This window comes from Rhizobacter sp. P2_D12, from assembly GCF_056404395.1.
Genome location: NZ_JBFUEB010000008.1, coordinates 1 through 57671, shown reverse-complemented (window position 1 = coordinate 57671; position 57671 = coordinate 1). Strand labels below are relative to the sequence as shown.

The window sequence follows — 57671 nt, the reverse complement described above, 5'->3', positions numbered from 1 at the left end:
TGGCCGACAGCTGCGGCACCACGCCGACGTCGGGCCACGCGATCGCGAGATCCGGATCGTCCCAGCGCACGCAGCCCTCGGCCTGCGGCGCGTAGTAGTCGGTGGTCTTGTAGAGGAAGTCGGCCGTCTCGGTCAGCACCAGGAAACCATGCGCCAGCCCCGGCGGAATCCACAGCTGCCGGTTGTTCTCGGCGCTCAGCTCCATGCCGACCCAGCGGCCGAAGGTCGGGCTCGAACGGCGGATGTCGACCGCGACGTCGAACACCGCGCCGCTGGTCACCCGCACCAGCTTGCCCTGCGCATGCGGCGCGTACTGGAAATGCAGCCCGCGCAGCACGCCACGCGCCGAGCGCGAATGGTTGTCCTGCACGAAGTCGTATTCGCGCCCGACCGCCTCGGCGAACACCCGGCCGTTGAAGCTCTCCATGAAGAAGCCGCGCGCATCGCCGAACACCTTCGGCTCGAAGGCCAGCACATCCGCAATCGCTGTCTGCGTGACCTTCATCAGAACACCTTGTCGTGCATCAGTTGCAACAGGTACTGGCCGTAGCCGCTCTTGGCGAGCGGCTTGGCCAGCGCTTCCAGCTGGGCCGAGGTGATCCAGCCCTTGCGCCAGCAGATCTCCTCCGGGCAGCAGGCCTTCAAGCCCTGGCGCTTCTCGAGCGTGTGGATGAAGGCGCTGGCCTCCAGCAGCGAATCGTGCGTGCCGGTGTCCAGCCAGGCATCGCCGCGGCCGAAGATCTGCACTTCGAGCGTGCCGGCCTCCAGGTACAGCCGGTTCAGGTCGGTGATCTCCAGCTCGCCGCGCGGGCTGGGCTTCAGGCTCTTCGCATACGGCACGACCTTGTCGTCGTAGAAGTACAGCCCGGTCACCGCATAGCGGCTCTTCGGCTGCTTCGGCTTCTCTTCGAGGCTGACGGCCTGCGCCTTGTCGTTGAACTCGACCACGCCATAGCGCTCGGGGTCGGTCACCGGGTAGGCGAACACCGTCGCGCCGCTCGTGCGCGTGGCCGCGTCGGACAGCCGCGTGCCCAGGTCGTGGCCGTAGAAGATGTTGTCGCCCAGCACCAGCGCGCTCGGTGCGCCGGCGAGGAACTCCTCGCCGATCAGGAAGGCCTGCGCCAGGCCGTCCGGGCTCGGCTGCACCGCATAGCTGAGCTCCAGGCCCCACTGCCGGCCGTCGCCCAGCAACTGCTGGAAGCGCGGCGTGTCCTGCGGCGTGCTGATGATCAGGATCTCGCGGATGCCGGCCAGCAGCAGGGCGCTGAGCGGGTAGTAGATCATCGGCTTGTCGTACACCGGGATCAGTTGCTTGCTGAGGGCGAGCGTCACCGGGTGCAGCCGGGTTCCGGACCCTCCGGCGAGGATGATGCCTTTGCGGTTCATGGGGTCTCCCAAACGATGGTTCTGGTGGTCAGGCCAGGATCTCGGTGAGCATGCGCTCGACGCCCGACTGCCAGGGCGGCATGCGCAGCCCGAAGGCCTGGTTCAGCTTGTCGCACGACAGCCGTGAATTGAGCGGCCGCTTCGCCGGCGTCGGGAAGGCGGTGGTCGGCACCGCCTCGATCGCGTCGGGCGCCACCTTGATCGCCTGGCCGCGCGCACGCGCCCACTCGATCACGAAGCGGGCATAGCCGTGCCAGCTGGTCTCGCCGGCGGCCACCGCGTGGTAGGTGCCGGCAAGCTTCGGGTCGGCCATCGCCGCGCGCAGCGCATGCACGCTGACGTCGGCCAGCAGGTCGGCACCGGTCGGCGCGCCGACCTGGTCGTCGATCACCGTCAGGCGCTCGCGCTCGCCGGCCAGGCGCAGCATGGTGCGCGCGAAGTTGCCGCCGCGCGCCGCATAGACCCAGCTGGTGCGCAGGATCAGGTGCCGGCAGCCGCTGTCGCGGATCAGTTCCTCGGCCTCGAGCTTGGTCTGGCCGTAGACGCTCAGCGGCCCGGTCGGGGCATCCTCGGTGCGCGGCTGCGTGCCGCTGCCGTCGAACACGTAGTCGGTGCTGTAGTGGACCAGCCATGCGCCCAGCGCCGCCGCCTCGCGCGCCAGCACGCCGGGGCCGGTGGCGTTGATCGCGCGCGCCAGTGCCGGCTCGCCCTCGGCCTTGTCGACCGCGGTGTGCGCCGCGGCATTGACGATCACGTCCGGGTTCACCGCACGCACCGTGGCCGCCAGCGTGTCGGGCTTCGAGAAATCGGCCTTCAACGGACCCGGCGTATCGAAGTCGAGTGCGGTCAGCTCGCCCAGCGGCGCCAGCGCACGCTGCAGTTCCCAGCCGACCTGGCCGCCTTTGCCCAGCAACAGGATCTTCATGCCGCGGCCGCCTCGCCGTAGTTCTTCGCGACCCACTCGCGGTAGCCGCCGCTCTGCACGTTGGCGACCCAGCCGGCGTTGTCGAGGTACCACTGCACCGTCTTGCGGATGCCGGTCTCGAAGGTCTCGGCCGGCCGCCAGCCGAGCTCGCGCTCGATCTTGCGCGCATCGATCGCATAGCGGCGGTCGTGGCCCGGGCGGTCCTTCACGTAGGTGATCAGGCGCTTGTACGAGCCGGCCGCATCGGGACGCAGCTCGTCGAGCAGCGCGCAGATCGTGTGCACGATCTCGAGGTTGGTCTTCTCGTTCCAGCCGCCGATGTTGTAGGTCTCGCCGACGCGTCCGCCGGCCAGCACCGCGCGGATCGCGCTCGCGTGGTCGCGCACGTACAGCCAGTCGCGCACGTTCTGGCCGTCGCCGTAGATCGGCAGCGCCTTGCCGGCGAGCGCGTTGACGATCATCAGCGGGATCAGCTTCTCGGGGAAGTGATAGGGCCCGTAGTTGTTGCTGCAGTTGGTGGTGACCACCGGCAGCCCGTAGGTGTGGTGCCAGGCGCGCACCAGGTGGTCGCTGGCGGCCTTGCTGGCCGAGTAGGGGCTGTTGGGTTCGTAGGCGTCGGTCTCGGCGAAGGCCGGGTCGGTGGCCGACAGCGAGCCGTAGACCTCGTCGGTGCTGACGTGGTGGAAGCGGAACGCCGCCTTCGCATCGCCCTCGAGCGTGCCCCACAGGCCGCGCGCGGCCTCGAGCAGTGCAAAGGTGCCGTCGATGTTGGTGCGCATGAAGGCCCCCGGGCCGTGGATGCTGCGGTCGACGTGGCTCTCGGCCGCGAAGTGCACGATGGCGCGCGGCCGGTGCCGCGCCAGCACCGCGTCGACGGCGGGGCGGTCGCAGATGTCGGCCTTGACGAACACGTGGCGCGCATCGCCGGCCAGCGAGGCCAGGTTCTCGAGGTTGCCGGCGTAGGTGAGTGCGTCGAGGTTGACGACGGTTTCGTCGCTCTGCGCGAGCCAGTCCAGCACGAAGTTGCTGCCGATGAAGCCGGCGCCGCCGGTCACGAGAATGGTCATGAAACGAGTCCTGTCATTGGGTTCGGCCGTAGGTGTCCTCGAAGCGGACGATGTCGTCTTCGCCGAGGTACGAGCCCGATTGCACTTCGATGATTTCCAGCGGCACCTTGCCGGGATTGGCCAGCCGGTGCGTCTGGCCGAGGGGGATGTAGGTGCTCTGATTTTCGCTGAGGATCATCACCTTGTCGCCGTTGGTGATCTCGGCGGTGCCGCAGACGACGATCCAGTGCTCGGCGCGGTGGTGATGCATCTGCAGGCTGAGCGACGCGCCGGGGTTGACCATGATGCGCTTGACCTGGAAGCGCGCGCCGGAGTCGATGCTGTCGTACCAGCCCCAGGGCCGGTGCACCTTGCGGTGCAGCGTGTGCTCGCCGCGCCCGCGCGCGCCGAGTTCGCCGACGATCTGCTTGACCTCCTGGCTGCGCGAGCGGTCGCTCACCATCACCGCGTCGGCGGTCTCGACCACCACCACGTCGGCGAGGCCGACGACGCTGACGAGCCGGCTGGTCGCATGCACCAGCGTGTTGTCGCTGTCGTGCAGCAGCACGTCGCCGACGCTCGCATTGCCGCGCGCGTCCTTGCCGGCCACCTGCCACACCGCGTCCCAGGCGCCGAGGTCGTTCCAGCCGGCGTCGAGCGCGACCATGCGGATGTCGAAGCGGCTGCCGGGGCAGCGTTCCATCACTGCGTAGTCGACCGATTCGGACGGCACCGCGGCGAATTCCGCCTTGCCGGGGCGCACGAACTTCGCGTCGCTGCTGCGGGCTTTCCAGGCGCTGGCGGTGGCCGCCGCGATGTCGGGGCGGAAGGCTTCCAGCGCGGCCAGCCACACCGAGGCCTTCAGCACGAACATGCCGCTGTTCCACAGGTACTGGCCTTCGCGCAGGTAGTGCTCGGCGGTGGCGAGGTCGGGCTTCTCGACGAACTGGGCGACCTTGCCGTCGGGCGTGCCGCGGATGTAGCCGTAGCCGGTCTCGGGACGGTCGGGCGTGATGCCGAGGATCACGATCGCGCCGTCGGCGGCGCCGCGCACGGCCTGCTGCAGCGCGGCGGTGAAGGCGGCGCCGTCGGTGACGGTCTGGTCGGCCGGCGTCACGACGAGGATCGGGTCCTGGCCACCCTCGACCGCGGCGAGCGCGGCCAGCGTGAGGGCCGGCGCGGTGTTGCGGCCCTGCGGCTCCAGCACCACGGCGGCCGGCTCGATGCGCTGGTCGCGCAGCTGGTCGAGCACCAGGAAGCGGTGTTCCTCGTTGCCGATGATCAGCGGCGCCTGCACCGCGATGTCGGTGCTGCCCAGGCCCGCCAGGCGCTGCACCGCCTGCTGGAACAGGCTCTGGTCGCCCGACAGCACGAGGAACTGCTTCGGGAATCCGGCGCGCGACAGCGGCCACAGCCGCGTGCCGCTGCCGCCGGCCATGATGACGGGCAGCACCGACAGCGCTGTCGACGGGGTGGAGGGCTTGGACATGGGCTTTTCTCTTCCTGGGAGCTTTGTGTTCTGGTGCGGGTTTGGGATTATCGGCGCGTCAGCCGCTTGATCGCCGTGACGACGAAGGGCGGCAGGATCTGCTTGAGGAACTGCTTGCTGCGGTCGCTGCGGGTGGCGAACAGGTAGGTGGACAGCATGGCTTCGCGTCGGTCCTCGCGCGCGAAGCGGTTGGCGTAGTAGTACGACGCCACCGACCGCCGCGTGACGCCGGCCGGCACGGCGAGCGGGTGCGAGTGGCCGTGGTAGTGGGTGCGGCCGTGGCACATCAGCACCGAGCGGCCGAACTCGGGCTCGATGGTCTTGATGCACTGGCCGCGCTGGGCATCCCACAGCTCGAGCGCGCCGTTCCACGGCGGCTGCCAGTCCTTGTTCAGGTAGGTGAGCAGCACCATCTCGTTGTGCAGCGCGGTGCGGGGGTGGCGATCGAAGTCGACGTGGATGCCGAAGGATCCGCCGGGCAGTGTCTCGTGCAGGCCGCCGCCGAACAGGTGGGCGTCGTGCACCAGGTCGACGACGCCGCTGATGTGCGACAGCACGTGCAGGAAGAAGCTCGAGCCGAGGGTCCAGAAGTAGAGCTGGCTGGCCGGCCCCAAGCGCGAGCCGACGCGCGAACGTTCGACGCGCGCATAGGCATTGGTCTGCGTGCTCCAGTGGTCGCGTGGCAGCACGTCGAACTCGTCGCGCACGAGCTCGAGCAGGCGCGGGTTGAACCAGTCCTCGACGACGATGTGCGGGAAGGGCGCGGCCGACTGCATCTGCGCGCGCAGGTCGTCGAGGTAGGCGGTGTCGGCAAGTCGAGGATCGAGCAGTTCGTCGAGCGCCAGGCGCACGCCGCGGATGGTGACGGATGCGGAGTCGTCGGCCAGGGCCTTGGCAACTTCGACCTCGACAGGCAGGGTCATCATGGCTTCTCTCGATTTCGCCGGGGGCAACAAGCGATCGTAAGCAAGCTCAAGGCCGGTGAGTGTGACTACCCCCCTGAATGGATGTGACGACGGCCCCCCGGTCGCTTCGCTCCATGGGTCGCGCGCTGCGCTTGCTTCGGATGCCAATCCGGGATGCTCGACCCAAGCCAAGCTCAAGAAACACCGCCTTGTTCACGCGCTGCGGTGCGCGGCATCGGCAGCCACTGCAGCAGCAGTTGCTCGTACTGCCCGAGGATGTGGTTCCAGGTGAAGCACTCTTCGAAACGGGCGCGGCTCGCCTGCTGCATCGCCGCCAGTCGCGCCGGATCTTTCAACACCGCCTCCAGCGTCGTCGCGAACCCGTCCGCGCCCGAGAAGTACCCCGCTTGCGGCCCCGCCACCCACCGATTGAAACGGTTGTCGTGCGCGATCACCGCATTGCCCGCGCCCAGAGCCTCGACCAGCGACGGATTGGTGCCGCCGACCTGGTGCCCGTGCACGTAAGCCAGGCTGTGGAAACGCAGCGCCTGCACCGTCGGCTTGTCGTAGATCGCGCCGACGAACTTGACCTCGGCGCTCGCAGCTTCCTTCACCGCGCGGTGGTACGCGTTGTCGGCCGAGTAGTTGCCCAGCACCGTCAGCGTCACGCCGCGCGGCGCGCGCGAGAAACCCTGCACCACCTCGAGGATCGAGTTCTCGGGTTCGGGCCGCGCCACCAGCGTCAGGTAGCGCCCCGGGTCCAGCCCCAGCCCGCGCACGCGCTCGTCCGGCACGTCGTGCAGCGGGTCGGCCCCATAGGCGATCGTCGTCACCTTGTTCGCGTTCACGCGCGTGCCCAGGTGCTGCTTGATCTCCGGGTGGTCGGCCACCAGGTGGTTGCCCAGCCAGCAGCCGGCCCAGTCGTTCATCCAGAACCAGGTCTTGGCGGCACCGCCCCACTTGGCGCGCGACCACTCGATGCCGTCCATGTTGATCAGGTTCGGGATGCCCTTCAGCCGCAGCAGCGCGCAGAACACCGCCGTGTTGTAGCCGAGCGTCAGGCACAGGTCGCGGTGCCTCGCGGCATGGCGCGTCGCCATCCAGTCGAACTCGATCGTGCCCTTCGGCCCCGCCGCGGCCACCGGCATGCGCACGCGCTCGACGCCGCGCCAACTGTCCTCGAACACCGGGCCGACGCCGTCCTCCTGGCAGTACACGATCACGCGCCAGCCGCGCTCCACCAGGTACAGCGCCAGGTGTTCCGCAAAGGTCTCGAAGCCGCCGTGGGCGGCCGGCACGCCGCGCGTGCCGAGGATGCGCAAGGTCTTGGTCATGGTCGTCAATGCTGTGCAGGGGCCGGAATGCGCCCCGGTTCGAAGAAGCTGCGGGCGCCGTCCACCAGCACCTGCGCCGAACGCTGCCAGTCGAAGCGCTTCACCTGCTCCAGGCCCTGCTCGCGCATGCGTGCGCGCAGCGGCGCATCGGCCAGCACCTGGCGCAACGCGGCCGCCAGCTCGGCGCTGGAGTTCGGGTCGGCATACAGCGCCGCCGCGCCGCCCACCTCGGGCAGCGAGGTGGTGTTCGACGTGATCACCGGCACGCCGCTGGCCATCGCCTCCGCCACCGGCATGCCGAAACCCTCGGCGAACGCCGGATAGGCGAACAGCAGCGCATGCCGCATCACCGCCGGCAGCACGCCGTCGCCCACCGACGACAGGAAGCGCACGCGCTGTTGCAGCCCGTGCGCGCTCACCGCGCGGTCGATCTGCGCGTAGCTGAAATCGCGCTGGCCCACCACCACCAGCGGCGGCGCGTCGGGGCCCAGCTGCGCATAGGCATGGATCAGCGTCTCGTGGTTCTTGCGCGGCTCCAGCCGGCCCACGGTCAGCAGGTAGTGGCCCGGCTCCAGGCCCAGCGCGCGCACCTCGTCGGCGCCGTCGGGCCCCGGCCTGAAACGCTGCGGATCGACGCCGTTGTAGGTGATCGCGATGTCGTCTGCCGGCACGCCGTACAGCCGCGCGATCTCGCCCTTCGAGAACTGGCTGACGGCGAACAGCCGCTGCGCACGCCTGGCCGCATGGCGGAAGGTCAGCTTGGACTGCAGCACGAAGCTGCGCGGGAAGAACTGCGGGTGCGTCTCGAACAGCAGGTCGTGGATGGTGCAGGCGCACGCACCGGTGCGCACGAAGGGCAGCCGGTACTGCATGTGCAGCAGGTCGATGCGGTGCTTCCACTGCAGCCACGGCAGCTGCAGGCCGAGCCGCAGCGGTGCGCGCCGGTGCGGCATGCGCACCAGCTCGACGTTCGGGGCGCGGAACTCGGCGTGCGCATCGCGCAGGCTGTCGACGCCGTCGAGCAGGAACACGAAGTCGATGTCCGGCGCGAGCCGGATCGCCTCGCGGTACAGCCCGAGGATGTGGCTGCGCGAGCCCTGGAAGATGCCGTCCCAGGTGTGGAAATCCACGCCCAGGCGCGGGCGGCGAACGGAGGTCGAGGTCATGAGGTGCGGGGCGGTGGCGTCAGGGGGACCGGCGCGCCGTCGTGCACCGGTTCGAGCAGCTGGCGGCTCAGGTCGACGTGGCGCAGCGCGAAGCCTTCGGAGCTGAAGCGGCGCTGCTGCAGCCGCTGCTGCGCCGCGGCCACCTGGCGCTCGCGGCGGCCGGGCTGCGTGGCCAGCGCGTCGAGCGCGTGCCACAGGTCGGCGGCATCGTGCGGCCGGCAGAAGGCGATCGCGTCGTCGCCGAAGTAGTGGTCCAGCCCGCCGGCGCGCGTGGCGAGCACCGGCACGCCGCGCGCCGTCGCCTCGAGCACCGCGGTCAGGCCCGAGGCATGCAGGTTCTCGTGCAGCGGCACCACCACCGCGTCGGCCCAGGCATAGCTGTCGACCACCTCCTGCTGCGTCAGCGGCCGCGCGCTGATGTTGGGCTGCGCGAGCCGCGGCGGGAAATGGCTGGAGCCGATGCGCAGCTCGACGCCGGCACGCCCGCCCAGCGCCTGCGCCAGCGTGGCCCAGTCGCGGTGCCGGTCGTTGCCCAGCGCCAGCACGCGCAGTGGCCGCGTGCCGTCGAGCACCGGCTGCACGCGCCCGGCGGCGATCGGGTAGCTGTCCAGCGAGATGCCGAACTCGACGATCGCCTGGCGCTGCCCCAGGCCCAGCTGGCGCGCCTGCTGCATGTTCAGCGGCGAATGGAAGGTGGCGGCCTCGGCGTCGCGCATCAGCCAGCGCACCGCGCGTTGCCGCAGCGCCGACCAGCCGCGCCATTCGTCGACCAGCCAGATCGACTGCGCGATCAGCGGCGCGCCGCGCAGCAGGCCCAGCCGGCGCAGCAGGCCCACGCCCAGGTGCTCGTACTCGGTGTGCGTCCAGACGACGTCGGCCTGGTCGATGCCCAGCCGGCTGCGGTTGGCCCACACGTGGCGCAGGTCGAAACCCAGCAGCTTGCGAACGGCCCGGTCGACCCAGCCGAGCGGGCCGGGCCAGGTGGGCGTAGCGCGCGAGAACGCCAGGCGGCAGCCCTGCGCGAGCGCATGGTGGTAGCCGTAGGGCGTGGCATCGGGCACCTCGCCGCGCGCGTGGCGCTGCGACCATGCGGCGGCATCCAGGTGCCGCGGCAGCAGCACCGTCACGCGCAGGGCTGCGCGGGAGGGTGCGTCACTGGCCGAAGACATCCTGCACCTTCTCGAGGTAGCGCATGCCGAACTTCTTGGTCGGCTCGATGTACGAGCCTTCGCCGAACTCGTTCCAGCAGCACAGCATGCCGGTGCGCTTGGTCTTGTCGGGGTAGGCGTCCATCATCGCCTTGGCGGCCCGCAGGTGGGCCTCGAAGGTGTCCGGCGTCGACACCGAGTTGTCGTGCGCCGCCGGCGTGCTGCCGCCCCACGGCGACTTGTCCCAGCCCGAGGTCATCGGCGGAAAGTACGGGATCTTGGTGTTCTTCAGGATCCAGTCCCACTGCGTGCGGTAGGCCTTGTCGAGCTGGTCGTAGTTCTCCGAGATCGGGCCCTTGGTGTTGTCCTCGCCGGCCATCGCGAAGTGCAGGTTGTAGGCGCTCATCGCGTCGAAGCCCGAGCGCACCGCGTAGTCGAGCACCCAGTAGCGCGCGGCCACCACGCCCAGCACGAAGTAGATGCCCGGCAGGCCGGCCGCCACGGCGCGGGCGCGCGCGCGGTCGAGCAACTGCGCGGTCGTCACCTGCATCGCGGTGGCCTGCGCGCGCAGCACGTCGGGCGAGAAGATGTAGATCGCCGGCTTGTTGTCGATGCGCACGTACTCGGGCCGGTTGAAATGGTTGCTGACCCAGAAGTCGACCAGCGCATCCCATTCGGCCAGCGTCTTCGGCTCGGCCGTGTGGTTGGCCCACAGCAGCCCGTACTTCAGGCGGCTGCGCTTGGCCGATGCCAGGAAGGCCAGCACCGAGGTCTGGCGCGCCGGCTTGGCGTTCTCCCAGTACCAGTCGAACACGATGAAGTTGATGCCGGCATCGGCCATCCAGTCGATCTGCCGGTCCAGCGTGCGCGCCTGGTCGTCGCGGTACCAGCCGAGCATCGGCTCGCGCTCCGGGAACTTCTTGATCGCGACCCAGGTGTCGGCCTGGTTCTCGCCCTTGATGCCGGGCGACCAGCCGGGGTAGTAGTACATGCCGAGCCGGTACGGGCCGGCCGCGAACGCCGTGCTGCCGAGCAGCAGGCCGAGGGACACCGTGGCAGCGACCCACCACGAGAACAGGCTAGAGCGTTTCATCGAAAGACCTCCGCTTGCATGCGCGCCAGCATGCGATCCGCCGCGGCCCGCTCCTGCTGGCGCTGGCGCTCGACTGTGACCACCACGTCCGGCCAGCGTTCCCGCATCGCATCCACCAGCGGCGTCAGATGCTGCGAGTCGAATGGCGCTTCCCACACGAAGTCGTGCAGGCCGAGCTTGGCGCACATCTGGCGCACCTTCGGATCCACCGCCACGCCGATCGCCGGACGCCCCAGCAGCGACGCGATCACCACGCCGTGGAAGCGCGCGGTGATGAAGAAATCGCAGGCCTGCAGCGCAGCCAGGTAGTCGCCGGTGCTGCGCCGTTCCGGGTCCCAGGTGTCGACCTCGACGCCGTTGGCCTTGAAGTAGGCGATCGGTTCATGGTCGGCCGGTTCGCAGAACGCGAACAGCCGCACCTCGAAGCCCTGCGCCTGCAGCTGCCGCACCGCATCGAGCATCGCGATCTGGAAGTTCGCCGCCTCGGTCGCATAGCCCCAGCCGCGGATCACCACGCCGACGGTGCGCGGCCGCTGAGGCAGCGCGCTCTGCGGCGGCAGGTCGAGCAGGTCGGAGCCGAAGCAGATGTCGGCGCCATCCTCGATCTGCGCCAGGCCCCACTTGCGCGGGTACTCCGTGCTCTCGACGTCGCGCAGCCAGATGCGCTGCATGCCTTCGAGCACGCGGCGCGATTCGAGTTCGTTGCCGGCCAGGAAGGGCCCGACGCCGATGCCCACGGCATAGCGATCCGGCACCGGCATCAGCGGGCGCAGCAGCAGGCGCGTGGCAGCGTGCAGCGCTCCTTCGTCGCGCAGCAGCGCGCGGATGCGCGCCCACAGGGCGGCACGCGGCTTGGCCACGCCGCGGCCCGGGAAGCTGAAGAACTGCGTGCCGCCGGCGAGGATCTCGACGTCCCAGCGCGCCGGGATCGGCTTGAAGCGGCGCTCGATCTGCACGAAAGGCAGGCTCGCCTGCACGTAGCCGCTCTCGCGCGGCTCGCTGACGGCCACCGAGATGCGCGCATCGGCGTTCTTCGCGCGCAGGCAGCGGTGCATGCTCCACATCAGCAGGTCGTCGCCGAAGTTGCGTTCGCCGAAGGCGCCGACGACGCGGATGCGGGTGCCGCCGTTGAAACTTCGGATGCCGGGCAGGCGGCGCAACAGGTGGCGCAAGGTCTCGGGCATGAGCGTCATCACGAGGATCAGGAAAAGAAGGACACAGGTGCCGAGCGCGACTGCAGCGCCGACGATGGGGGACTGCAAGGACGACCAGTGCGATGCAACTGCCGCGCCAGCCCCGGCGGCGAGCAGCGCCGCCAGCACCGGCCGCGCGACGGCCGCGGCCATCTGACGCGCGCCGATGCCCACGTGTCGGCGCAGTGCATGCAACAGCACCGGCAAGGCCACCAGCTGGGCCACCAGCAGGCTGGCGGCGACGCCGGTGGGGCCCAGGGGCAGCAGCGCGAACAGCGCGGCCACGGTGGCCGCGGTGCGCACCATGCCGACCCGCACCGAGGCCCCCGGATGGCCGGTGGCCTGGAGCATCGAGCCGAACAGGAAGATCACCGCGCGCAACGCGCCCAGCACGCACAGCACCTGGAACGCGCCGGATGCACCGCTCCAGCGCGGGCCGAAGACGGCGGGCACCAGCAGCGGTGCGCTGGCGGCGGCGAACAGGAAGGCCGGCACGATCAGCAGCGCGGCGAGTTTTGCGCGTTCGGCCAGCGCGCGCGCCAGCGCGGCGGGGTCGCCCTGTTGCCTTGCGAACACCGCGATCGATGAATCCCACAGCGGTGCGGCCAGCAATTGCGCCGCGGCCTGGTGCGCGCGCGTGGCGAGCGCGTAGTTGCCGAGCGTCGCGAGCCCGAGCCGGTGCCCGACCACCAGCTCGACGATGCGGGTCTCGACCAGGTCGAGCAGCTTCACCAGCATCAGCCGCGTCGAGAAGCCGCTCATCTGCTTCAGCGCGCTGCGCGGCACGTGCAGGTGTGGCCGCCAGCTCTCGTTGCGCCACAGGATGATGGTGCCGACCAGGTGGAAGCACAGCTGCTGCGCGACGAAGGCCCAGACGCCCCAGCCGAGCGCGGCGGCGCCGATCGCGACGCCGCCGCTGACCAGGTTGGACAGCGCGCTGCGCTGCGCCAGCGCCCGGTAGTTCAGCGCGCGCCGCAGCAGGCTGGCCGGCACGCTCGCCAGGGCCATCAGCACGAACACCGGCGCCAGCGCGCCGATCAGCGGCGCGACCTCGGGGCTGTCGAAGGCGCGCGCGAACACCGGGGCTGCGAGCAGGGTCAGCAGCACCAGCAGCAGGCCGATCGAGAGCGTGGCCCAGAACGCTGCATCCAGGTGCTCGTGCGAGAGCTCGTTGCGCTGCACGATGGCGCCGGAGAACAGCTGCTCGACGAAGATCTCGCCCAGCGTCAGGAACACCATCGCGACCGCGAAGGTGCCGAACTGCGCGGGCGTCAGCAGCCGCGCGAGCACGAAGAACACCAGCAGCGTGATGCCGCGGGCGGCCCAGTTCTGGATGTAGGCCCACAGCGTGCCGCGCGCGGCTGAGACCTTGGGCGCGGCGTCGAGCGGCGCCCGCGGCGGCATCGTGCTCACGCGGTCACCTCCGCCAGCGAAGCCGCGACGCGCTCGCGCCACGAACGCTCCGAGAAGGCGACGCCGGCATGCGCGCGCGCCGCCTCGGACAGGCGGGCCCGCAGTTCCTGGTCGGACAGCACGCGCACCACGCGCTCGGCGAAGGCCTGCGCATCATCCGCCACCATCGCATGGCAGCCGTCCAGCGCGCCGGTGCCTTCGACGCCGATGCGGGTCGACACGACGGCCGAGCCGGCCAGCATCGCCTCCACCGTCTTGATCTTCACGCCGCCGCCGCTGACCAGCGGCACCACGGTGACGCTGTTGCTGGCGTAGAACGCATGGATGTCGGGCACGAAGCCGCTGAACTCGACACCGTCGCCGGCCTGCGCGACCAGGCTGGCCGGCGGGTTGCGCCCGGCGACGACGAAGCGCGCGGCCGGCAGGCGCTCGCGCACGCGCGGCCAGATCTCGCGCAGGAACCAGCCCATGCCTTCGAGGTTGGGCTGGTGGCCGAAGCTGCCGGCGAAACCCACCTGGCCGGCGACGGCGCTGACGGCCGGCAGGTGCAGCACGCGTTCGTCGGCCAGCGGCAGGCCCATCGACATCGCGCGCGTGGCCGGGCTCATCGCCTGCAGCACCTGGGCATCCTGTTCGGACAGCGTCAGCGCGGCGGCAAAGCGCGGGTAGTGGCGCGCCTCGTAGCGCGCCCAGGCCACCCAGTTCAGCCAGTTGCGCGGCCCGGGCGCGCGCTGCGCCTGGCGGAAGCCGGACAGCGTGTAGGCGTCCTGCACGTCCATCACGCAGGGCACGCCGCCGCACAGCTCGACGTACTGCGCCATCTGCGGGAACTGGATCCACACCACGTCGGGCCGGAAGCGCTGCAGCATCGAGCGCAGCGCGGTTTCCATCTCGGGCGTGCGGCACAGGCGGGCCAGCTCCGGCTCGCCGAAGGCCAGCGACCCGAGCCGTGCGCGCAGCACCTGGCCGCGCGAGATGGCCAGCGGCACGCTGTCGACCAGCGTGCACAGCGACTGCAGGCTGGCCAGGTCGCGCGCGTCGCGCTCGCCGGCGTCGGCGCCGCGAAACCCGAGGAAGGCCAGCGTCGCGAAGCCGGCCAGCGCTTTCAGCTGGGCATGGCACAGCGCGGCGCCGCCGTTGGACGAGGACTCTCCGTACAGGAAAGGCGAGAGCAGCAGCACGCGCGGCGCCGTGGGGGCGGGCGCATCAGGCAAGTTCATGCGAGGCGAGGGTGGACTGGTACAGGGAAGGTGGGCGCGGCGGCGCGAACACGCGGGCCGAGGCGTGCATGAAACGCCCGAGCAGCGTGAAGACGAACAGGAAGAACACGACGATGTCGGGCTCGAAGCTGTAGGGCAGGAAGAAGGCGCACAGCGTGAAGGCGATCAGCGCGGACCACTGGCTGCGGTGCGCCCACAGGCCCGACAGCATGCCGGCGATGGCCAGCATGAAGACGGTGCCGATCGGCAGGCCCATGTCGTAGTAGACCGCCAGGAAGCTGTTCTCGACGTTGTAGAGCATGCCGCCGAACAGCGCGGCGCGCGCGCCGACGGTGCCCTTCGGGTAGCCGTGCCAGGCGTAGTCGTCCAGCGACTCGGCGGCCATGACGAAGGACTTGTGGTGGCCGACCATCGACGGGTCGGTGCCGCTCGCGTTCAGCGTCGCCCAGCGGGTGATGGCGCCGTCGCTGTAGCTGTCGGCGAGCAGCAGCGCCAGCGCCATCAGCGACAGCAGCACCGCGCCGGCCAGCACCATGCGGGTCAGGTTGGCCGGGCTGAACAGCACGCCGGCGGGCACGCAGGCGAGCACCAGCGCCGCGCCGCCCAGCACCAGCGCGAGCCAGCTGCTGCGCGAGAAGGTCATCGCGACGGCCAGCAGCGCGAGCACCAGCGCGGCGACCACGAAGGGCGTGGGCACGGGCCGCGGCTTGCGCGAGAACAGCACGCCGCCGACCAGCAGTGCGTACAGGCCGACCGCGAGGCCGAGCGAGTTCGGGCCGGTGGCCGGCAGGCCCATGCGCAGGAAGGTGCCGCCGGCGATGTACCAGGCGCTGGCCAGCGGGCCGGTGCCGGTGTCGTCGCCCATCAGGTTGCGCAGCAGGCGCGGGTTGACCTCGACGGCGGCGAAGATCGCGAACGCGGTCAGCACCACCGCCAGCCCGCACCAGAAGGCCATCCGCAGCAGCGCGCGCGCGTCGTCGTCGCTTGCGCGCAGCACGATGCCTTCGAGCGCGATCGCGAACATCAGCGGCAGCATGTAGATGCGGGCGAAGTACAGGCCGGGGATGTGGTGGTCCTCGAACGCGGCCACGAACACGTTGGCGGCGATGCAGGCGATGCACAGCAGCGTCCACAGGTAGAAGCTGCGCGCCTTGAAGACGTCGGTGCGCGACAGCGCGTAGAACACCAGCAGCAGCAGCAGGCCGTCGCGCAGCGGCGGGATCAGGTTGGGCACGTGGGCCATGCCGAGCACCGTCTTGCCGAACTGCGACAGCAGCGAGACAAAGGCGATCAGGCAAAGGAGGCGGCCGGCTGCTCTCATTGGGCCACCACGGGTGCGTGCTTCCACCACGCGGCAAAGGATTGCCGCGCGGCATTGAAATAGCCGTTGCGCTTGTCGCGCTGCAGCGCGCGGCGCTCGGGGTTGTTCGACATCACCGCGCGGCCGGCGTGGGCCAGTGCCTTGGCCGAGAACAYGACGCCCAGCGACAGGGCAAGACGCGAAGCCGCGGCCTTGCCGAAGTGCTTGCTCGCGAACAGCAGGTAAGAGCGCAGCGTGCGCAGCACCGTTGCGCGGCCGGCCCAGGCCTTGCCCGCGCCTTCGTAGTGCGTGACGGTGACGTCGGCCCGGTAGGCGGCGCGCAGGCCCAGCTGGCGCACGCGCCGGCCGTAGTCGACGTCCTCGCAGTACATGAAGAAGGCATCGTCCAGGCCGCCCAGGCGCTCCCACACGTCGCGTCGCGTCGCGAGGCAGGCACCCGACACCCAGTCGACCCGGCCGTGCGATGCGGCATAGAAGGCCGGGCGCGTCTGCACGCGGCGGAACACGTCGGGCGTGCGCCACTGCTTCTCGAGGCCCAGCCACGACAGCGCGATGCGCGCCGGCGTGTGCTCGAAGCCGACCGAGTACTGCAGGCGGCCGTCGCCATACACCAGGTGGCAGCCGGCGACGCCGACGTCGGCCTGCAGCGCCTCTTCGACCAGCGGGTCGAGCGGCATGTCGCAGCGCGTGTCGTTGTTCAGCAGCAGCAGCACGCGCCCGCGCGCCTCGCGCGCCGCGCGGTTGTTGCCGCCGGTGAAGCCGAGGTTGTCGGGCGACTCGATGTAGCGGATGTCCGGGCGCGTGCGCAGGAAGGCCTGGCTGCCGTCGACCGACGCGTTGTCGATCACGATCACCTCGGCGCTGTGGCGCTGCAGCGCGGCGCGCACGCTGTCCAGGCAGGCGGGCAGGAAGCGCAGGCCGTTGTAGTTGACGACGATGACCGAGACATCGGGTGTGTTCATGGCGCGGTGGCGGCGACGCTTGCGTCGCCGGGGCTGCGGGACGGGCTGACCGGCCCGACCAGGAAGCGGCGCGTGCGCGGGTCGACGGACTGCAGCAGGTCGGCCATGAAGCGCTCGTGCTGCGCGTACGCGGCGGCCGGCTCGGTCGACAGCGTCGAGACGCGGAACAGCAGGCCGTCGGGGATCCAGCCGCGCAGCCCCTGCTTCAGGCGCGACACCTGCTGCTCGACGCCGGAGGGGATCACGTCATCGCCGACGCGCATCCAGTAGCTGATGGGCTCGCTGCGCCCGCCCAGCCGCGCCAGCAGGCGCTGCACCGGCACCGGCGATGCGTCGGTCGCGACCGCCGAGTGGCCGCCGGCGCGGATCGCGAAGCCCTGCGCGACGTAGCAGACCTCGGGGCGGTGCAGCTCCAGCTCGCCGGCCTGCGCGGTGCCGTAGGCGATCGACAGCATCACGCGCTCGCCCGCCGGGCCGATGTAGGTGCGCGTCAGCGTCTGCGCGTACAGCGTGCTCAGCAGCGCGGCCTGCTGCGGGTTGATGACCTGCGCGAACGCGTTCGGGTCGACGCGCCAGCCGGCGAAGGCCTGCGGGATCGCCGCCTCGAGCTTCAGGTCGCTGCTCAGTGCAGCGAGCCGGGCGCGCGGCGTGAAGGCCTGGGCCAGCACCACGGCGCCGAGCATCAGCAGCAAGGTCGTCGCGGCACGGCGCCACATGGGGGTGATGCGCAAGCTCATGCCGTCCCCGTGCGCCGGATACCCAGCCGCAGCAGCGTGTCGGCGCCGGTGATCAGCAGCAGCGCCGCCATGAACAGCACCAGCCCGGCGAAGCCGTGCAGGAAGCCCTGGCCGGCCTCGTCGCCGAAGTGGAAGGTGATCAGCGTCAACACCATCACGCGGATCACGTTGGCGCAGAAGCTGATCGGCACGATCAGCACCGCGAGCGCGACGTTGCGCACCACCGAGGCGTGGCGCACCAGGTTCAGGTACAGCAGGCCCAGCGCCTCGAGCGTGAACAGCGTGTGCAGCCCGGCGCAGGCATCCGCCACCAGCAGCTGGTACTGGCCGATCTGCAGGATCACGCCGGTGCGGCTGATCGGGTAGCCCAGGTGGTACAGGATGTTCTCGGCGACGTACGACACCGCGAGCTTCATCGGCTGCGTCAGCGCATCGACCAGCGAACCCGGCAGCGGGATCATGAAGACCATGAAGAAGAGCGGGAACCACATCGCCTTCAGCGCGCCGGGGCCGCGCAGCAGCAGCACCAGGCCGGCCAGCATCCACACCAGCGAGCCGATCTCGAGGATCAGGATGCCCTGCGAGCGCCCTAGCGCGTAGAAGAACGCGGCCGGCAGCAGCAGCAGCCAGGCGGCCAGCGGCCGCGGCCGGTCGTCCGGCAGCGACATCGCGCGTGGCCAGGCGCGGTACAGCAGCCAGGCCGAGATGCCGAGCACGATCGGCCCGTGCCCCTGCTCGTCGGTGCGCCAGATGCCGTGCAGCAGGTCGAAGAAGCTCGGGCCGTACATCGCCAGCAGCCCGATCGCCGGCAGCAGCCATGGCGTGAGCCAGGCTGCCATCCAGCGGCCGCCGTGGAACCGGCTTTGCCGGGCCACTGGCGGCGCCCCCTTGAGGGGGGGGCGCGGAGCGCCTCCGGGGGTGGGTGTCATTTCAATAGTCGTTGAGGACCACGCCGGCCAGCTTGGCGGGGCTCTCGGCCAGGCTGCTGACCAGGTCCTGCAGGCCGTTCATGCGGCACTGGTCCTTGCGCGCGATCGCGAGTGCCGAACCGCAGCGCGCGGCGATCACGCCGGCGTCGGCGCCGTACGACGCGGCCGGCGTGTCCACCAGCACGTGGTCGAACTTGGACAGCAGCTCGCGCAGCAGCAGCTTGAAGGCCGGCCGCTCGACCAGTTCCAGCGGGTTCGGCGGCGTCACGCCCACCGGCAGCAGGAACAGGCTCGGCAGGTCGGGCACCTGGTGGATGACATTGGTTTCCTTGCGCCCGCTCAGCACGTTCGACAGCCCGGCGCCGTTCGGCACCGCGAACACCTCGTGCTGGCGCGGCCCGCGCATGTCGGCGTCGACCAGCAGCGTGCGCCCGCCCAGCTGGGCCAGCGTGACCGCCAGGTTGGCCGCGAAGAAGGTCTTGCCGTCGCCCGGCTCCGGGCTCACGACCGCCAGCGCACGCTTGGGCTCGTTGGCCGAGAACAGCCGCATCATCAGCTGGCTGCGGATGGCGCGGAACGATTCGGCCTGCTGGCTGAACGGCTGCACCGCGGCCACCAGCTCACGGCTCAGGTCGCGCCGCTCTTCGGGCGCGTACGGGTAGTGGAACTGCTGCGACAGGGCATACAGCACGTCGTCGTCGGTGGCCARGCCCATTGCCACCGCCGCCTCGCCGAAGCGCAGCCGGTGCTGGCGCTGGTAGGCCAGCACCGATTCGACCTGCTCCGGCGAGAGCTGCCGCAGGTCGGCAATGATGTCGCCGATGCTGCGGTCATGCAGCTGCGTGCCGTTTGCCTGGCCCTGGAACATGCCGTCGATGCTTTCGGCACTGCGTTCGCCGCCGCGCGCACCGTTGGCTCCGCCATAGGCCCCCATACCGTCTCTCATGTTGGCCATGGTTCAACGCCCCCTTGCGCCGTTGCTGACTGCCATCTTCGATGACGCGTTCGGCAGCCGCGCGAGCACGCGCGACGGCAGCACGAAGCGTTGCTTGCCGCCGAGCAGGCGCCCGCGCATCGGCTGCGGGATCATGCCGATCACCGGCAGCCCGATGCTGCGCACCAGGTCTTCCGGGCTGCGCACGCGCCGGTCCATCAGCTCGCGCAGCAGCGCGATGCCCACCGCCAGCAGCAGGCCGAGGAAGGTGGCCACCAGCATGTTCAGCAGCAGCTTGGGCGACGAGTGCTTGGCCGGCACCGCCGCGCGCGTCAGGATCGACACGTTGGTCTGGTTGTTCTGGCTCTCCAGGCTGGTCTGCGTCAGGCGTGCGGCCACCGCGTCGTAGGCACGCTGCGAGGCCTCGAGGTCGCGCTGCATCACCATCGCCTCGTCGCGCTGGTCCTTCAGCTTCAGCACCTTGGCGCGCTGCGCCTCCAGCGCGGCGCGCACGTCGGCCTCGCGCGACTTGTTGATGTTGTTGCTGATGCCCATGCTGCTGCTGACGCGCCGCACCTCGGTGTCGTAGCGCGAACGCAGCTCGGTGATGTTGGCCTTCAGCTCCAGCACCTGCGGGTTGGCGTCGCCCAGGCGGGTGCTCAGCTGCTGCAGCTGGGCCTCCTGGCGCGACAGGTCGGCGCGCAGGCCGGCCACCACCGGGTTGTTGATCACGTCGGGCAGCTGGTTCGGCGAGGCCAGCGCCTGCTGTTGCCGGCTGGTCGATTCGGCGCTCAGCGCCTGCATCGTGATCAGTTGCGTCGACAGCTCGTTCAGCTTGGCGTTCTCGACGTCGAAGCGCTCGTCGCCGGACACCAGGCCGTGCTCCTTCTGGTAGGTCGACAGCCGGGCCTGGGCCTTCTCCAGCGCCTCGCGCAGCTCCTTGGCGCGGCTGTCGAAGAAGCTGCTGTACTGCTTGGCCGGGTCGACGCGCAGGTCGAGGTTGGTGTCGATGTAGGCCTGCACGAAGGCGTTCGCCATCGCGGCACTGAACTTCGGATCGGGCGACACGTAGCTCACGCTCAGCACGTTGCTCTCGCGCGAGGGCTTCACGTCCAGGTGGGTCTGCAGCGCGTTGGCGAGCCAGGCCTCGAACTCGCCGGCGCCGTCGGTGGTCTCCATCCACTTGGCACGGCTTTCCGGGCTCTGGTTGAGCTTCATGTCGCGCACCACGCGCTGCGCCACGCGGTCGCTCTGGATGATGTCGACCTGGGTCTGCATGTAGCCCGGCGCCATCATGCCGGCCAGGACCATGCCGGCGATCGGGTCGGGCGACTTGACGTCGACCACCAGCGCCGCGCTGGCGGTGTATTTCTTCGGCAACAGCAGGCTCAGGGCCAGCGCCACGCCGATGGTGAACAACAGCATCGCGAGCGCCGCCTTCCAGCGGGCGCGCAGGATCGACATGAATTGCGAGAAGGACATGGGGCGAGGCTCGCAGCGGTGAGGTTGTCGTGGAGGGTCAGAACAGGCTTTCGCGCACGTAGATCACGTCGCCGTTCTGCAGCGTGTCGCTCATGCCGGGTTGCAGTTCCTGCACCTGGCCTTCGGCGTTGCGCCGGTGCACGCGCAGGCCGCGCGTGGTGCCGCGCTGTGTCAGGCCGCCGCCGCTGGCCAGCGCCTGCATCAGCGTCATGTTGGCCTCCAGCCGGATCGCGCCGGGGCGTTGCACTTCGCCGTAGATGTAAATGGTGGGCATGCGCTCGACGTAGAGCGTGTCGCCGTTCAGCACCACCGGATCCTGGCTTTGGGCACCATTTGCAAATAGTGCGGCAATATCGACCTGAAGACGGTACGGTTGCCCGTTGCGGATACCGGTCAAGATGACAACATCGCTGCCGCCGGGGGCGATGCCGCCGGCCTGCGCGAGCAGTTCGCTCAGGCGCATGCCGCTCACGTCGATCGGGAAACGCCCCGGCCGGTTGACCATGCCGAGGGCTGACGCCTGGTTGCCGCGCACCTGCGTCACCAGCACCGTCACCTGGGGCTGTTTGATGAAATTACCGGTTCGCAGCGCGTCGGCCAGCGTCTTCTCGATCTGCGGCACCGTCAGGCCGCCCACCGTCACCTGGCCCAGCAGCGGAAAGCTGATCTGGCCGGTCTCGGAGACGCGGGTCTCGATCGACAGGTCGGGGTTCTGGTAGACCGCGACGCGCAACACGTCGCCGGCGCCGATCACGTAGTCGCGCTGCTTGGTCTCCGGGGGCGGCGCGATCGCCGCCGGCGGGTTGCCGCTGGAGACGGCAGCGGTGGCGGCCGGCGCCTGCGCGCCGGCCCACGGCGCGGCCAGGGCCAGCAGGAGCGAAAGTGCGAGTGCCGCGTAGCGTTTCATCGTCATGGCCATCGAGGGAGGTTGCATCACTTCAAGTTGGAGAGTCCCTTGTTGACGGACGAGGCGTCGAGCGTTGCCGGCCCGGAGGCGCCGTCCGTGGCGGCGACGGCGGCGGTGGGCGTCGTCACCACCACCGGGGCCGGGCCGTCGGCCGGGGCCGGATCCTTGCCGGTGCCGGCGAGCGCGAATTTGCCTTCGTATTCGATGCGGGCGGTGGCGCGCAGCTGCTTGATCTGCTGGTCCACCACCTGGCGCTTGCGGTCGACCAGCAGGTACTGCTGGATCGCCGTCTTCGCCTCGCTCTCGGCCAGCGGCGCCGGCTTGACCGACACCACCGTCAGGATGCGCGCGCCGAGCGGGCCGCCGACCATGTGCGATTGCCCTTCGCGCAGGTTGAGCATTGGCGCGGCGGCCTGCATCGGCAGCGCGTCGGCGCCCTGCGTCAGCTGGCGCGTGCCGAAGCGCAGGCCGGCGCTGCGCAGCAGCGCGGCGACGTCGTCGGCGCCCTTGGCCGCGTCGACCTGCGGCTTCAGCGATTGCTGCTGCGCGGGCGTGGCCTCGACGGCGGTCTCGACCAGCGAGTAGACGCGGCGCTGCGCGAACAGCTCGGGGTGCGCGTTGTAGTACTGCTTGACGTCCTGGTCGGTCGGCACGGCGGCACTTTCGGCCAGCTTCTCGGCGTAGGCGCGGGCCAGGATGTCGCGGCGCGAGGCCTCGATGGCCAGCATCACGCGCGGGTCGCGGTCGAGGCGCTGCTCGTTGGCGGCCTGCAGCGCGAGTTCCTGGTCGATCAGCGCGTCCAGCGTCTTGCGGCTGGCGGTTTCAAGCTGTTCCGGCTTCAGGGTGCCCTGGCGCTGCAGCAGGTAGTTGATCTGGTGGACGGAGATCTCCTGCTTGTTCACCTTGGCCGCCACCTGCGTCGCACCCTCGCGTTTGCTGCCGCAGGCAGCCAGCACGAGCGCGCAAGCGAGCGCGGCGCCGAGGCGCAGGACGGGACGGGCGACAGTGGTGGTGCGTGTACCTGGCAAGTAACTCTCCTCACGTGTCCGCCGCTTGTGTGACCTTGTGGGACATCACTCGGGAAGACACCGATATGACAAAAACAGAATCCGGTATGAGCAAGACTGATGCCTATGTCACGAACCGCACGGTGGGCGGTTGCAATTGCGGGGCTTGGTTACATGCGCGCGGACCCTGTGACGCCCGGAGTACCCCCTTGAATGAGTGGGGTTCCCGCACAATGCATCGATCGCAATCGACCCGAGGGTTCCGAATGACGTTCGTGCTCGTGGTGACCGCACTGGTGCTGGGGGTGCTGGCCTTGCTGGGGGTGATGAAGAACCGCGCGTCGCGCGAGCCGGGCGCGGCGCCGCGCGCGCGGCGGCCGCTGTCGAAGCAGGAGCTGCCGATGTTCCAGCGCCTGCGCGAGGCCTTTCCGGGGCAGGTGGTGCTGGCGCAGGTGTCGCTGTCGGCGCTGTTGACGGCGGCACATCGCTCGACGCGCAGCCGCTTCGACCGCCAGTTCGCGAACTTCGTCGTCTGCACCGATGCGTCGGAGGTGCTGGCGGTGATCGAACTGGATGATGCCGCGCACGCGCGCGACGCCGGCGAGGTGGCGGCGCGCGACCAGATGCTGGCCGCGGCCGGCTACCGGGTGCTGCGCTTCAAGCGCCTGCCCAGCGAGATCGAGCTGCGCACGGCCGTGACGCGCGCGAGCGCCGAGCCGGTGGCCGACAGCGCCGCGTAAATTCGGCCGGATTTGCCGGCACCTTTCCGAACTTCTTGCCGATTCGTCGTTTCACCATGTCGTCACGTTCCATATTCACCACTTTCGGCGTGCTGGCCGCCGTGCTGGCGCTGGCCGTCGTGCTCAACCCGTCGGCCGAGCGCCACCGCGACAGCGTGCGCGCCGCCATCGGCGAGCGCAACGCGCTGGCGCGTGCGCTGGGCATCGGCTCGCTGGCGGCGCTGGTGTCGAGCTACCACTCGCTGGGCGTCGCGTCGTACACCTCGGTGAACGGCCGCACGCTGTCGTGGGGAGCGTTCGGCATGGTGTTCGTGACCGACACGCCGTGAGCGGAACGACGATGGCGTCCCGGCTGCTCCATTTCGTCGGCGGGGCACGCGGCGCTTGGCGGGTGGACAGCGTGCGTGCCGTGAGCGGCGAGCCCCTGCCGCAGGTCGCGCGGCTCGAGGTGTGCGGCGGGGCCGCGGCTGCGCCGGACGGCGCCTGGCATTTGCGCGGCGTCACCAGCAACGAGCGCTATGTGGAGCGGGCCGAGAAGGCGCAGCTGCTGGCGCGGCAGCCTGCGCTGGGCCGGCCGGAGGCGACGCGGGCAGCGCTGATCCCGATCCGCAAGAGTGCGGGCTGGTGGGCGCTGACGCAGGACGAGCGGCGCGACGTCTTCGAGGCGCAATCGCGCCACATCGGCATCGGGCTGGGCTACCTGCCGGCGGTGGCGCGGCGGCTGCACCACTGTCGCGACCTGGGCACGCCGGAACCGTTCGACTTCCTGACCTGGTTCGAGTACGCGCCGGTCGACGAGGCGGCCTTCGACGCGCTGGTGCAGGCGCTGCGGGCGACGCCGGAGTGGGCGTGGGTGGAGCGCGAGGTGGACATCCGGTTGAGCCGCGACGCGGGGTGATGCGGCGGGTTTGCTATCGTTCGGCCCGCCGCCGAGATGGCGGATCCGAGACGAGGCACCCATGAGGAGGATTCGATGACCCATTCGCGCACGGCAGCCGTTGTTGTTGCGGCGCTGATCGTGCTGGCCGCGGCGCCTGCTGCACGGGCGGCGGACGGTGGCGGGCCGCTGAAGCTCTTGATCGGAGGCGGCTTCACGTCCGGCGGCGACAACCTGGTGGGCACGGCGCTGGCCGACGGCTCGACGCCCGAGATGAAGGCCGGGCGCGGGCTGCAGGCATATGCCGGGGGCGAGTACTGGATCACCGAGCCGCTGGCGGTGCAGATGACGATCGGCTTCCAGTTCGACCGGCGCAAGGTGGGCGGCGGCAACCTGATGTTCCAGCGCTTCCCGCTGGAGGTGATGGGGCTGTATGCGATCACCAACAACCTGCGGCTCGGGGCGGGTGCACAGGTGGTGTTCGGTGCACGGCTGCGCGGCAGCGGCGATGCGGCCTCGCTGAGCCAGTCGTACAAGCACAGCACCGGGCGCGTGATCGAAGGCGAGTTCCTGATCACGCCGCACACGGCCGTGAAGCTGCGGCACGTGAGCGAGAAGTTCACCGCCGGCGATGGCGCCCCGAAGATCAAGGGGGACCATGTGGGGGTGATGTTCAGCTACTACTTCTAGGCGGCCGCACCAGGCGCCAGCAGGTCCTGCAGCGATGCATCCTCGAGGGCATAGACACCGCGCGAAGCGCGCCAGATGAGCCACTTCTCCTGCAGCGCCTGCAGTGCTGCCTGCACTGACGTCGTGTCGACCTTGGTCGCCGATTCGGCCGGTTCGCCTGCCTCCTTCAACGCCTTGCGRTACTTGTCGAGCGTGCCCGCTTCGAAGGGCCGGTAGTTGGTGCCGCTTTCGGCAAGCACGTACAACACGGCAGTCTGAAGCGGGGTGAGTGCGTGTATGACGCGCATGGTTTCGGCCGTTGCGGCCTCGATCTGTTCGTCGACGGCCGTCGCGAATCGACCAGGAACGTCCGTAGCGGCGATGTTGAAGTCGAACCGAAGCGAATCGGCTGCGGCGCCGAGCAATTCCGGCCGCCACCCTGTCTTCTCGAACAACGGCCACACCTTCTCGGGGTCGAGCGCCGCAGGCAGGCCCACGTGCTTGCAGAACCATTCGATGTAGTCCTTGTCCAGATGCGGGAAGCTGACCAGCGGTGCGCCGTAGAAGGCTTGGTCCTTGCTGTTGCGCAGCATCGCGAGCTTGTCGCGGTTGGATCCGGTGCACACCAGGCGCAGGCCGGAGTGCGCGCTGCTGTTGAGTTCGTCGCGCGCCGCTTTCAGGGCGAACAAGGTGTCCATGCCGGCCTGGCTGGTGAGGGCATGCTGGGCTTCGTCGATCACGATCACGATGGGCAGCTTCACTTCGTCGGAGAGCGCTGCGAGCGCTTTGGCCAGCGTGACGTCCTTGCCGATGCCGATGCGATCGAGCGAGAAATCAATGCCGCCGACCTTGCCGCCGCTGATGCCTATGCCCTTGGCGAGCTTCTTGATGGCGTTGTCGTGCTTGCTCATCTCGGCGCGGATCGCGGCGGCAAGCAGCTCGCTCGGATCGACATTGCGGTCGGCCCACAGGTCGACATAGACGACGAGCGCGCCTTTGGCCTCCAATGCAGGGCGCAGGTCTTCTCGGACGAAGGTGGACTTGCCAGTACGCCGCGGCGCAGCCAGGAAGACTCCGGATGGCGATGCCGACGTGGGCGAGCTTTGCAGGATTTGTTGAGACAACTGGCCTGCCAGCGTGGGACGATGGAAGATCGATGCGTCGGCCATGCTGCACCTTCTATGGTTAATTATGGTGAATTATAAAACTCTATAGTTCACCAGTTTCCTGGGCCGAACCTCAGCCCTCGCGCATCGGCAACCGGGCCGTGAAGGTGGTGCCGCCCTCGGCACTCGACGACACCTCCAGCCGCCCGCCATGCGCCTGCGCAATCTGCGCGCAGATGTAGAGGCCCAGGCCCAGCCCTTCGCGGTTCGAGGCGCCCGTGCCGCGGCGGAAGGGCTGGAAGATGCTCGCCAGGCTGGTGGCCGCGATCGGCTCGCCTTGGTTGTGCACGCGCACCACCAGCTCGCCATCTTCTTCTCGCACGTCGAGCCGCACCGCGCCGTCGGCGGACCCGTGCACCAGCGCATTGCCCAGCAGGTTGGCCGCCAACTGCTGCACGCGGCCCGGATCGCAATGAACGGGGTTTGCGACGTCGATGTCGGCGGCGATGGCCCGGCCCGGCTGCGCATCGCGCAGCTCGGCCACGACGGCGCGCAGCGGCAAGCCGATGTCGGCCACGTCGACCGGCTGGATGTCGATGCCGCCGCCCAGCCGGGCCCGCGCCAGATCCAGCGTGTTGTCGATCAGCGTGCCCATGCGCCGGCTGTTGCGCACGATGCGCCCGGCCAGGGTTCGCACCTGCTCGGGCTGGTCGGCCTGCCGCTGCAGCAGCGTGCCGCAGGCCGACAGCGCCGCCAGCGGCGTGCGCAGGTCGTGCCCCAGCACCGCGATGAACTGCTCGCGCAGCTCGCCGAGCGCGCGTTCGTCGAGCAGCGCGGCGTGCTGGGCCTCGCTGCGCCGCTCGGCCTCCAGCTGCAGCGCGATCAGCTGCGCGAACGACGTGAACATCGCCACCGTCGCCGGGTTGGCCACCCGCGCCGGCTTCGGGTCGATCGCGCACAGGTTGCCGAAATACTGGCCGTCCGACAGCACGATCGGCACCGAGATGTAGCTCTCGATCGCATACGTCCGCGGGGTGTGGTGGTTGCACCAGGCCGCATCGAGGCTCGCATGGTCGATCGCGATCGGCGCGAGGGCGGCGCGCACCTCCCTGCACAGCGTGGTCGACACGTCGAGCTGGCCGCCGGGCTGCAGGTTGAAGGCGATGGTGTCGTGCACCGCGCAGGCCGTCCAGGTGCCGTCGGTCACCCGTGCGACGGCGGCGAAGCCCATGCCGGTGGACTCGCTGACGATGCGCAGCACCATCGGCACGGCACCGATGCGTCCGATGGTGTGGACGTCGCGCAGGATCTCGGCGGGGCTGTCTCCCATGCGCGGACTGTAGCGGACACCTCCATCGCCCTGCCGCATGTAGCCGCGCGTACTACATCGCCGTGCCCTGCTCGCCATGGCGCGAGCTGTGCGTTTCGTTGCAGCTGGCCGCTGCGCGTCAGGGTTTGCATCGATCCGTTACACGGCGGTACGACCTTACCTTGCGCTGCCATCCAGCACTTCGACTGGAGCTCAACCGAGACAAGCCATGAACCGTAGAAGACTCCTGCTTTCGCTGACAGCCCCGGCCTTGCTGGCCACCACCCGCATGGCGCGTGCCGCCGTCGCCGACAAGGGCCTGATCGGCGTGTCGATGCCCACGTTCTCGTCCCGGCGCTGGGTCGAGGACGGCCTGAGCATGATGCGCACGCTGAACAAGCTGAACTACACCGTCGACCTGCAGTACGCCATCAACAACGCGGGCGACCAGCCGGGCCAGGTGCAGAAGATGATGGACAACGGCGCCAGGGTGGTGGTGATCGGCGCGAGCGACAGCTCGGCCTTCACGGCGGTGCTGAACAACGCGGCGAAGAAGGGCGTGAAGGTCATCGCCTACGACCGGTTGATCCGCGACAGCGGCAACGTGGATGCGTACGCCACCTTCGACAACTTCGAGGTCGGCGTGCTGCAGGGGCGCGACATCGAGACGCGCCTGAAGCTGCGCGAAGGCGGCAAGGGCGTGATCGAGCTGTTTGCCGGTGCGCCCGACGACAACAACTCGCACTTCTTCTACAACGGCGCGATGTCGGTGCTGAAGCCCTATATCGATTCGGCTGCGCTGACCGTGGGCTCGGGCAAGGCCGCGATGGCCGACGTGGCCACGCCGCAATGGAGCGGCGCGATCGCGAAGGCGCGGCTGCAGGCGATGCTGAAGTCGATCTACGCGAAGCGCCGGCTCGACGCCATCCTGTCCCCCAACGACAACACCAGCGTCGAGCTGCTGACGGCGTTGCAGGGCGTGGGCTACGGCACCGCGGCACAGCCCTGGCCGGTGGTGACCGGGCAGGATGCCGAGCTGAACTCGGTGCGCTCGATCCAGCGCGGCGAGCAGTCGTCGACCGTCTTCAAGGACACGCGGCAGCTGGCGGTGCGGGTGGCCTCGATGGTGGACGAGTACATGAACGGCAAGCCGGCCACCATCAACGACACCAAGACCTACAACAACGGCGTGAAGGTGGTGCCGTCGTACCTGCTGAAGCCGGTGTTCGTCAACAAGGCGAACTGGCAGGCGGTGCTGGTGGAGAGCGGGTTCTACCAGCAGGGCCAGATCTGAGAGAGGGTGCGGCGCGCGGCACAATCCGGCGCAGGAGGTCCTGTGCTGAAATTTCTGCTGCGCTGCCTGTTCTTCATGGCCGGTGTCGCGCTGCTGTGCGACATCGGCTTGCCCACGCGCACCGAGACGCTGAAGGTGGACCAGCACACGAGCCGCGTGAACGACGGGATGTCCGGGCGGCGCGACAGCAGTTCGGGCGACACCAGCTACACCTTGCACTTGATCGGCGGTCTCGTGTCGTCGTGCTCGGTCGGCCATGCGGCCTACAACAAGCTGCGCGACGGCGACACGGTGGATGTGCGGTCGACCCGGCTGTTCCGCCAGTGCTTTCGCATTGCGCGCGGCGACGAAGTGATCGAGGTCAGTCGCTACTGGCGTTGGATCGCGGCCGTGATCGGCTGCGTGCTGATCGCGACGGCGATCGGTTGGCTGCGGCAGGACGAGGACGGCATCAGCCTGGCATGAAAGCCAGCCCACCGGGGGCCGACGTCGGGCCTGCCGCAGGTCGCACGGTTCCGCGTCGAATGATCCACAGCGCCCCCAAGCCGGCCAGCAGCAAAACCAGGGTCGACGGCTCGGGGACGGTACTGACCGTGAAGCTGGTCAGTCGCGCTGACAACACCGAACCGGCATGGAAGCTGTCCTGCAGCATGAAATAGCCCTCTGTCCATCCGTGCGACAGCCAATCGTCGGACGGCAAGGCATTGCCGGAGAACGAGGTGTCGGGACCGAACAGCATCAGGGCATAGGTGATCCCGTTTCTCTTCGTCCCGAAGAAAGCCAGGTCCGTCGGTTCCGGGGTGTAGAGATAGTGGTCCGCAACCGAGATCCCTCCGCCACTTGAAGAGAGGTCGGGAGAGCCGGAGGGAAACCGGACCTCCATCCCGTATTTGGCATCGCCGTACCAGTAGTCCATGCCGTCGGCCGAACTGCTGGCGACGTAGGTGCCCGGGTCGCGATCGAAGAGAAAAGTTCCGCTGATGAAGCTGCCCGGATCGGGGTAGCCCGTGGTGGTGTTGCGCACTTCGGCGGTAAACGACAAGGTCACCGGCTCTGCGCGTGCGAATGCGGGCAGCAAGGCGCAGGCTGAAAGGAGAAGGGGTAGCAGCTTCACTGGATCTCCCGTTTGAATGAGGGCGGAAACTCAGTCTACGTCAGGGCTCTCGAACGAACGGCGGGGCACGGCCGAGACCCATGAAGCGCGGCGCCTCACGAGCTTCGGGCAGAGGTGGGGCTTGAGTCGACGATGCGTTCAACAGGCACAAAACGGCACACACAGGACGTGCACCGGCGCAGAATGTGCTGTGCCGACAACCTGCAGGAGACGGCCATGAATTCGAGATCGAGGTGGGCAGCATTGCTGATCGCGACGCTCCCGGTCATGGCGTCGGCGCAGGACGCCAAGCCCAAGACCGAGGTCTACAAGGCCGCGACCGTGAACGTCGGCGACATCGTCCCGCCGCGCGTCGTGGCTCCCTGCAAACCCGGCCGCTGTCCGTTCGCCGGACAGACCGTCACGATGCTGATCATCAAGGAAGCCAACGAGGGCGCCCTGGGCGAACTCAGGGCCGAGTTCGAGGCCGCCACCGGCGCCAAACTCAACCTGGTCCAGCTCACGCACCAGGACCTCTTCCCCACCTTCATGTCCGACCTCACCACCCATGCCGGCAAGTACGACGCCGCGTACGCCGGGGCCTGGTGGCTGGGCGAACTGGTCGCCGGCGATTACATCCTGTCGTACGACAAGTACTTCAAGGACCCGCGCTTCCCGCAGTGGAGCCTGGACGACGTGCTGCCCGCACCGCGCAGCCTGCTGTCGTATGCCGGCAAGAAGTACATGGTGGCCAACGACCACGACGGCCAGGTCATGTACTACCGGCGCGACCTGCTGGAAGACCCCAAGCACCGGGCCGCGTTCCGGCAGAAGTACGGCTACGCGCTCGATGTGCCCAGGACCTGGGCGCAGTTCCGCGACGTGGCCGAGTACTTCAACGGCAAGGACCTCAACGGCGACGGCGAGCCCGACCACGGCCTGTCGATGCACCTGAAGGTCGGCGCCCAGGGCATGTTCCATTTCATGTCGTTCTCGGCACCGTTCGTGATCGGCCCCGACAGCCCGAAGCTGTACTGGTTCGACCCCCAGGACATGCGCCCGCTGATCGCCAGCCCCGGGCACGTGCGTGCGCTCGAAGCCTTCGTCGACCTGGTCCGTTTCGGCCCCAAGGACATGCGCAACTGGGACCTCGGCCAGAGCTGGGACTACCTGCTCGCCGGGCGCGCGGCGCTCACCTTCACCTGGGGCGACCTGGGCGCGCTGGCGCAGCAGCCCGGCAGCAAGGTCAAGGGCAAGCTCGGCGCGGCACCGGTGCCGGGCACGCGCGAGTACTACAGCGTCGTGCGCCGCGACTGGGTCGCCAGCGCGCAGCCGAACGTGGTGGGCAACACCACCGGCGGCTCCTGGGCGGGCGTGATCTCGAAGTACTCGAAGGCGCCGGAGGCGACCTACTACCTGCTCGCCCTGCTGGCGGCCCAGGAGAAATCCAAGGTCTATGCGGTGCGCGGCTGGGATGGCATCGACCCCGGGCGCCGGTTCCACTTCCTGCCGCCCGACGGCACCGGGCAGGTCGACACCTACCTGAAGGCCGGCTGGAACGAGGTGGACGTGCGCGACTACCTGCACGCGTACTTCGAGAACTTCAGCAACCGGCTGCAGTTTCCCTACCTGCGCATCCCCGGTGCCTTCAGCTACTGGCAGGCACTCGACGTGCACCTGGGCGAGGCCGTGGCCGGGCAGTTGAGTGCCGAGGGGGCGCTGAAGGCCGCCGCGGTCGACTTCGAGGAGATCACGCTGCGCCTGGGTCGCGAGCGCCAGCGCAGCGCCTACCGCAAGTCCTTGGGGCTGTAGACCTCGGCCAGTTCGCCCAGCACCGCGTCCAGCTGCCGCGACACCTCGTGCACCAGCGCGCCGATGTCGGCGTCGCCGGCGTGCGCCACGCAGGCCTGTTCCAGCGCGGCCGCCGCTTCCTGCAGCGCCGGCATGCCCAGCGTGCCGGCCTCGCACTTCAGGTCGTGCGCCGAGCGCATCGCGGCATCGGGGTCCCCCGCCGCACGCGCGGCCTGGAAATGCGGCACGAACTGCGCCTCGCGCTCGCGGAACATGCCCAGCATGCGGCGGTACAGCACGTCGTTGCCGCGAACGTTGGCCAGCCCGCCGGCGCTGTCGATGCCGCTGCGCCGCGGCTTCACCCAGCGCGCCAGCGTGGCGAACATCTCGTCCACCACGATCGGCTTGGCGATGTGGTCGTCCATGCCGGCCGCGATCACGGCCTCGCGGTCGCCGACCATCGCGTTGGCCGTCATCGCGATCACCGGCAGCGTGCGCAACGCCGGCCGCTCGCGCAGCGCACGCGTCGCGGCGTAGCCGTCCATCAGCGGCATCTGGCAGTCCATCAGCACCGCGTCGAAACGCTCGCGGGCCAGCACGTCCAGCGCCTCCTGGCCGTCGCAGGCGATGCCGACGCGCACGCCGGCGCGACTCAGCAAGTCCACCGCCAGCTCGCGGTTGATCGCGTTGTCCTCGACCAGCAGGATGTGCGCGCCGGCCAGCGCGGCCCGGCGGTCCAGCAGCGCATCCGCGCGCCGCGCGCTGCGCGTGGGCACGAGCGGCATGCGGCCGAGCGCGGTGATGCAGGCGTCGAACAGCGACGACGGCGTGACCGGCTTGGTCAGCAGCGCGCCCACCGTCAGCTGCCGCTCRGCCAGGTGCTGGCGCACCTCTTCGCGCCCGAAGGCCGTGGCCATCAGCACCACCGGCGCCGGGTGGCGCAGCACCGCCCGGTCGACCAGCGCCTGCGCGCAGGCCACGCCATCCATGCCGGGCATCTTCCAGTCCAGCAGCAGCAATTGGTAGGGCCGGTCGCCGGCATCCGCCTGCACCACCCGCTGCAGCGCCTCTTCGCCGCCGGCAGCGGCGTCGACCTGCAGGCCCAGCGCCCGGCTCATCTCGACCAGCACCTCGCGCGCGGCGGCGTTGTCGTCGACGACGAGGACGCGCGTGCCCGACAGGCTGTCGTGGCGATCGATCGGCGTCTGTGCCGCCGCGCCGGGCTGCAGGCCGAAGCCCAGTTCGAAGTGGAACCGGCTGCCGCGGCCCGGCTCGCTGTCGACCGCCAGCTCGCCGCCCATCAGGAGCACCAGGTGCCGGCTGATGGCCAGCCCGAGGCCGGTGCCGCCGTAGCGCCGGCTGGTCGAGGCGTCGGCCTGCGTGAAGGGCAGGAACAGGCGTTCCTGCTGCTCCGGGCTCATGCCGATGCCGGTGTCGCGCACCTCGAAGCGCAGCCGCACCGAGGCCTCGCTCTCCTCGACCACCCGCACCGCCACGACGACCTCGCCGGCAGTGGTGAACTTGACGGCGTTGTTGCCCAGGTTGAGCAGCACCTGGCCCAGGCGCGACGGGTCGCCCACCAGCGCGGTCGGCAGCTGCAGCGGCATCTCGAGCAGCAGTTCCAGGTCCTTCTCGTCGGCCTTCATGCCGACCACGTTGCTCAGGTTGTCCATCACCTCGCCGAGGCCGAACGGGATGCTCTCGATGTCGAGCTTGCCGGCCTCGATCTTCGAGAAGTCGAGGATGTCGTTGATGATGCCCAGCAGCGATTCGGCCGAGGCGTTCACTTTCTGGATGTAGTTGTGCTGCCTGGCATCCAGGCCGCTCTGCAGCGCCAGGTGCGACATGCCGAGGATCGCGTTCATCGGCGTGCGGATCTCGTGGCTCATGTTGGCCAGGAAGCTGCTCTTTGCGCGATTGGCCAGCTCGGCGGCGTCCTTGGCGCGTTGCGCCTCGCCGAACACCGACTCGAGGTGCGCGATGGTGTCGGCCAGCTGCTGCGTCATGCTGTTGATGCTGCGCGCCAGCACGCCGATCTCGTCGCCGGACTCGACCGCGGCGCGCGCCGACAGGTCGCCGGCGGCGACGCGGCCGGCCACCCCGGTGAGGCGGCGCACCGGCCCGACGATGCTGCGCTGGAAGCGGTAGGCGAGCACCACCGCCACCAGCACCGCCAGCAGGGCGACCGCCGCGGCGGCGAGGCGGGTGTCGGCGATGCGGCGCACGGCGCCGGTCAGCGCAGTGCCCAGCGCTGCCTGCTGGCCGCTCGTGAGCCTGGCCAGGCGCTCCAGCATCACCTCGGCCTGCGGCGCCACCTGGGTGCGGTACAGGTAGAGATCCTCGTAGGCGCGCTCGCCGTTCAGGATGCCGATGATCTGCAGCGCCAGCTCGGTCACTTCGGCGCGCTGGCGCGCCAGGTGGTCGAGCAGCGCGTTCTGCTGCGCGTCGAGCACGCCGCGCCGTGCCGCCACCGAGTTCCAGGCCGCGGCGTTGGTGGACAGCTGGGGGCCATAGGCCAGCTTGAAGCTCAGTTCGCCCGACGCGCCGTAGGCGATGAGGTTGGTCACCATCGCGTCGAACGAGGTCTGGAAGCGCAGCAGGTCGGCCACCAGTTCGCGGCTTTGCGGGCTCGATTCGCGCGAGCGCTGCAGTTCGATGATGCGGCTGATGCCATCGAGCACCTGCACGCGCCGGGCCTGCACGTCGACGCGCGACAGCCGCAGCGCCGGCTGGTTCTTCAGCGAGTTGTCGTGCAGGTCGAACAGCTGCTTCGGCAGGCTCTCCCAGCGGCGGTAGTCGGCGGTCAGCTCGTCGACCAGGCGGGCCGCGTCCGCCTCGGGCCAGCTGTTGGACATCGCCTGCAGCGCGGCCAGGCGGTCCTCGAACTCGCGCCGGGACGCCTGGTACTGCTGCACGTCCTGCGGGTCGCTGAGCACCAGGTAGCCGCGCACGTGCAATTGCATGCTCAGCAGGCTGGCCTGCGCCTGTGTCGACGCGAGCGACGCGGGGCGGCGCAGGTTCTCGGCCAGCGCGATGTCGCGCGTCAGGTGCTGCCCGCCCAGCAGGGCCAGCAGCACGACCAGCACGGTGGCGCCGGCCAGCACGCCGAAGGCTGCCGTCAGCTTGCTGCCGATGCCGAGCGCGTGCCAGCGCTCCCAGGCCGCGGGCCGGCTCATCGCGACAGGCCAAGGGAGGCCCGGAAGGCGCTGCGCTGCGCGTTGCGCCCGAGCCGCACCGTGATTTCCTCGAAGTCGACGGAGGCGGCCGTGAGGGCGGCTTGCGGGCTCAGCTGGCCGCTCGCCGCGGCGGCCAGGCGCAGGTCCAGCGACTGCCAGTAGCTGAAGGCCCCCGGGATGCGCAGGTAGGGCAGCTGCAGCGGGTTGCTGAAAGTGTCGTCGTAGGCCTGCAGGTAGTCGCGCACGTCGGTGCCGTCCCAGCCCGCCTTCAGGTAGTCGTCCAACCGGGCGCTGCCCTTGGGCGGCAGCAGGTGGTAGCGGCGGCCCGGGTCGATGCCGTCCCAGCCGCGCGCCGCGTACACGCGCGACTTCGGCTCGCTGGCCATCAGCGCCAGCAGGTAGTAGGTGGCGGCCGGGGCCTTCGAGGTGCGGGAGAGCACGCCCGCCCAGGAGCCGCCGGTGGTGTTGCCGACGCGATTGGGCTGCTGCGTCTTCACCCACCTGCGCTGGCCGAGGTCGTAGTACTCGAAGGTGCCGGGCAACTGCGCCGAGCCCACCTTGCCGCGCACCCGGCTGCCCGGCTGCTGCGCGAGCGCGCCGAGATCGCCCCAGGTCAGCGTGAGCGCGGCGCGTCCGGCCAGGAAGTGGTCCCAGCCGCGGCCGAGGTCCCAGTTGAGCATCTCCTTCGGGCCGAACTGCACCAGGTCGACCAGCGTGGCGAGGGCGCGCACGTGGCCCGGGCTGTCCAGCAGGGGCTTCATGGTCTGCGGGTCGAACCAGTACAGGCGCGGGTTGTCCGGGCCGATCACGAAGGGGGCGGACAGCGACATGTAATGGAACATGGCCTGTGCGCCGGCGCGCAGCGACAGCACCACGCCGTGGTCCGGTTCGCCGTCGCCGTTGAGGTCCTTGCCGTTGAAGTAGTCCGCGATGTCGCGGAACTGCTCCCACGTGGCCGGCGGGGCGAGCGGGTAGCCGTGGGCCTTCTGGAAGGCGGCCCGGTGCTGCGGGTCGGCCAGCAGGTCGCGGCGGTAGTACATCACCTGGCCGTCGTGGTCGTTGGCCACCATGTACTTGTGGCCGCCGAACTCGAGCAGGCTGCGCGGCGCCGGCAGCACCTCGCCGATGTCCCAGGCCGGGAAGCGCCGATCCTTGTAGTAGCGGTCGTAGGGGACGATGTGGTTGCCGGCGATCAGCTCGCCGAGCCACCAGGCGCCGGCGATGCAGGCGTCGTAGCGGCCGGTGCCGCTGGTCAGGTCGGACATCAGGGTGGCGAACAGTTCTTCGTGCGGCCGCTGCACGATCTCGAGCGTGGCGCCGGTGGCGGCCTCGTACTCCTGCTTGATCTCCAGCACCGGCCCGCCGATCCCCTGGCTGTCGGCGACCAGCACCGTCACGTGCTGGCCCGCGAACGGGCAGTGGCCCGGCTTGCAGGGTTCCGCCACGCGGGGCGGAACCAGGTCGCTGGGGCGCACCACGGTCGTGTCGGACCCCTTGAGCTTGGGCTGCGGGTCGGCGCCTTGCGCCAGGCTCGCACCGAGCAGACCCGCCGTGAGCGCGAAGACGGCCCGCGCTGACCAAAGCTTGCTACCCATGCTCGTCTCCTCAACGCACACCGTTGGGCGACAGGGATCTTGCGCCTTCGACCGCGGGTGGTGGGCCTCCGTCGGGCCGTTTCCAGGGTAAACGAGAACGTCGAGCGCGGCATTGACAAGCCGATGCATCGGCACATCATCTCCGGGTGGCGGCGTCTCTGTCCGGGCGCAGTACGAGGAGCGGGCGAATGATCAACCGGCGCAGTGCATTCGCGTGGGGCGGGGCCTGGATGCTGACCCTGGCCGCGGCCGTGCCGCCGGCCCGGGCGCAGCCCCGGTACCGCATCGTCATCATGCCCAAGCTGGTGGGCATCGCGTACTACGATGCCGTCAAGACGGGCATCGATGCCGCCGCGCGGGAGTTGCCCGACGTCGCGGTGACCTGGACCGGGCCGACGCAGGACCAGGTGGAACGGCAGATCGAGATGATCGAGCGCCTGATTCCGGCCCGGCCCGACCTGATCGCGGTGGCGGCCAACGACCCGGTGGCCATCGTGCCGGTGCTGCAGAAGGCGCAGCGCGCCGGCATCCACGTGATGAGCTGGGACGGCGACAGCCAGCTGCGCGAGTTCTTCGTCAACCTGGTGGATTTCGAGGCCTTCGGCAGCCAGCTGGTCGAATCGCTGAGCAGCGAGATCGGCCCGAAGGGCGACGTCGCCATCGTGACGACCAGCTTCTCGGCGCCCAACCAGACCAGCTGGATCGATGCGATGAAGCGGACGATCTACGCGCGCTACCAGGGGCTGCGCATCGTCGACATCCGGCCTGCCGGTGAGAGCACCGAGGAAGCCTTCCGGATCACCCAGGACTACCTGAAATCGCTGCCCGGCCTGAAGGGCATCGTCGCGCTCGGGGCGCCCAACCTGCCGGGTGCCGCGCGCGCGGTGCGCGAGGCCGGGCTGGCCGGCAGGATCGCCGTGGTCGGCAACTCGACGCCGAACCTGATGCGCGAGTTCCTGAAGGACGGCACGGTCCGGACCGTGCTGCTGTGGAACGCGCCGGACCACGGCTACCTCACCGTGCATGCGGCGCGGCAACTGCTGGCCGGCGGGCTGAAGGCGGGGCAGGCCTTCCGGGCCGGCAGGCTGGGCAGCTTCACGCCGCGCCAGGACGCGATCAGCCTGCAGGTGGCCTTGCCCGTCATGGTGTTCACCAAGGCCAACGTGGACCAGCACAACTTCTGAGCCAGCGGTGAAGATCGGCACACGCCTCAACCTTGTCTCGCTGGCGGCCATCCTGGTGATGACCGCGGCCGTGCTCGGCGCGGCGGTGTTCTTTCTCCAGGCGGAACTGCGGAAATCGCGCGAACGGCTGATGCAGCTGGAACTGCAGGCCGCCACGCAGTCGATCCGGCAGCAGCTCAACCGCTCCGGCGTCGTTGCCGCGGGCAAGGAGGCCGAACTGCAGCTGCAGCGGCTGCGCGGCAAGGAGGGTTTCGCGTCGGCCACGCTGTTCATCGTCGAGCGGAACGACAACCGGATCGTCTACCACCCGGACTTCCGGATGGGCGAGCGCGTGGACTACGGCTTCGTCGACGAGATGATGCGGCGCCAAGCGGGCTCGCTGGAGTACGGCTACAAGGGCGATCCGCGCATGGCCGTGTTCCACACGCTGGCGCCGATCGACTGGCTGGTGGGCGTGGCCGTGTCGCGCCACGAGGTGTATGCGGCCATGTTCGGGTTCATGCGCGCGATCGGCGGCATCACCTTCGCCGTGCTGTGCCTGAACGCGATCGCGGTCAGCCTGTTCGGGCGCTGGTTGTTGCGCCGCATCGGCGTGACGCTGGACTGCGTCCGGCGGATCGAGCAGGGCGACGTGTCGGCCCGCATCGCCCTCGGCACGCACACAGGGTCCGAGGATGAGGTCGGCGCCTTGCAGCGCAGCGTCAACGCGATGGGCGAGCGCATCGAGCAGCGCACCCGGGAGCAGCTCGAGACGCAGGAGGCGCTGCGCGCCAGCGAGGCGCGCGTGCGCAGGGTGGTCGAGTCCAGCATGATCGGCGTGTTCTTCTGGGACGTGTCGGGCGCTGTCACCGAGACGAACGATGCCTTCCTCGAGATCATCGGCTACGCCCGCGACGACCTGGGCGCCGGCCTGGTGAACTGGGCCCGGCTCACGCCGCCACAGGAGGCCGAAGCCGACCAGCATGCCATCCGGCAGCTGCGCGACACCGGCCGCTGCCAGCCCTACGAGAAGCACTACATCCGCAAGGACGGGAGCCTGGTGCCGGTGCTCATCGGGGCCGCGCTGCTGAACGATTCGATCCACCAGGGCGTGGCCTTCATCGTCGACCTCACCGAGCGCCGGCAGGCCGAGAGCGACCGCCAGGCGCGCCGCGATGCCGAGGCGGCCAGCACGGCCAAGAGCGAGTTCCTGGCCAACATGAGCCACGAGATCCGCACGCCGATGAACGCGATCCTCGGCATGTCGTACCTGGCGCTGCAAAGCGGGCTGAACCCGCAGCAGCACAACTACGTCCAGAAGGTGCACAGCTCGGCCGAATCGCTGCTGGGCATCATCAACGACATCCTCGACTTCTCGAAGATCGAGGCCGGCAAGCTCGACATGGAGACGATTGCGTTCAGCCTCGGCGACGTGATGGACAACGTGAGCAACCTGCTGGGGATGAAGGCCGACGAGAAGGGCCTGGAGCTGGTGTTCGCGGTGCCGCCGCAACTGCCGGCGCTGATGGGCGATCCGTCGCGGCTGGGGCAGGTGCTGCTCAACCTGGGCAACAACGCCATCAAGTTCACCGAGCGCGGCGAGGTGGTCGTGGCCATCGACGTGCTCGAGCGCGACGCCGCGTCGGTGCAACTGCGCTTCGAGGTGCGCGACACCGGCATCGGCATCGACCGCGAGGAGCAGCAGCGCCTGTTCGAGCCGTTCACGCAGGCGGATGCGTCGACCAGCCGGCGCCATGGCGGCACCGGGCTGGGGCTGGCGATCAGCCGCAACCTGGTGCGGCTGATGGGTGGTGAACTCGCGGTCGACAGCGTGCCGGGGCAGGGCAGCTGCTTCCACTTCGGCGTGCGCTACGGCTTGCAGAAGGCTTCCGGCGCGCCTGCGCCGGCGTTGCGCCGCGAGGGCGTGCGAGGCGGCCGTGCCCTGGTGGTGGACGACAACGCCAGTGCGCGCGACGTGATCGCCGGGATGATTTCGGCGCTCGGCTTGAAGGCCGACACGGCCGGCGACGGCGGGGAGGCGTTGCGCATGGTGGAGCATGCCGACGCGAACGACGAGCCCTACGAGCTGCTGCTGCTGGACTGGAAGATGCCCGGCATGGACGGCATGGAGTGCACGCGGCTGCTGTCGCGGGCTTCGCAGCGGCGCCACCCATTGCCGATGGTGCTGATGCTGACCGCCTTCAGCCGCGCCGACGCGCAGCAGCGCCTGGCCGAGCAGGCGCTTGCGGTGAGTGCGCTGCTCACCAAGCCGGTCACGCCGTCGACGCTGCTCGATGCCTGCAGCAAGGCGCTGGGCGTGGCCGTGCACCATCCCACGCGCGCCGTGCAGCGCCAGGAAGACCTGGCTCGGCACCGGGCGGCCCTGAGCGGCGCGCGCATCCTGCTGGTGGAAGACAACCCCATCAACCAGGAGCTGGCGCTGGACGTGCTGCGGCGCGCCGGCCTGGTCGTGAGCGTCGCCCATGACGGGCAGCAGGCGCTCGACATGCTGGAGGCGCAGCAGTTCGACGGCGTGCTGATGGACTGCCAGATGCCGGTGCTGGACGGCTTTGCCGCGACCCGGGCATTGCGCCGCAATCCGCGGCTGCAAGACCTGCCGGTCATCGCGATGACCGCGAACACGATGGTCGGGGACCGCGAGAAGGTGCTCGCGGCGGGCATGAACGACCACATCGCCAAGCCGATCAAGGTGGAGGAGATGTTCGCGACGCTGGCGCGCTGGGTGCGGCCGGCCGAGCCGGCTGCGAAGCGGGGCTCGGCTTGAATGAGCCGTCAGGATGAACGTCGCGACTCGAGCATCGCGCACACGAAGCCGATGGCCGCGCACGCTCCGGCCCAGGCCGTGAGCAGGCCACCGAAGTTCTTCACCAGGACGAAGGGTGCGAAGCCGCTGGTGAACCAGTGGCTGAGCGGGATGAAGGGCTCCGCGTAGCTGCCGGGCGGGCAGATGGCCTGCATGTCGAACGACGGTGGCTTGCAGCCGGCCATCTCGACGATCTTGCCGGCGCCGATCGTCGAGACGAAGGGCAGGCCGAAGGTCAGGCAGAAGGCGATGAGGCTGCCGGTGGCGAGCCAGAAGACGAACCTGCAGGCGTTTCGATGGTTGGGCATGCGCGCTTGGATGGGGGCGCTCTCGTCGCGCCAGTGGACGAGCCCGGTCTTGTGGCTGATGACGGACTGGCGGAAGCGGTGGGATTCGAACCCTTATCTAAACCATTCTTCTGTGGTTTGAGGGGGTGCAGGGGGGCGCTGCCCTGTGGACAACCTCTCCTTGCTCGATGCACAACTGTGCGACCAATGTGGAAGGCGTGGGATTCGAACCCACGGAGGACTCGCGCCCTCGCCGGTTTTCAAGACCGGTGCCTTAAACCACTCGGCCAGCCTTCCAAACTTGAGTCTAACCGGGACTTGAACCGACCTTCTTCCTCACAGTGGCGAACAGGCGACTAGTCGCACAGTAGAGCCCACGAACGGAATCCGGCGATGGTCGGCACTCGCCCTGCTGTCCGCGGTGTGGGCCGGATTCGCGCTGACCCTGGCCGGGCTGGTGAAGCCTGCCTGCACGAGAGACCCTCTTCCTGAACTCGACGCAGCACCTCGAGCTTCAGTCCCTGATCGTAGTTGGTTCGCTTCTTCGTCGTCACGCCCTTTGCACCATGAGCGCTGTATGCAGCAACCCACTTCCTCAGCGAGTCGAAGCCCACGCCGTACGCCTCAGCTGCGGCCCGCAGACAGGCAACCGAGACGTTGACTCCGCTGCGTTGAAGTTCGATGCGGATGTCGGGCTGCGGCTTCGGGGCGGGCAGTTGCAGGGGGACGAACTCAGGGGCCGGCGGTGCAGACGTCGTCGAGGTCGGTAACGGGGCGAGCAGCGGCGCTCCGCGCTGCTCTGCCTCGTTCACCGATCTGCGCAGCAGGTTCGCATTGATGCCGTTGGCCATCGCCACGGCTGCGCTCGACATGCCAGGTTGCTCGCAGGCCGCCACGAGCTGCGCCTTGAACTCGGCGCTGTGCTTGCGCCTTCGGCGGCGGCCAGCCGCCTTCACTACAGTAGCGTCCACGTGTCCACGGAGAAGTTAAGTGGAGTAGAGCCTCCTATGGCTGCGACCTCAGATCAAGATGACTTGGCCGGACGCATACCACGGCCTGGGCCATACCGTGCATCTTGAGCTGGCGCAGCATGATCACGAGGGCCGCCACCGCAGGGTCTTGCGTGGGTCAGTTCTGGATGGAAATCAACAGTCTCGCTACTGGCGCTCGCGAGGAGGTCTTTGGAAGCCCCTGCAGGCGGTATTCAAAGACGTGCAATCCACTCTCGCTAATGTCAGCCCTGCATGGCGCTTCTCCGAAGGGCGAAACCTCGCTCGTCAGCTTTCCCAATCGCCCACGCCTGGACGAAGCGTCTTCCTCATTTCGGCTGCCAGCGCCAAGGCAGCATCTGCAAAGTGCTCCAGCTTTTCGATTCGCTTGAGCATCGCTGTCTGCTGGGCCTCTTCCTTGGCCTTGGGAAGCCCGTCTGCGACGAACCTGGAAACGCTCAGCTCGACAGTGACGTCTAAGCCGCCCTTGACAGCCTCTGCAAGCCACAACTTCACAGAATCGGCCGACCTCTCGGCCGCGGCGCTGAGTGCGTAGCGGATCAGCTCTCTCGCTGAGTGATCGAGGCCAATGGCAAACTCGAAGAGCTTCTTCTCATCCTCCGTGGCGCCGTCAAGCTCTTCGTCACGTGGGACGTGGGAGAAAAATCTAAGCTCATCTTCGTCATCCACACCTAGAGACTTGAGCGTGCGCAGGAGCGGGTCCAATTCCCTGAGCGGCCTCATGTTCGGAGGTAGAGTGTGTCGGTGCGCCCAGAGCTTCAGAATGAGTTCAACGCATTCAGCTACGGCGGCATCTCGCGTCGCCCCGCCGGGCGCCCGTTCTGCGGCGGCGATCTTCTCAGCGACTAAGTGCGCCATCCACTGAGCCACGACATCGTCACCAAGCATCAAGCCGGCAACGATCCGCCTGCCGAGCTCGATGACTGCCTTAGAGCGAGCGATTGATTCCATCGTTGCCGATCAAGTAGTAGCGGTAATAGGGCCAGTTGTAGAAAGAGTATTCGTCATCGCCGGCCTGGTCTTTCGGCGGCTTGCGACGGACACTGACGCGTACGATCAGGCAGTCGGACCGACCATCCAGTAGTGCGCAAGTGAACTTGTCGTCGGCGCTTAGCCGATTGCCAGTAAGGGCGTCACGCTCTTCTCCGTAGCCGACGCTGCGTGACCAGGTTTCGCTCCTCATCGTGCCGCCTGATGAAAGCGTCCAAGACCTCGCGTCTGGATCAGTCGTCGGCTTCAAGGCGTCAAGGATCGTCGGGCAAGGTCGCGGACCCGGGCTGGCTAGCTTGCCGGCCCAAGGGTCGTATTCGTCAAGGCGCAGTGAGTCGCTACCTGCCGTGACCCATCCGAAGAGCCGCATCTCCGGGTCACCAGAATCCCCTCGGTTGCCGATGTGGTCCGCGTCAGGCAGGTAGATGCTTCCTGGGTCAGGACTGGTCTGCAAGGCTGCCAGGAGAGCCTCTGCGTGACGGGAAGGAACAAGCACCGACGCTACTGACACGCTCTCACCATTGGCTGCATCGGTAGTCGTCCAATGCCCCCAAAGGACTTTCATGCCATCGTCTGTCGTCAACTGATCGTCCAGGTACTGTCTAGTCACCTCCCAGCACCATGAGGCATTTGATCGAGCTCCGCTCGTCGCGCCGGAGATACGGATCTCGGGGTCGCGCCGGTCAGCGAGCCACCGGTCGTCAGCGCGAGTCAACAACTGTTCCTTCAACCAGTCGTCAAAAGGGTTGTCCTCTTCTTCGGCGCGGCGGCGTATCGGCTTGGTCTTTAGAAGCAACCCAGCCACCAGCATCATGGCGTGATAGGACTGGTAGACGACTATGTCCTCTGTTTCGGGCATGGTGCCATGCGAGTGCGATGTTTCTCGTCCTCGATAAAGTCCGCGCTTATAGCGCTGATCATCGACATGCCTGTGAGGTCCCAGCGACATGCGCCCGCGCAAGGCTGACCGAGCTCGCCGCTCGATGGATTTCTCGTTCAGACCGAAGATACGGCCCAAGGGTGCGAACCAATATGGGCCAATGTCGATGCCGAAGTAGTACCTCTCGTCGTCATACGCTGGATCCGCATCTGAAGCGACGTCGTCAATGACGTCCCAGTCGCCTCTCGCGCACGTCTCAATGGAGAGCTCGGAGCGGTTTGCATCGTTCACGACAGCCAACAGATCCGTCGGCAATGCGCTTATCGCGTGGAGGCGTTTCAGTGCGTCTGACGCGAAATGCCGAATGACGACGTGTTGCTCCTTCGCGGCGGCGGCCAGAAAGGCAAGAAACGGGGTGACGGCGTGGGGTGCATCCATCGCGCCCCGTGCCAAGGCAAGACAGAGCCATTGGCGCGCGTGCCACTCGTAGAAAGTAAGCCCGCGGTCAACGAATGGCGTTGGGTCAGCAATGGTCGCGCGAGCCGCAAGCGCAGACAGCAGGGATGTCCATTCGAGTTGGAGGCAGTTGCGGATGCAATGGGTGTGTTCCCAGCGCTCCGCGGTGGAGGGCCGCGCTAGACCCGCCCAGAGGTAGCCGGCCAAGGCCTCCTCGCATGAGGATGAAGGTGCCAGCGCGTCGTCCCACGGTCCGTCACCGTCATTTGCCTCCAGAACGTCTTCCAGCAGGTCAAAGCCGAAGTTCAGGACCTCATCGGCCTCGTCGGAGTTCAAGTGCAACGCGAGCGGGTCAACCAAGTGGAATAGGTCGTTTGCACCCAGCGTATCGAGCCGCGAGAGGTACCCTTTGATCCGAGCGGCCCCGACTTCCCTTTCCGTCACGAGGCCCGCTGCGTAGAGTGCATCGAAAGGACCTCCACCCCCCCAGCCCCGGCGTCCAACGCGGTTGGGTTCACTGGTAGCAAGCGCGAGGACTGCTTTCCTCAGCTCATTGCGAACGGACTGAAGCCTCTTGCTGGGCTCCGACAGGTTCCGGGCCACGTCGATGAAGTGGTACAGGTCGAACCCGTCATCAGAAAGGATTGCGCGAAGGTACCCATCGATCTGCGACAAGGTCGCACGCTGGCACCCTTGTTTGTAGAACTCCCCAACGTACGTGCGATGGCCATACTTCTTGAGATTCCGTCGGGCCGCGTGGACAGCAACTGTGTCGCAAAGATCCAAACCGCTGAAGATTGCATCCCAGTCAGGTTTTTCGATGTCGTCGTGGAGTGCTTCCCAGGGCGCGGGAGCCTTCGTCGCCGCTTCAATGGACTCATTGGCTTCTGATGCCCGAAGCAGGCGCTCCAGGTCTGGAAGTACAACGTCGAGTGAGTCGGCCAGAGTCTCAAGCTGGCGCCAGGTCGACGCGTCGGTGAGATGGATGCGAATGAACCGATAGGCAGTCTGAAGAATCAACGTCTTTCGATCGGCGTTTGGCTCTGCATCGATGGCAGCCTTGGCGTCGTCGACGCGCTTCCATCCTCTCACGGTGCCGCTCAGCGCAATGGGGGCCCCCTTCGGAAGGTGCTCGGTGGCGACCAGCCTGTAGATCGCAATCGGGAAAAGATCGCCGGCAAACCCAAACGCTCTATCTCGCCACCGACTCAGGATCGCCAGGCTGGATGATGGGCACAGACCGACCAGGACTTCAACGAGTCGATCCCAATCCATGTACTTGTCCCGAGCCATGTGCTCGTAGGTGAGCTCCGCTATCCGCGCCAATCGATAGGCGGTCCGAGGCCTCGGTTTGTCTAGGCGGTTTGCTGCATCAGCGAGATCGAGAAACGTCGTCCACCGCGACAGGTGCTCTTCTCCAATCTTGCTCGCGATGTCGATTGCCTGGTTGAAGTAAACGGCCGATTCCGACTTGTTGACGCAAAAGATTGCGCGCGCCAACTCCTGTAGATCGTCGACGCGCATCTCCGCATCGTTGCGCGACACGGACAACTGGGCGAAAGCCCTGGTGCTGAGCTCCAGAGACAGGTCGGCCAGGCCGTTTGTCCGCGCGGCGACACGACACATCGCAGTGAGGCTAGTCGAGTGGATTCGGTCTTGCTCATCGACCCATTTCAGGAGCGCCTCGGCCTGAGCTGGTTGAGCAGCCCCCGCGTCGCGCAGAATCTGCGTCCATTCGACAGCAGCAATCATCTCGAGATTGAAATTTTGCTGGTAGTCCCTTGATGAAGCCGATTTCGTCTGCCTCAGAGCGGATTCAATTTGCTGATTGAGATCGGCAGGCAGGCGGCGACACGCAATCTCGGCGGCCAAGACGAACCAGGCGAGGACGCCTCCAGTTGCGAGTTCGAGCAGAGTTGCTTCCCGCCCTTTGCTTTGAGATCGCGCTGGCTCGAACTCTTGGCGTACTTCTTTCGATGCGAGGTCGATCAGCGCAATTCGCTGACCGCGCAGCGCCGCCTCCAGCGCGTATGCCCTGACGAGCTTCACGCGTTCGGAGTCGAAATCGTGGAGCTGGCTGGGCGGATCTGCCGGCAAGTAGCGCCGGAGCACCGCAGCCCAAGTCGCATCGTCGCGCGGTAAGCGTCGCAGCGCTTGTGTGATCGCAGACCTGACAGCATCCAGCACGTCGCTGCCCAGCTTCCAAGAGAGATCCTCGTCTTGCAGCTTGACCTTGGGGGTCGTCAAGATATCCATCAGACGGCGCAACGGCTCTTCCGGTAACGGATGGGCGACTCGTGTTGCTTCCGCAGCGAGGCCCAGCAACATCCAAACGTCCCCGTCGGCGTGCTCGGCAAGCTCATCCAGCCGCTTGTAGTCGCCGAGATCCGCCAGTCGGGCGGCAACGAGTTTCGTGGTGTTTAAGACGGTCGTTCTCGGACGCCATCCCTTGAGGAATCTCGCGGACTCAGCGGGGCCTCGCAGCCTCAAAAGGCCGATCGCGAGTTCAGCGCGATCGGCGTCGTCGATCGCGTTATCTCTGCGGCGCTTGCGAGGCTGTTTGCTCCAAACGACCAACCACTCCCAGGCCATGCGCAATCTGCTCGTAGCCTCGGGAATGAGGTCGTCGCTGCCGGAAAGCAGCACCGCCTCGTATGCATGATGTGAGCCAAGAAATCCGCCGCCGAACGTGCGTCTAGAGACAAGCTCCTCGATGCGATCCGCAGCCAGCAGGGCGCTGGCAAGATCCGTGTTCTGCTGTATGAGGGCATTCTGGCGAGCTTCGCCAGCCACTTCTCCTCCGACCCTCAGCGCGAGCTTGGCAGCAGCCACATGGCGCCCTTGCTGTAAACAAGCTCTGAGGGCGAACATCAGGCGTTGAAGTTCTACGTCTCGTCGTTCTAAAGGGTTGAGCTCGGGCAGGCTTTCATTCGAGAGTGCGAGTGCGATCAGTTCGTCCATCCGGCCCGCGGACAGCAACAATTGAGGCAGCGCCGCCGCAACGTACGAACTGCTTACCGCGAGGGGCTTCAGCTTTGCGAGGAATGCATCGAGTGCGGCCGCATCGGGCTTGAACGTCTCGTTGAACCAGGTTTCCGCCGGTTCGTCCAAGAAGTGCAGGCCCGCGTCCTTGACGAACAGTGGGCGCCCAAACTCAGTCGCGAACGTTCGCACTGCGCTCTCGGGCACCCCGGCGATCTGGGCCAAGATGGAAATCGGTACCAGGGGACGCAGTACCGCAAGACCCCTGCAGATGAGGTCGATCTGACTCGCTTCTGTCGGGCCCGACTCGGCTTTCAACCTGTCGACAGCCTTGGTCAGCAGGCCTCCGATTGCGCGCTGAACTGTCGTTGGCGTTGGCCCGAGTGCCATGAGCATGTCGCCGATGGGCGGGACACCTTCCATAGCCAAGGCCTGAACCCGGGGGTTGTCACTGCTGAGATAGGCGAACTCCGCGGTCTCGGCGTCTGTTGCGTCTGGGTAGGTGAGCCGTAGATGCGTGGCGCTCTCCGTCTTAGAGAATGACTCCAGCTTGATCACAAGAGTGTCGAGTGGAGCCCCCAGATGCTCTCGACGGTGGGATCGACACGTGAAAGCCAATCGCACCCCGTCGGGCATGTCAGCGTTGATCAGGTCATATACAAAGGCGCGCTCACCAATCTCATGTGCGGCCATGTATGCGTTGTCAGCTGCATCGATGATGATGCAAAGGCTCGCTTGGGGAGTACGAGCCCGTAGAAGATCGAGCGCTTGCTTGAGCCGTGATACGAAGGCTCGCATGAACGCTTTGGGATCGGCGCCCGTGGACGGAATCAACGGAAGGCAAAGCTGCTGGGCTGCAAGTTCATTCGCGATCTGGACGAGAGCGTCGCGATACCGATGGCGGTACTTCAAGGCCTGGCGGTACGTCCCGTCACCAAAGCAGTCGTACAGCACTGCGACCGACCCCTCGGGCATGGCGCGGGCCAGACGTGCCGACAGAGTTGACTTGCCCACGCCACCGTCTGCATGGATGACCACGGGGCGTTGCGCGGCAAGCAACGCCGTCAGTATGTCCGCCTGCTGCGCCCGCGGGAGCACCTGTTTTGGCTCGGAGATTAATGAGGGCGCAGGCAGGAGATCGATCTCAGTCACTTGCAAGACGCGAAGCACGTCGTAGAGCCGGATCGAACGGTCCTTCGCCCCCTCGTCTGCGGCTTTGCGAGTGACCAACTCCTTCAGTTGCAGGGGGGCGTCAGCGTCTGGCTCCGACATGTACGCGCTAAGATCCTGGCTCAGCAGATTGCGCTGCTCCCACAGATCGGGCTCGCCGGCTTCTACCGAAAAGGCTTTAAAGAAGCGCTGCACATTGCCGCCTGCCGGCTTCGCATAACGCATCAGCAGGCGGGCAGTTGCACCGTGGCGCGGTGCCTTAACGCCCGCGGCGATGTCGGCCAAGGCTTCAAGAACGCCTTCGTCGATTGGTCTGTTGGTCAGAAAGCTGAATCTCACCCTCTCGGCCAAGACGTCGATTCCGAGCGTGTTCTCCAAGTCCTTGAAGCGTTTGGCGAAACCGGCCATGGTCTTGGCCAGACCGCTCGCTGTCCACGACTGGTGCGCCTGTTTGGATGAATGCTTGAGCTGTACATAACGGATGGCCTTGGCCTCAGTCAGCTCCTCGCTTCCGTAGTAAAGGCCGACGTCAATGACCTCATCGCCAGCGTCCGTCGAGGCATCACCTTCGGCCAGCGATGCCCCTTCAATCGACACCGCCACAAGACCGTCTTTCCCGGCAAGAAGCCCGAGGCATTGCCGAGCAGCCCACTGATAGTGGAACTGGTCTCCGCTTCTAGAAGGGCCTACAGAACCTAGTGTCGCCATGTGTTTTGACGCTCCCTGCAATGTTTGTCTTTCCGCGAAGCATACTTTTGGCGCCGGCGTACCACTTACGCTAGTTTGCCCCCTCCGCTGGGGCGATGACCGCAGCGAGTACAAGACCGTGCCGTCAGAGTCAGAAGTTGAGTGGCTGCAACCGCAGCGTGGCCGCGAAGAATGTCTGCGGGGCAAAGGACTGCTCGGGGTCGTTCGCGCGGATTCCGGCCAGAGAGAAGCAGTCCAGCGAGTAGGAAGGGTCTTCGCCGACGCGCAAACCGGTCCGAACGTCCTTCGTCGAGCGAGAGCAGCGCGCGCATCGGGATTGCGCTGCGCAAGACATCGCGCAGCGGCTTCGCGTCAAGCCGGCGAAGCTCGACGACATCGAACAGGACGGCAACGCGTTGCCGTAGATCAGGTCAGTGCCATACGCCTTCCGCCTAGGGGCAGTGACAGGCCGGCAACGCGGTAGTTCTGTCGGCAGTCGATGGGCATGGTGTGTGATACTGAATAGGCGGAGTGAACGGCCTTTGAGCACAAGCCCGGCGGCGTTGCATCCTGCTCTGTGCGGATGTCGCATCGGCCTCGTCGTGCGATCGTGTTGGGTCGCCGCGAGGCGACGGCTGGATTGCGCACAGGATGAGCGGCGGTGTGGGCTTGCAGCGATTCTTCTTCGCCGGGTTCAATTGCTGCGGCGCGATCAGATGGCGTGCGGCACGATGGGGCCAGCGCTCGGCGGCGTTTCGAACAAGCGCACCGTCACCGCCGAAGAGATGAAGGGGAGGAGTGCAGGATGATCACGAGCGGTTCGCAGTGGCATCGTTGGGACCCGCACATCCACGGGCCTGGCACCGTGCTGAACGACCAGTTTGGCGGCGACGATCCGTGGGCGGCGTATTTGCAAGCCATCGAGTCGTGCACGCCTCGCATCGAAGCGCTCGGCATCACCGACTACTACACCACCAACACCTACCAAGAGGTGCGCCGCCACAGGGAACAAGGGCGTCTGCCGGGCGTGAAGCTCCTGTTCCCGAACATCGAGCTTCGCCTCGACGTGGCTGCCAAGACCGGGTTCGTCAATCTCCATCTCCTCGCGAGTCCTGAAGATCCAGACCACGTGGAAGAGATCAAGCGCTTCCTGTCGCGTCTGCATTTCGGGGCGCACAGTGACCGCTACGACTGTACCGAAGTCGATCTGATCCGGCTGGGCAAGGTGTCCGATACATCGATCAAGGACGATCGCAAGGCGCTGGCATACGGTGCCACGCAGTTCAGGGTCAGCTTCGACGGGCTGCGCAACGCATTCAAGGAGAGCGCTTGGGCGAGAGGAAACATTCTGATTGCGGTCGCGGGCGCGAAGGGCGACGGCACCTCGGGACTGCAGCAGGCTTCAGACAAAACGATCCGTCAGGAGATCGAAAAGTTCTCGCACATCATCTTCGCGGGTAGTCCGGCGCAGCGTGAGTTCTGGCTGGGCCTGAAGGACGTCACCGCTGAGCAGTTGCTGCATCGGTACGACGGCTGCAAACCTTGCCTCAATGGCTGCGATGCGCACGATCTTGCGACCGTCGGACGGCCTGCCGAGGACCGGTACACCTGGGTCAAAGGCGCACTGACTTTCGAGGCGCTGCGCCAGGCCTGCATCGATCCGCATGGCCGCGCCTGGGTCGGCAGCGAACCGCCCAAGGGGGCGATGCCTTCGCAAGTGATCTCTCAGGTCCGCATCGATGACGCGTCGTGGATCACAACCAACGACATACTGTTGAACGCTGGGCTCGTCGCGATCATCGGCGCGCGCGGGTCGGGCAAGACCGCGCTGGCCGACGTGATCGCCGCCGGGTGCGGCGCGATCTCCGAGAGAGCGTGGAATGCGGACGAGAACATCAGCCCATCGTTTCTCGTCCGGGCGCGTCCGCTGATCGGCGATGCACGCGCGGCATTGTCTTGGGGCGGTGGCGGTGATCCGTCGGTCTGCTGGCTCGACGGTAGGGACGCCGACGACCTTGCATATCCGCGCGCGCGATATCTGTCGCAACAGTTCGTCGAGGAGCTGTGTTCTTCCAAGGGGGCCTCGGAAGGGCTTGTACGCGAGATCGAACGAGTCATCTTCGAGGCGTACACGCAGGACGGCCAGGAGGGCGCCTACAGTTTCGAAGAGCTGCGCGACCAGCGGACGGTGCGCTATCAGCAGGCTCGCCGGCTGGAGGGGGAGGCTATCGTGGCGACCTCGGATCGCATCGCCGTGGAACTGGAGAACGAAGCGCTCGTCGAGGCCCTGGCCGGACAGGTGGCCGCGAAGGACAAGCTGATCAAGGGCTACACCGCGGACCAGTCCAAGCTCGCGATCAAGAAGGGCACCGAAGCACAGGTTCAGCGTCACACGGCACTTGCCGAAGCCGTCCTTTCCCTGAATGCCCGGGTCAACGCCCTTGGCGCGCAGCGCCGGACCTTCGTTGCGATGCAAGACGAGGTGAACAACACGCGCAACGCCAGGTCGCCCGAAATGCTGCGCGACGTGATGTCCAGGCACCATGGCAGCGGGCTGGATGCAAAGCAGTGGGACGACTTTCTGCTGGTCTACAAGGGCAACGTCGACTCGGCCTTGACCGGCTACATCACCTGGGGGGACAGGGAGATCGCCAAGATCAACGGGACCGTGCCACTGCCCGGCGATCTAAAGGTCCCGCTGATCCCTTTGGATGCAGACCTCAAGCAGTCGACGATAGCGCTGCTGCGGGCCGAGATGGCGAGGCTGGAACTGTCCATCAGCGCCGACAAGGTGGTGCAGAACCAGTACGCGTCGCTGTCCAAGAAGATCACGACCGAGAAGGCCGCGCTGCAGACACTGAAGACCCGGCTGGACAACGCGAAGGGCGCGTTCGATCGTCGCAAGGCGCTGCAGCGTGAGCGCGACGAGGCGTATGGACGTCTGTTTGCCGCGGTGATCAACGAACAAGAGGCGTTGATCGAGTTGTATGCGCCGCTGATGCAACGGCTCGATGCGATGAGCGGAACGCTGAAGCGACTCAGCGTCAAGGTCAGGCGTATCGCCGATGTCGCCCGCTGGGCCGCCGAAGGCGAGGAAGAATTGATCGATCGCCGCAAGGCCGGCTCGTTCTACGGGATCGGTGCGTTGGAGAAGATCGCACGCGCGGAACTTCAGCCGACGTGGGAGACCGGTTCCGCACGAGACATCGAAGGCGCGATGTCCGCCTTCATCACGGCGCACTACAAGGAGCTGCTCGCGCACGCGCCGTACGCGCCGGCCGAGCAGGAGGCGTTCCGGCATTGGTTGAAGCGGTTCGCGCAGTGGCTGTTTAGCACCGACCACATTGCTGTCCAGTACGAAATCCTCTACGACGGGATCGATATCCGCAAACTCTCACCGGGAACTCGAGGCATCGTCCTGCTGCTGCTCTATCTCGCGCTCGATGACTCCGACGACCGCCCGCTGATCATCGACCAGCCCGAAGAGAACCTTGATCCGAAATCGGTGTTCGACGAACTGGTCACGTTGTTCGTCGAAGCGAAGGCCAAGCGCCAGGTGATCATGGTCACGCACAACGCGAACCTGGTCATCAATACCGATGCCGATCAGATCATCGTGGCGAACGCGAGCCCTGCAGCGGACGGCGGCTTGCCGTCCWTCAGCTACGTCGCCGGCGGGTTGGAAGATGCCGGTATCCGTGAGGTCGTGTGCGACATCCTCGAAGGCGGCGAGAAGGCGTTCACCGAACGGGCGCGTCGCCTGCGGGTGAAACTGCTGCGCTAAAGCGATGGTGGAAACGTTACAGCCCGATTGCGGCGTGGGCGGCGCAGCGCGGGCTCAATAGACTCTCGCAACGTGAATCAGACGCTCGAACGATGTGATGGACGATATTAACGCCCAGGGACTATCCGATGCAAAAAAGCGCCTTCTTGTGCTTGCATTGGACCGCTCGGTCGCGCCTGGCAGCACACTGCCAGCACTGAAATTCCGAGTCGAGCATCACTCGGACATCTCGTCTCTCGACGAACTCGAACGAGAAGGCATGCTGAAGCGCGACGGTGGCAACTACATCGTGTCCGCTGCAGCACTACCTCAGGTAGGCTCCCCAAAGGCAATCCTTTTGCTCGGGCAGATCGAGCTGCTCTATGGCGCCCTGCGTCGTCGCTACTTTCGTGATCAAGACCGCCAGGTGCCCGTGGTGTCATTGGCCGATGAAGTCGGAATGTCTCGAGCAATCGTCGACGAGGCCCTTCAACGGATGCGGGACGTTTCGATTTGGTGCGCGGGCGGCAGCACCGACCTGCGCTTGGTGGATGCGTTCGTGACGCCGGCGGAGGCGATTCTCCAGTACGAGACGTACGGCGCGCTCCTTGAACAAGTCCGGAGGTGGAGCAACCCACCGGTAGTGTCGCCGCTGCAAGCTTTACTCATCGATCAGCAGGAGAGGGAGCCTTCTGGCCCAATAGTCGCGCTTGACGTAGAACGCGAGCTTTCGCCGAGCCAAGCAAAGGGTCTCTTCGCAGCACTCGAAGGGCTGGAAGCCTTGCGCATCAAGCCGAACGACTACCTAGACGACCCAGAGCCGCGCGCCTTCATCGACAACGTCCTGACAGGCATGCTGAAGACGCTGAAGGCCTACTGCGACTCCATCGGATGGCCTCGGCTTGCAAAGCAATTGGCGGATCTGATCCCGCAGCGGGGAGCCGCGCTGGAGGACATCGATCTCATTCAGGGTTTTATCGTGCCAGAGGTTCGCCGGCTTGCTATTGTGCGTATCCCGGAACCGACACCGCAGGTGCAAGTGCCGGCGCCGGTGACAATGTCTACGACTACGAACTCACCTGCTGATTTTCTTGCTGCATGGCCAGCCGTGCGCGCATGCCTCCAAGAGTTGATCTTCTACGACATCAAGGAAGTCACTGGCTTGGGTGGCCTCGACGTCACGACACTCGCTCACCTTGATCAGAAGCAGCAAGGGGGCGCCTCGAAAGGTCAGCTCATGACCGCGGTGGACCGGCAGTACGCCAAGATGCTACCGAGCGCTCGAGAGAAGTTCCTGACCATCATCATCGAAGAGGTCCTGCGTCGTAGGCCTCAATCTCAAGAGAAATTGTCGGAGTACCTGGATCGGCTGGGGTGGTCGTTTGTCGATCAGACGCTCGTTCCCATCCAGGTGCTGAGCCCTCAAACGCTCGATGACACGCCCGGGGAGTGTCGGAAGGACCTCTTGAAGGCAGCGCAGCGATTCAGAGACGGTGATCTGTCCGGCGCGATCTCTGCAGCATGTGGGGCCGTGGACTCGGCGACCGCGATGGTCTACAGGCAGATGAGTCTCGGCGATCCCGCCGACGCCTCATTCCAGGAGGCGTGCAAGAAGGCGGCACAGGCAAAGGGCGTACTGACCACTCTCGACGAGCAGCTCAAAGAACTCGGTTGGCCGCAGTCCGAGATCGTGCCGTTCCACAAGAACCTCGAGGGTGCATTGAATCAAGGGGCCTACGTGATGCAGACGCTGCGTTCCAAGATGGGGGATGTGCACGGTTCCAAGCCCATCCTTCGATCAGTAGTCTTCGACTGCCTGCGGTGGGCAGAGCTAATTGTTGGATCGCTGGTGGCCAGAGAACTCGGCTGACTTGGTCTAGTGTGGTGCGTCGTTCCGTTCTTACTTGTCCTTGCCCAAGTGCCGCTGAAGTTCCTGGATCTTTCCAACGTCCGCATCGAGGCGGCCAGCGGACGGTGGCAGGCTTCCGAGTGATAGACCGCAACCGCTGGGCATAGCAGACCTTGGCCTTGGGCAGGGCGCTTGTCGACTTCACAGCGGTCCGCTAGCGCTAAGCATCAAATCGAGGCGAGAATGGCCCATTCCGATACTTCGTTGGAAACATATTCATGAAGACCTATGCATCGCTAAAGGCTCAGATTGTCAAGTTGGAACGGGAGGCCGAGAAACTGCGGAAAGCGGAAGTGGCCGGCGTTATATCAAGAATCAAGGAAGCCATTGCCGCCTACGGATTGACGCATGAGGATCTGGGTCTGGCGCGGAGCCTCGAAAAACGGGCGGCCGTCAAGGGTCGACGCGAGGCCAAGATCACTGTCGGAGCGCCCAAATACAGGGATCCGAAGTCTGGCAAGACATGGACTGGGCGAGGCAAGCCTCCGAATTGGATTGTTGGTGTGAAGAACCGCAACCGGTTCCTGATCGATGCTTCGGGATCTCCGTCGAGTGTTGAGTCTTCCAACGAACCAACGAAGCGCAAGCGGCGCGTTTCTCGAAAGGCGTCAACGCCAGCCGCTCAGTCCGCCGCAGTACAGATTGAGGGTGGCGTGGGCACGCAGTAGAAGTGGCGACCTGGCACGCAGCGCGTCGAGCGCTCATCCGGAGCATTTGCCTTCGGTGCCGACCAGTTCGCAGATCTGCACAGTGCAGCCGATCTCTACGCCGAGCGCGTGATTGGCAGCGACACGCGCTGAACGACGATGAGTAATCTGCCCTGAACAACTCGTTGTCAACCGGCGACTGAAGCGCGAGGTGCGGCAGGAGGCCTGAGCAAGCAGGCGATGAGCAACGAGAGCCATACGAGGGCCGCCGCTACAGGCTAGCCAAGTACCCGCAGGTACCGCAGGATCATCCTCAGGTTGTGCCCGGCGCCGCACAGCACGGCGTGCATCGCGTCACCGAGTTCGCCGTGCAGCCAGTTTGCCGCCGAACGCACTGCCTCTCTTCGCCCAATGCGTCGCGTTGCGCGCATGACGGTGGATGTCGACGGCCTGTTCCACCGCGTCGTAGTTCACGCCAGCCGGCCGGATCGGCCGTGCGACGAGCTCGAGGTGGAATCGCCGAACACGAGGAGCCTCATTCTGATGCCCTCAGTTGTCGCCGACGTGCATCGTCGATCTCGCCCGGCACGACAACCTCCCATCGGCCGTCGGGCCACAGCGCCGAGACGCCACGCAGTCCTACCCCGTGGCTTTCGAACCTTTGCTGTACCCAGTATCCAGAGCTGTCCTGGTTGTCGTGATGATGTCCGTGGACCGCGTATCGCGCACCGAGTAAGTCTGCCAGCTCGTCGATGGCTCGGAAGCCCGTTCCCTTGCCGCTGAAGTCGCAGTGGTAGGAAGGTGCCTCGTGCGTCACCAGAATGTCCGCCTGCATTTCTGCCAAGGCGTCGTACTCCTCTTCGAAGATGCTGGCCCAGTGCTTGTGGTGCACCTGGGGAGCCGCCGCATTGTACGGATTGAAACGGTACTGTCGCGGGGTCACGCGCTCGAGATCCAGTCGAGAGTAGTACGTTGATCGGCCTCCGTTCTTGTCTCCGACCATCGGGTACCACACATCGCCCCTGAACACGCCGGCGAGGCCGGCCAAGCGTAGGCCTCCTTTCAGCGTAACCACGCGTCCGTGTACGTTGTGCGGCTCCGTGTTCCGGTTCCAGACGCGGCGGGCTAACACCTGGCTGTCGGCATCGTGGTTGCCTGCAACGAAGTACCACTCGATGCCGTCCTGTTGCAGCGAAGCCATCACCTCTTCAAGAGGGCAGGAAGGCTCCATGTCCCCGAGAAGAACGACGTTCGACGCACGGGTGCGACGCGCGCTCTCGAGGATTTGATGAAACCGGGAATGCGGATCCCCGCAGAACAGGATGGGGCGTGAAATGGGCGGCATCTACATGCAGATCCGGGCGACGAGGCGTCGCTCACCAACGATCGGCGCTTCATCACTCGGAAACGTGCCGTAGAACTGGGCTCCGTATGCGTCCTCCAGGATCACAACCTGTTCGTCCGATGAGGCGTTGAGCGCAGTCCATACGCTTCGAATGTCACGAACCGCCCAACCGTTGCCATCCGGCTGCGGCACGACTTGCTGCAAGGAGGCAACCGCCTGCTGTGTCGGCGGCGACGTCTGGGTAGCTTGCGTCAACGCCTGCGGGGTGATCAACTCAATGAGGTCGTTGTCCCAGCTGCAGCAAACGGAACGCAAGCAGCTGTTCTCACCCTCGCGGATCAGGTACGTGACGATGAACCAAGGTAGCTGAAGCGAGAGTTCGACTGTCCGGTAGTAGCTGGACCCGGGCGAGCGAAGGAGCGGAGGGACGGGAAATTCGAACGATTTGTGGCAGACAAACATCGGCTGAAGAGCGCCGCCGGACTCGGTCCAGCAGCTGAGTTTTTTATAACCAGAAGTATCTGCAGTCGCTCGAGATCTGGCGAGCTCGTTGCCCTTTGTGCTACCGCGCAGCCTGTGGTTAGATTCCCTTTCCGAATACGCGACGGGTACGGCTAGTCTGGCTGGCTAAGGGTCGCCATGTTCAAGTCTCTAAACAGCCGTCATCAGCAAATCTTCCTGGAGCTTCTGCGGAGCAACCGCGAGTCCGTCAAGCTGCGCCAAGCCGACCTGGCGCAGCGGCTTGGCCGCGGCCAAGCCACGGTTAGCAAGGTCGAAAGCGGCGAACGCCGGCTCGATGTGATCGAGCTGCGTGCTTGGCTGCGCGCGCTGGAGGTTGACTTCGTCACGTTTGCCGTCGAGCTGGACCGACGCTTGCAGGCTCATCCCATGTCCGACAGCCGGCTCCGCGGCGCTCGGCGGACGGACCCAACTACGCGCCCGCAGGGCACTGTGCCGCCCCGACGACGAACGTAGATTGGCTCATCGTTTGCATTCGATGAGTTATTAATAACGTGGCCTCAATAGGACATTTGCCGGACCCTCCGGCAGATGTCGACACGTTGTTGAGTTCCACGGAGAGCTGACCCGGGTTTTCCATCCAATGTTGACCCACCCGTTTTCGAGCCAAGCTGGCTCACGTTGTGGATAACTTCTTGGCTTTGGACTCCTTCTTGGGCAGTGTGGGTTGAGCGGAGCTGTTCTTGAAGCGGTAGCTGTCGTTGCCGGTCTCCAGGATGTGGCAATGATGCGTGAGCCGGTCCAGCAGCGCAGTGGTCATCTTCGCATCGCCGAACACGGTGGCCCACTCGC

Annotated in this window: 44 protein-coding genes, 1 tRNA gene and 1 pseudogene (1 of these 46 running past the window's edge); 13 read left to right on the top strand and 33 right to left on the bottom strand. The window is 67.1% G+C overall.

Annotated features, from left to right (window positions below):
* The 20 genes from rfbC to AC1DYN_RS04115 all read right to left on the bottom strand — a co-directional run.
* On the bottom strand, positions 1-505 hold the 5' portion of the coding sequence (gene rfbC / locus AC1DYN_RS04210) for a dTDP-4-dehydrorhamnose 3,5-epimerase (protein ID WP_477957853.1). 44 nt of this gene lie to the left of the window's left edge; only the first 505 of its 549 coding nucleotides appear in the window; it begins with the start codon at positions 503-505; its stop codon lies beyond the left edge, outside the window.
* Positions 505-1386, bottom strand: a complete 882-nt coding sequence (gene rfbA / locus AC1DYN_RS04205; RefSeq protein ID WP_477957852.1) for a glucose-1-phosphate thymidylyltransferase RfbA — start codon at positions 1384-1386, stop codon at positions 505-507. The genes rfbC and rfbA overlap by 1 nt, the downstream gene beginning before the upstream one ends.
* A gap of 28 nt (positions 1387-1414) precedes the next feature.
* Positions 1415-2311: a dTDP-4-dehydrorhamnose reductase gene (gene rfbD / locus AC1DYN_RS04200; protein ID WP_477957851.1), complete on the bottom strand. Its 897-nt coding sequence runs from the start codon at positions 2309-2311 to the stop codon at positions 1415-1417.
* Entirely contained in the window at positions 2308-3378 is a 1071-nt protein-coding gene (gene rfbB / locus AC1DYN_RS04195) for a dTDP-glucose 4,6-dehydratase (RefSeq protein ID WP_477957850.1), read from the bottom strand. Before rfbB ends, rfbD begins: the two co-directional genes overlap by 4 nt.
* 13 nt (positions 3379-3391) lie before the next feature.
* Entirely contained in the window at positions 3392-4846 is a 1455-nt protein-coding gene (locus AC1DYN_RS04190; protein WP_477957849.1) for a mannose-1-phosphate guanylyltransferase/mannose-6-phosphate isomerase, read from the bottom strand.
* A 47-nt stretch (positions 4847-4893) separates the two neighbouring features.
* Positions 4894-5772 carry a 2OG-Fe(II) oxygenase gene (locus AC1DYN_RS04185; RefSeq protein WP_477957848.1) on the bottom strand — a complete coding sequence of 293 codons (879 nt, stop codon included), beginning with the start codon at positions 5770-5772 and terminating at the stop codon, positions 4894-4896.
* Positions 5773-5945: 173 nt separating this feature from the next.
* A complete protein-coding gene (locus AC1DYN_RS04180) occupies positions 5946-7085 on the bottom strand; it encodes a DUF1972 domain-containing protein (protein WP_477957847.1) in 1140 nt (379 codons plus the stop codon).
* Between the two features lie 5 nt (positions 7086-7090).
* Positions 7091-8251 (bottom strand): glycosyltransferase family 4 protein, encoded by a 1161-nt coding sequence (locus AC1DYN_RS04175; RefSeq protein ID WP_477957846.1) that lies wholly within the window; start codon positions 8249-8251, stop codon positions 7091-7093.
* Positions 8248-9420, bottom strand: a complete 1173-nt coding sequence (locus AC1DYN_RS04170) for a glycosyltransferase (RefSeq protein ID WP_477957845.1) — start codon at positions 9418-9420, stop codon at positions 8248-8250. The genes AC1DYN_RS04175 and AC1DYN_RS04170 overlap by 4 nt, the downstream gene beginning before the upstream one ends.
* Positions 9404-10492, bottom strand: a complete 1089-nt coding sequence (locus tag AC1DYN_RS04165; RefSeq protein WP_477957844.1) for a glycoside hydrolase family 99-like domain-containing protein — start codon at positions 10490-10492, stop codon at positions 9404-9406. Before AC1DYN_RS04165 ends, AC1DYN_RS04170 begins: the two co-directional genes overlap by 17 nt.
* Positions 10489-13089, bottom strand: a complete 2601-nt coding sequence (locus tag AC1DYN_RS04160; protein WP_477957884.1) for an oligosaccharide flippase family protein — start codon at positions 13087-13089, stop codon at positions 10489-10491. The genes AC1DYN_RS04165 and AC1DYN_RS04160 overlap by 4 nt, the downstream gene beginning before the upstream one ends.
* 5 nt (positions 13090-13094) lie before the next feature.
* The gene (locus AC1DYN_RS04155; RefSeq protein WP_477957843.1) at positions 13095-14318 is read right to left on the bottom strand and encodes a glycosyltransferase; all 1224 of its coding nucleotides are present in this window, start codon (positions 14316-14318) and stop codon (positions 13095-13097) included.
* Complete coding sequence (locus AC1DYN_RS04150; RefSeq protein WP_477957842.1) at positions 14305-15639, bottom strand: hypothetical protein; 1335 nt, start codon at positions 15637-15639, stop codon at positions 14305-14307. The genes AC1DYN_RS04155 and AC1DYN_RS04150 overlap by 14 nt, the downstream gene beginning before the upstream one ends.
* Positions 15636-16601 carry a glycosyltransferase family 2 protein gene (locus AC1DYN_RS04145; RefSeq protein WP_477957841.1) on the bottom strand — a complete coding sequence of 322 codons (966 nt, stop codon included), beginning with the start codon at positions 16599-16601 and terminating at the stop codon, positions 15636-15638. Before AC1DYN_RS04145 ends, AC1DYN_RS04150 begins: the two co-directional genes overlap by 4 nt.
* On the bottom strand, positions 16598-17338 hold the full coding sequence (epsI, locus tag AC1DYN_RS04140) for an exosortase-associated protein EpsI, B-type (RefSeq protein WP_477957840.1): 741 nt from the start codon (positions 17336-17338) through the stop codon (positions 16598-16600). The genes AC1DYN_RS04145 and epsI overlap by 4 nt, the downstream gene beginning before the upstream one ends.
* Positions 17335-18177: an exosortase B gene (gene xrtB / locus AC1DYN_RS04135; RefSeq protein ID WP_477957839.1), complete on the bottom strand. Its 843-nt coding sequence runs from the start codon at positions 18175-18177 to the stop codon at positions 17335-17337. The genes epsI and xrtB overlap by 4 nt, the downstream gene beginning before the upstream one ends.
* Before the next feature lie 91 nt (positions 18178-18268).
* On the bottom strand, positions 18269-19201 hold the full coding sequence (locus AC1DYN_RS04130) for a polysaccharide biosynthesis tyrosine autokinase (protein ID WP_477957838.1): 933 nt from the start codon (positions 19199-19201) through the stop codon (positions 18269-18271).
* Between the two features lie 24 nt (positions 19202-19225).
* Entirely contained in the window at positions 19226-20683 is a 1458-nt protein-coding gene (gene epsF, locus AC1DYN_RS04125; protein ID WP_477957837.1) for a chain length determinant protein EpsF, read from the bottom strand.
* Positions 20684-20720: 37 nt separating this feature from the next.
* On the bottom strand, positions 20721-21596 hold the full coding sequence (gene epsE, locus AC1DYN_RS04120; RefSeq protein WP_477957836.1) for a polysaccharide export protein EpsE: 876 nt from the start codon (positions 21594-21596) through the stop codon (positions 20721-20723).
* A 20-nt stretch (positions 21597-21616) separates the two neighbouring features.
* Positions 21617-22618: an EpsD family peptidyl-prolyl cis-trans isomerase gene (locus AC1DYN_RS04115; protein ID WP_477957835.1), complete on the bottom strand. Its 1002-nt coding sequence runs from the start codon at positions 22616-22618 to the stop codon at positions 21617-21619.
* A 245-nt stretch (positions 22619-22863) separates the two neighbouring features.
* Here AC1DYN_RS04115 and AC1DYN_RS04110 point away from each other — a divergent pair, with 245 nt between their 5' ends.
* The 4 genes from AC1DYN_RS04110 to AC1DYN_RS04095 all read left to right on the top strand — a co-directional run bounded on the left by AC1DYN_RS04110 (position 22864) and on the right by AC1DYN_RS04095 (position 24904).
* A complete protein-coding gene (locus tag AC1DYN_RS04110) occupies positions 22864-23337 on the top strand; it encodes a DUF2726 domain-containing protein (protein WP_477957834.1) in 474 nt (157 codons plus the stop codon).
* Between the two features lie 56 nt (positions 23338-23393).
* A complete protein-coding gene (locus AC1DYN_RS04105; RefSeq protein ID WP_477957833.1) occupies positions 23394-23666 on the top strand; it encodes a hypothetical protein in 273 nt (90 codons plus the stop codon).
* Between the two features lie 11 nt (positions 23667-23677).
* A complete protein-coding gene (locus AC1DYN_RS04100) occupies positions 23678-24235 on the top strand; it encodes a chlorite dismutase family protein (protein WP_477957832.1) in 558 nt (185 codons plus the stop codon).
* 75 nt (positions 24236-24310) lie between these two features.
* Positions 24311-24904: a hypothetical protein gene (locus AC1DYN_RS04095; RefSeq protein ID WP_477957831.1), complete on the top strand. Its 594-nt coding sequence runs from the start codon at positions 24311-24313 to the stop codon at positions 24902-24904.
* Here the strand turns inward: AC1DYN_RS04095 and AC1DYN_RS04090 are convergent.
* Entirely contained in the window at positions 24901-26052 is a 1152-nt protein-coding gene (locus tag AC1DYN_RS04090) for an ATP-binding protein (protein ID WP_477957830.1), read from the bottom strand. The genes AC1DYN_RS04095 and AC1DYN_RS04090 overlap by 4 nt on opposite strands.
* 70 nt (positions 26053-26122) lie before the next feature.
* Positions 26123-27319, bottom strand: coding sequence for a GAF domain-containing sensor histidine kinase (locus tag AC1DYN_RS04085; protein ID WP_477957829.1), 1197 nt, complete (start codon positions 27317-27319; stop codon positions 26123-26125).
* 208 nt (positions 27320-27527) lie between these two features.
* Here AC1DYN_RS04085 and AC1DYN_RS04080 point away from each other — a divergent pair, with 208 nt between their 5' ends.
* Together AC1DYN_RS04080 and AC1DYN_RS04075 are read left to right on the top strand one after the other, a co-directional pair.
* Positions 27528-28592 (top strand): substrate-binding domain-containing protein, encoded by a 1065-nt coding sequence (locus tag AC1DYN_RS04080; protein WP_477957828.1) that lies wholly within the window; start codon positions 27528-27530, stop codon positions 28590-28592.
* Between the two features lie 42 nt (positions 28593-28634).
* Positions 28635-29057, top strand: a complete 423-nt coding sequence (locus tag AC1DYN_RS04075) for a hypothetical protein (RefSeq protein WP_477957827.1) — start codon at positions 28635-28637, stop codon at positions 29055-29057.
* On the opposite strand, the gene AC1DYN_RS04070 is transcribed toward AC1DYN_RS04075, so the two are convergent.
* Positions 29044-29706, bottom strand: coding sequence for a PEP-CTERM sorting domain-containing protein (locus tag AC1DYN_RS04070; RefSeq protein ID WP_477957826.1), 663 nt, complete (start codon positions 29704-29706; stop codon positions 29044-29046). The two genes, AC1DYN_RS04075 and AC1DYN_RS04070, sit on opposite strands and share 14 nt — an antisense overlap.
* A gap of 216 nt (positions 29707-29922) precedes the next feature.
* Here AC1DYN_RS04070 and AC1DYN_RS04065 point away from each other — a divergent pair, with 216 nt between their 5' ends.
* A complete protein-coding gene (locus AC1DYN_RS04065; RefSeq protein ID WP_477957825.1) occupies positions 29923-31497 on the top strand; it encodes an ABC transporter substrate-binding protein in 1575 nt (524 codons plus the stop codon).
* Here AC1DYN_RS04065 and AC1DYN_RS04060 read toward each other — a convergent pair.
* Both AC1DYN_RS04060 and AC1DYN_RS04055 read right to left on the bottom strand, forming a co-directional pair.
* Positions 31473-34652, bottom strand: a complete 3180-nt coding sequence (locus AC1DYN_RS04060) for a response regulator (RefSeq protein ID WP_477957824.1) — start codon at positions 34650-34652, stop codon at positions 31473-31475. The two genes, AC1DYN_RS04065 and AC1DYN_RS04060, sit on opposite strands and share 25 nt — an antisense overlap.
* The gene (locus AC1DYN_RS04055; protein WP_477957823.1) at positions 34649-36247 is read right to left on the bottom strand and encodes an ABC transporter substrate-binding protein; all 1599 of its coding nucleotides are present in this window, start codon (positions 36245-36247) and stop codon (positions 34649-34651) included. Before AC1DYN_RS04055 ends, AC1DYN_RS04060 begins: the two co-directional genes overlap by 4 nt.
* Positions 36248-36435: 188 nt before the next feature.
* On the opposite strand from AC1DYN_RS04055, the gene AC1DYN_RS04050 reads away from it, so the two are divergent.
* On the top strand, positions 36436-37431 hold the full coding sequence (locus tag AC1DYN_RS04050) for a substrate-binding domain-containing protein (protein ID WP_477957822.1): 996 nt from the start codon (positions 36436-36438) through the stop codon (positions 37429-37431).
* Between the two features lie 7 nt (positions 37432-37438).
* Entirely contained in the window at positions 37439-40195 is a 2757-nt protein-coding gene (locus tag AC1DYN_RS04045) for a response regulator (RefSeq protein WP_477957821.1), read from the top strand.
* An 8-nt stretch (positions 40196-40203) separates the two neighbouring features.
* Here the strand turns inward: AC1DYN_RS04045 and AC1DYN_RS04040 are convergent, their stop codons facing one another.
* From AC1DYN_RS04040 to avs3a, 5 genes are all read right to left on the bottom strand, one after another.
* Positions 40204-40542 (bottom strand): hypothetical protein, encoded by a 339-nt coding sequence (locus AC1DYN_RS04040; protein WP_477957820.1) that lies wholly within the window; start codon positions 40540-40542, stop codon positions 40204-40206.
* Positions 40543-40731: 189 nt separating this feature from the next.
* Positions 40732-40818 (bottom strand) — tRNA-Ser (locus AC1DYN_RS04035).
* Between the two features lie 59 nt (positions 40819-40877).
* Complete coding sequence (locus tag AC1DYN_RS04030) at positions 40878-41477, bottom strand: transposase (protein ID WP_477957819.1); 600 nt, start codon at positions 41475-41477, stop codon at positions 40878-40880.
* Between the two features lie 321 nt (positions 41478-41798).
* Entirely contained in the window at positions 41799-42482 is a 684-nt protein-coding gene (avs3b, locus tag AC1DYN_RS04025) for an AVAST type 3 anti-phage protein Avs3b (RefSeq protein ID WP_477957818.1), read from the bottom strand.
* Entirely contained in the window at positions 42460-48717 is a 6258-nt protein-coding gene (gene avs3a, locus AC1DYN_RS04020; protein WP_477957817.1) for an AVAST type 3 anti-phage nuclease/ATPase Avs3a, read from the bottom strand. The genes avs3b and avs3a overlap by 23 nt, the downstream gene beginning before the upstream one ends.
* 784 nt (positions 48718-49501) lie before the next feature.
* On the opposite strand from avs3a, the gene AC1DYN_RS04015 reads away from it, so the two are divergent.
* From AC1DYN_RS04015 to AC1DYN_RS04005, 3 genes and pseudogenes are all read left to right on the top strand, one after another.
* Positions 49502-52480 (top strand): TrlF family AAA-like ATPase, encoded by a 2979-nt coding sequence (locus AC1DYN_RS04015; protein WP_477957816.1) that lies wholly within the window; start codon positions 49502-49504, stop codon positions 52478-52480.
* A gap of 97 nt (positions 52481-52577) precedes the next feature.
* Entirely contained in the window at positions 52578-54329 is a 1752-nt protein-coding gene (locus AC1DYN_RS04010) for a hypothetical protein (RefSeq protein ID WP_477957815.1), read from the top strand.
* Between the two features lie 257 nt (positions 54330-54586).
* Positions 54587-54901, top strand: a pseudogene (locus tag AC1DYN_RS04005) (H-NS histone family protein); the annotation flags it as partial.
* A 649-nt stretch (positions 54902-55550) separates the two neighbouring features.
* On the opposite strand, the gene AC1DYN_RS04000 reads toward AC1DYN_RS04005, so the two are convergent.
* Positions 55551-56360, bottom strand: a complete 810-nt coding sequence (locus AC1DYN_RS04000; protein WP_477957814.1) for a metallophosphoesterase family protein — start codon at positions 56358-56360, stop codon at positions 55551-55553.
* Positions 56361-56822: a hypothetical protein gene (locus tag AC1DYN_RS03995; protein WP_477871419.1), complete on the bottom strand. Its 462-nt coding sequence runs from the start codon at positions 56820-56822 to the stop codon at positions 56361-56363.
* 177 nt (positions 56823-56999) lie between these two features.
* On the opposite strand from AC1DYN_RS03995, the gene AC1DYN_RS03990 reads away from it, so the two are divergent.
* A complete protein-coding gene (locus AC1DYN_RS03990; RefSeq protein ID WP_477936341.1) occupies positions 57000-57335 on the top strand; it encodes a helix-turn-helix domain-containing protein in 336 nt (111 codons plus the stop codon).
* Positions 57336-57495: 160 nt separating this feature from the next.
* Here the strand turns inward: AC1DYN_RS03990 and AC1DYN_RS03985 are convergent.
* Positions 57496-57671: ATP-binding protein (locus AC1DYN_RS03985; protein WP_477957883.1), on the bottom strand; the 176-nt coding region annotated here is incomplete at its 5' end.

Excerpts from the sequence above, each read along its gene's own strand:
- rfbA (WP_477957852.1), bottom strand. The coding sequence starts at position 1,386 with ATGAACCGCAAAGGCATCATCCTCGCCGGAGGGTCCGGAACCCGGCTG.
- rfbD (WP_477957851.1), bottom strand. The coding sequence starts at position 2,311 with ATGAAGATCCTGTTGCTGGGCAAAGGCGGCCAGGTCGGCTGGGAACTG.
- rfbB (WP_477957850.1), bottom strand. The coding sequence starts at position 3,378 with ATGACCATTCTCGTGACCGGCGGCGCCGGCTTCATCGGCAGCAACTTC.
- AC1DYN_RS04190 (WP_477957849.1), bottom strand. The coding sequence starts at position 4,846 with ATGTCCAAGCCCTCCACCCCGTCGACAGCGCTGTCGGTGCTGCCCGTC.
- AC1DYN_RS04185 (WP_477957848.1), bottom strand. The coding sequence starts at position 5,772 with ATGATGACCCTGCCTGTCGAGGTCGAAGTTGCCAAGGCCCTGGCCGAC.
- AC1DYN_RS04180 (WP_477957847.1), bottom strand. The coding sequence starts at position 7,085 with ATGACCAAGACCTTGCGCATCCTCGGCACGCGCGGCGTGCCGGCCGCC.
- AC1DYN_RS04175 (WP_477957846.1), bottom strand. The coding sequence starts at position 8,251 with ATGACCTCGACCTCCGTTCGCCGCCCGCGCCTGGGCGTGGATTTCCAC.
- AC1DYN_RS04170 (WP_477957845.1), bottom strand. The coding sequence starts at position 9,420 with ATGTCTTCGGCCAGTGACGCACCCTCCCGCGCAGCCCTGCGCGTGACG.
- AC1DYN_RS04165 (WP_477957844.1), bottom strand. The coding sequence starts at position 10,492 with ATGAAACGCTCTAGCCTGTTCTCGTGGTGGGTCGCTGCCACGGTGTCC.
- AC1DYN_RS04160 (WP_477957884.1), bottom strand. The coding sequence starts at position 13,089 with ATGCCGCCGCGGGCGCCGCTCGACGCCGCGCCCAAGGTCTCAGCCGCG.
- AC1DYN_RS04155 (WP_477957843.1), bottom strand. The coding sequence starts at position 14,318 with ATGAACTTGCCTGATGCGCCCGCCCCCACGGCGCCGCGCGTGCTGCTG.
- AC1DYN_RS04150 (WP_477957842.1), bottom strand. The coding sequence starts at position 15,639 with ATGAGAGCAGCCGGCCGCCTCCTTTGCCTGATCGCCTTTGTCTCGCTG.
- epsI (WP_477957840.1), bottom strand. The coding sequence starts at position 17,338 with ATGAGCTTGCGCATCACCCCCATGTGGCGCCGTGCCGCGACGACCTTG.
- xrtB (WP_477957839.1), bottom strand. The coding sequence starts at position 18,177 with ATGGCAGCCTGGCTCACGCCATGGCTGCTGCCGGCGATCGGGCTGCTG.
- epsF (WP_477957837.1), bottom strand. The coding sequence starts at position 20,683 with ATGTCCTTCTCGCAATTCATGTCGATCCTGCGCGCCCGCTGGAAGGCG.
- epsE (WP_477957836.1), bottom strand. The coding sequence starts at position 21,596 with ATGACGATGAAACGCTACGCGGCACTCGCACTTTCGCTCCTGCTGGCC.
- AC1DYN_RS04110 (WP_477957834.1), top strand. The coding sequence starts at position 22,864 with ATGACGTTCGTGCTCGTGGTGACCGCACTGGTGCTGGGGGTGCTGGCC.
- AC1DYN_RS04105 (WP_477957833.1), top strand. The coding sequence starts at position 23,394 with ATGTCGTCACGTTCCATATTCACCACTTTCGGCGTGCTGGCCGCCGTG.
- AC1DYN_RS04100 (WP_477957832.1), top strand. The coding sequence starts at position 23,678 with ATGGCGTCCCGGCTGCTCCATTTCGTCGGCGGGGCACGCGGCGCTTGG.
- AC1DYN_RS04095 (WP_477957831.1), top strand. The coding sequence starts at position 24,311 with ATGACCCATTCGCGCACGGCAGCCGTTGTTGTTGCGGCGCTGATCGTG.
- AC1DYN_RS04085 (WP_477957829.1), bottom strand. The coding sequence starts at position 27,319 with ATGGGAGACAGCCCCGCCGAGATCCTGCGCGACGTCCACACCATCGGA.
- AC1DYN_RS04080 (WP_477957828.1), top strand. The coding sequence starts at position 27,528 with ATGAACCGTAGAAGACTCCTGCTTTCGCTGACAGCCCCGGCCTTGCTG.
- AC1DYN_RS04065 (WP_477957825.1), top strand. The coding sequence starts at position 29,923 with ATGAATTCGAGATCGAGGTGGGCAGCATTGCTGATCGCGACGCTCCCG.
- AC1DYN_RS04055 (WP_477957823.1), bottom strand. The coding sequence starts at position 36,247 with ATGGGTAGCAAGCTTTGGTCAGCGCGGGCCGTCTTCGCGCTCACGGCG.
- AC1DYN_RS04050 (WP_477957822.1), top strand. The coding sequence starts at position 36,436 with ATGATCAACCGGCGCAGTGCATTCGCGTGGGGCGGGGCCTGGATGCTG.
- AC1DYN_RS04040 (WP_477957820.1), bottom strand. The coding sequence starts at position 40,542 with ATGCCCAACCATCGAAACGCCTGCAGGTTCGTCTTCTGGCTCGCCACC.
- avs3b (WP_477957818.1), bottom strand. The coding sequence starts at position 42,482 with ATGGAATCAATCGCTCGCTCTAAGGCAGTCATCGAGCTCGGCAGGCGG.
- avs3a (WP_477957817.1), bottom strand. The coding sequence starts at position 48,717 with ATGGCGACACTAGGTTCTGTAGGCCCTTCTAGAAGCGGAGACCAGTTC.
- AC1DYN_RS04010 (WP_477957815.1), top strand. The coding sequence starts at position 52,578 with ATGGACGATATTAACGCCCAGGGACTATCCGATGCAAAAAAGCGCCTT.
- AC1DYN_RS04000 (WP_477957814.1), bottom strand. The coding sequence starts at position 56,360 with ATGCCGCCCATTTCACGCCCCATCCTGTTCTGCGGGGATCCGCATTCC.
- AC1DYN_RS03995 (WP_477871419.1), bottom strand. The coding sequence starts at position 56,822 with ATGTTTGTCTGCCACAAATCGTTCGAATTTCCCGTCCCTCCGCTCCTT.
- AC1DYN_RS03990 (WP_477936341.1), top strand. The coding sequence starts at position 57,000 with ATGTTCAAGTCTCTAAACAGCCGTCATCAGCAAATCTTCCTGGAGCTT.